68 protein-coding genes, 1 tRNA gene and 1 pseudogene (1 of these 70 running past the window's edge) are annotated in these 54,059 nt (G+C 67.2%); 55 read left to right on the top strand and 15 right to left on the bottom strand.

All coding sequences use genetic code 11. The features are described 5' to 3' along the window. Together BLQ75_RS10710 and BLQ75_RS10705 are read left to right on the top strand one after the other, a co-directional pair. A protein-coding gene (locus tag BLQ75_RS10710; protein WP_244515430.1) for an alpha-amylase family glycosyl hydrolase crosses the window boundary here: on the top strand, positions 1 to 742 show its 3' portion. Its footprint begins 551 nt before the window's first position; only the last 742 of its 1,293 coding nucleotides appear in the window; the start codon falls outside the window, past its left edge; the stop codon is at positions 740 to 742. Positions 743 to 964: 222 nt separating this feature from the next. Continuing rightward, entirely contained in the window at positions 965 to 2,209 is a 1,245-nt protein-coding gene (locus BLQ75_RS10705) for an alpha-amylase family glycosyl hydrolase (RefSeq protein WP_244515428.1), read from the top strand. Between the two features lie 85 nt (positions 2,210 to 2,294). Here BLQ75_RS10705 and BLQ75_RS10700 read toward each other — a convergent pair whose 3' ends face one another. From BLQ75_RS10700 to ssb, 6 genes are all read right to left on the bottom strand, one after another. After that, positions 2,295 to 2,936 (bottom strand): DUF8010 domain-containing protein, encoded by a 642-nt coding sequence (locus tag BLQ75_RS10700; RefSeq protein WP_092601226.1) that lies wholly within the window; start codon positions 2,934 to 2,936, stop codon positions 2,295 to 2,297. Further along, positions 2,929 to 3,372, bottom strand: a complete 444-nt coding sequence (locus BLQ75_RS10695) for an acyl-CoA thioesterase (protein ID WP_092601224.1) — start codon at positions 3,370 to 3,372, stop codon at positions 2,929 to 2,931. The genes BLQ75_RS10700 and BLQ75_RS10695 overlap by 8 nt, the downstream gene beginning before the upstream one ends. 152 nt (positions 3,373 to 3,524) lie before the next feature. Continuing rightward, on the bottom strand, positions 3,525 to 8,516 hold the full coding sequence (locus tag BLQ75_RS10690) for an NAD-glutamate dehydrogenase (protein ID WP_092601222.1): 4,992 nt from the start codon (positions 8,514 to 8,516) through the stop codon (positions 3,525 to 3,527). A 191-nt stretch (positions 8,517 to 8,707) separates the two neighbouring features. After that, a complete protein-coding gene (locus BLQ75_RS10685) occupies positions 8,708 to 11,389 on the bottom strand; it encodes a tetratricopeptide repeat protein (RefSeq protein WP_092601220.1) in 2,682 nt (893 codons plus the stop codon). A 16-nt stretch (positions 11,390 to 11,405) separates the two neighbouring features. Continuing rightward, on the bottom strand, positions 11,406 to 13,082 hold the full coding sequence (gene ettA / locus BLQ75_RS10680; protein WP_092601218.1) for an energy-dependent translational throttle protein EttA: 1,677 nt from the start codon (positions 13,080 to 13,082) through the stop codon (positions 11,406 to 11,408). A 255-nt stretch (positions 13,083 to 13,337) separates the two neighbouring features. Continuing rightward, a complete protein-coding gene (ssb, locus tag BLQ75_RS10675) occupies positions 13,338 to 13,802 on the bottom strand; it encodes a single-stranded DNA-binding protein (RefSeq protein ID WP_244515427.1) in 465 nt (154 codons plus the stop codon). Between the two features lie 522 nt (positions 13,803 to 14,324). Here ssb and BLQ75_RS10670 point away from each other — a divergent pair. Further along, positions 14,325 to 14,398, top strand: a tRNA-Arg gene (locus BLQ75_RS10670). Between the two features lie 9 nt (positions 14,399 to 14,407). Here BLQ75_RS10670 and BLQ75_RS10665 read toward each other — a convergent pair. The 3 genes from BLQ75_RS10665 to BLQ75_RS10660 all read right to left on the bottom strand — a co-directional run bounded on the left by BLQ75_RS10665 (position 14,408) and on the right by BLQ75_RS10660 (position 16,440). After that, positions 14,408 to 15,694 carry a tyrosine-type recombinase/integrase gene (locus BLQ75_RS10665; protein ID WP_170837432.1) on the bottom strand — a complete coding sequence of 429 codons (1,287 nt, stop codon included), beginning with the start codon at positions 15,692 to 15,694 and terminating at the stop codon, positions 14,408 to 14,410. Positions 15,695 to 15,720: 26 nt separating this feature from the next. Further along, entirely contained in the window at positions 15,721 to 15,921 is a 201-nt protein-coding gene (locus BLQ75_RS23425) for a hypothetical protein (RefSeq protein ID WP_170837431.1), read from the bottom strand. Between the two features lie 177 nt (positions 15,922 to 16,098). Next, positions 16,099 to 16,440, bottom strand: coding sequence for a helix-turn-helix transcriptional regulator (locus BLQ75_RS10660; RefSeq protein ID WP_092601212.1), 342 nt, complete (start codon positions 16,438 to 16,440; stop codon positions 16,099 to 16,101). A gap of 194 nt (positions 16,441 to 16,634) precedes the next feature. Here BLQ75_RS10660 and BLQ75_RS10655 point away from each other — a divergent pair, with 194 nt between their 5' ends. The 23 genes from BLQ75_RS10655 (at position 16,635) to BLQ75_RS10550 (ending at position 28,297) form a co-directional block, all read left to right on the top strand. After that, on the top strand, positions 16,635 to 16,874 hold the full coding sequence (locus BLQ75_RS10655) for a helix-turn-helix domain-containing protein (protein WP_092601210.1): 240 nt from the start codon (positions 16,635 to 16,637) through the stop codon (positions 16,872 to 16,874). Continuing rightward, positions 16,871 to 17,104: a helix-turn-helix domain-containing protein gene (locus BLQ75_RS10650; protein WP_092601208.1), complete on the top strand. Its 234-nt coding sequence runs from the start codon at positions 16,871 to 16,873 to the stop codon at positions 17,102 to 17,104. The genes BLQ75_RS10655 and BLQ75_RS10650 overlap by 4 nt, the downstream gene beginning before the upstream one ends. 68 nt (positions 17,105 to 17,172) lie before the next feature. Next, positions 17,173 to 17,445 carry a hypothetical protein gene (locus BLQ75_RS10645; protein WP_092601206.1) on the top strand — a complete coding sequence of 91 codons (273 nt, stop codon included), beginning with the start codon at positions 17,173 to 17,175 and terminating at the stop codon, positions 17,443 to 17,445. Continuing rightward, positions 17,442 to 17,738, top strand: a complete 297-nt coding sequence (locus tag BLQ75_RS23420; protein ID WP_170837430.1) for a hypothetical protein — start codon at positions 17,442 to 17,444, stop codon at positions 17,736 to 17,738. The genes BLQ75_RS10645 and BLQ75_RS23420 overlap by 4 nt, the downstream gene beginning before the upstream one ends. Continuing rightward, positions 17,735 to 18,634: a YqaJ viral recombinase family nuclease gene (locus BLQ75_RS10640; protein WP_170837429.1), complete on the top strand. Its 900-nt coding sequence runs from the start codon at positions 17,735 to 17,737 to the stop codon at positions 18,632 to 18,634. Before BLQ75_RS23420 ends, BLQ75_RS10640 begins: the two co-directional genes overlap by 4 nt. Next, positions 18,631 to 19,437 carry a recombinase RecT gene (locus BLQ75_RS10635; RefSeq protein WP_092601202.1) on the top strand — a complete coding sequence of 269 codons (807 nt, stop codon included), beginning with the start codon at positions 18,631 to 18,633 and terminating at the stop codon, positions 19,435 to 19,437. Before BLQ75_RS10640 ends, BLQ75_RS10635 begins: the two co-directional genes overlap by 4 nt. After that, entirely contained in the window at positions 19,434 to 19,757 is a 324-nt protein-coding gene (locus tag BLQ75_RS10630) for a hypothetical protein (protein ID WP_092601200.1), read from the top strand. Before BLQ75_RS10635 ends, BLQ75_RS10630 begins: the two co-directional genes overlap by 4 nt. Positions 19,758 to 19,823: 66 nt before the next feature. Then, complete coding sequence (locus tag BLQ75_RS10625) at positions 19,824 to 20,612, top strand: hypothetical protein (RefSeq protein ID WP_092601198.1); 789 nt, start codon at positions 19,824 to 19,826, stop codon at positions 20,610 to 20,612. Next, a complete protein-coding gene (locus BLQ75_RS10620; RefSeq protein WP_092601196.1) occupies positions 20,609 to 21,925 on the top strand; it encodes an AAA family ATPase in 1,317 nt (438 codons plus the stop codon). Before BLQ75_RS10625 ends, BLQ75_RS10620 begins: the two co-directional genes overlap by 4 nt. Positions 21,926 to 22,023: 98 nt before the next feature. Next, entirely contained in the window at positions 22,024 to 22,626 is a 603-nt protein-coding gene (locus BLQ75_RS10615) for a hypothetical protein (protein ID WP_139182952.1), read from the top strand. Further along, positions 22,626 to 22,835 (top strand): hypothetical protein, encoded by a 210-nt coding sequence (locus tag BLQ75_RS10610; protein ID WP_092601193.1) that lies wholly within the window; start codon positions 22,626 to 22,628, stop codon positions 22,833 to 22,835. Before BLQ75_RS10615 ends, BLQ75_RS10610 begins: the two co-directional genes overlap by 1 nt. After that, positions 22,832 to 23,245 carry a hypothetical protein gene (locus BLQ75_RS10605; protein ID WP_092601191.1) on the top strand — a complete coding sequence of 138 codons (414 nt, stop codon included), beginning with the start codon at positions 22,832 to 22,834 and terminating at the stop codon, positions 23,243 to 23,245. The genes BLQ75_RS10610 and BLQ75_RS10605 overlap by 4 nt, the downstream gene beginning before the upstream one ends. 51 nt (positions 23,246 to 23,296) lie before the next feature. After that, a complete protein-coding gene (locus BLQ75_RS10600; RefSeq protein ID WP_092601189.1) occupies positions 23,297 to 23,650 on the top strand; it encodes a hypothetical protein in 354 nt (117 codons plus the stop codon). 53 nt (positions 23,651 to 23,703) lie between these two features. Then, positions 23,704 to 24,096 (top strand): hypothetical protein, encoded by a 393-nt coding sequence (locus BLQ75_RS10595; protein ID WP_092601187.1) that lies wholly within the window; start codon positions 23,704 to 23,706, stop codon positions 24,094 to 24,096. Next, entirely contained in the window at positions 24,096 to 24,359 is a 264-nt protein-coding gene (locus tag BLQ75_RS10590; RefSeq protein ID WP_092601185.1) for a hypothetical protein, read from the top strand. The genes BLQ75_RS10595 and BLQ75_RS10590 overlap by 1 nt, the downstream gene beginning before the upstream one ends. Continuing rightward, complete coding sequence (locus BLQ75_RS10585) at positions 24,344 to 24,550, top strand: hypothetical protein (protein ID WP_139182951.1); 207 nt, start codon at positions 24,344 to 24,346, stop codon at positions 24,548 to 24,550. Before BLQ75_RS10590 ends, BLQ75_RS10585 begins: the two co-directional genes overlap by 16 nt. Further along, positions 24,547 to 24,834 (top strand): hypothetical protein, encoded by a 288-nt coding sequence (locus BLQ75_RS10580; protein ID WP_092601180.1) that lies wholly within the window; start codon positions 24,547 to 24,549, stop codon positions 24,832 to 24,834. Before BLQ75_RS10585 ends, BLQ75_RS10580 begins: the two co-directional genes overlap by 4 nt. 261 nt (positions 24,835 to 25,095) lie before the next feature. Beyond that, complete coding sequence (locus BLQ75_RS10575; RefSeq protein WP_092601178.1) at positions 25,096 to 25,536, top strand: single-stranded DNA-binding protein; 441 nt, start codon at positions 25,096 to 25,098, stop codon at positions 25,534 to 25,536. A gap of 58 nt (positions 25,537 to 25,594) precedes the next feature. Continuing rightward, the gene (locus tag BLQ75_RS10570; protein ID WP_092601176.1) at positions 25,595 to 26,071 is read left to right on the top strand and encodes a hypothetical protein; all 477 of its coding nucleotides are present in this window, start codon (positions 25,595 to 25,597) and stop codon (positions 26,069 to 26,071) included. Beyond that, the gene (locus tag BLQ75_RS10565) at positions 26,071 to 26,391 is read left to right on the top strand and encodes a hypothetical protein (RefSeq protein WP_092601174.1); all 321 of its coding nucleotides are present in this window, start codon (positions 26,071 to 26,073) and stop codon (positions 26,389 to 26,391) included. Before BLQ75_RS10570 ends, BLQ75_RS10565 begins: the two co-directional genes overlap by 1 nt. Then, a complete protein-coding gene (locus BLQ75_RS10560; RefSeq protein ID WP_211481303.1) occupies positions 26,388 to 26,609 on the top strand; it encodes a hypothetical protein in 222 nt (73 codons plus the stop codon). The genes BLQ75_RS10565 and BLQ75_RS10560 overlap by 4 nt, the downstream gene beginning before the upstream one ends. Then, positions 26,606 to 27,439 carry a hypothetical protein gene (locus BLQ75_RS10555; protein ID WP_092601172.1) on the top strand — a complete coding sequence of 278 codons (834 nt, stop codon included), beginning with the start codon at positions 26,606 to 26,608 and terminating at the stop codon, positions 27,437 to 27,439. The genes BLQ75_RS10560 and BLQ75_RS10555 overlap by 4 nt, the downstream gene beginning before the upstream one ends. Positions 27,440 to 27,535: 96 nt before the next feature. Further along, the gene (locus BLQ75_RS10550) at positions 27,536 to 28,297 is read left to right on the top strand and encodes a DNA-methyltransferase (protein ID WP_092601170.1); all 762 of its coding nucleotides are present in this window, start codon (positions 27,536 to 27,538) and stop codon (positions 28,295 to 28,297) included. Between the two features lie 6 nt (positions 28,298 to 28,303). On the opposite strand, the gene BLQ75_RS10545 is transcribed toward BLQ75_RS10550, so the two are convergent. Continuing rightward, the gene (locus tag BLQ75_RS10545) at positions 28,304 to 28,657 is read right to left on the bottom strand and encodes a hypothetical protein (RefSeq protein ID WP_092601168.1); all 354 of its coding nucleotides are present in this window, start codon (positions 28,655 to 28,657) and stop codon (positions 28,304 to 28,306) included. A 421-nt stretch (positions 28,658 to 29,078) separates the two neighbouring features. Between BLQ75_RS10545 and BLQ75_RS10535 the strand changes: the two genes are divergently transcribed. The 25 genes from BLQ75_RS10535 to BLQ75_RS10420 all read left to right on the top strand — a co-directional run bounded on the left by BLQ75_RS10535 (position 29,079) and on the right by BLQ75_RS10420 (position 49,311). Then, positions 29,079 to 29,579, top strand: a complete 501-nt coding sequence (locus tag BLQ75_RS10535; protein ID WP_211481302.1) for an AAA family ATPase — start codon at positions 29,079 to 29,081, stop codon at positions 29,577 to 29,579. A 445-nt stretch (positions 29,580 to 30,024) separates the two neighbouring features. Next, a complete protein-coding gene (locus tag BLQ75_RS10530; protein ID WP_211481301.1) occupies positions 30,025 to 30,408 on the top strand; it encodes a hypothetical protein in 384 nt (127 codons plus the stop codon). A gap of 16 nt (positions 30,409 to 30,424) precedes the next feature. Beyond that, a complete protein-coding gene (locus BLQ75_RS10525; RefSeq protein ID WP_092601162.1) occupies positions 30,425 to 31,861 on the top strand; it encodes a hypothetical protein in 1,437 nt (478 codons plus the stop codon). 15 nt (positions 31,862 to 31,876) lie between these two features. Beyond that, positions 31,877 to 32,047: a hypothetical protein gene (locus BLQ75_RS23415; protein ID WP_170837428.1), complete on the top strand. Its 171-nt coding sequence runs from the start codon at positions 31,877 to 31,879 to the stop codon at positions 32,045 to 32,047. A 113-nt stretch (positions 32,048 to 32,160) separates the two neighbouring features. Continuing rightward, positions 32,161 to 33,390 carry a phage portal protein gene (locus BLQ75_RS10520; RefSeq protein ID WP_211481300.1) on the top strand — a complete coding sequence of 410 codons (1,230 nt, stop codon included), beginning with the start codon at positions 32,161 to 32,163 and terminating at the stop codon, positions 33,388 to 33,390. Continuing rightward, positions 33,387 to 34,229: an HK97 family phage prohead protease gene (locus BLQ75_RS10515; RefSeq protein WP_092601158.1), complete on the top strand. Its 843-nt coding sequence runs from the start codon at positions 33,387 to 33,389 to the stop codon at positions 34,227 to 34,229. The genes BLQ75_RS10520 and BLQ75_RS10515 overlap by 4 nt, the downstream gene beginning before the upstream one ends. Next, positions 34,226 to 35,743 (top strand): phage major capsid protein, encoded by a 1,518-nt coding sequence (locus BLQ75_RS10510; RefSeq protein WP_092601155.1) that lies wholly within the window; start codon positions 34,226 to 34,228, stop codon positions 35,741 to 35,743. Before BLQ75_RS10515 ends, BLQ75_RS10510 begins: the two co-directional genes overlap by 4 nt. A 61-nt stretch (positions 35,744 to 35,804) precedes the next feature. Next, positions 35,805 to 36,047 (top strand): hypothetical protein, encoded by a 243-nt coding sequence (locus BLQ75_RS10505; protein ID WP_092601153.1) that lies wholly within the window; start codon positions 35,805 to 35,807, stop codon positions 36,045 to 36,047. Next, positions 36,040 to 36,456, top strand: a complete 417-nt coding sequence (locus tag BLQ75_RS10500; RefSeq protein ID WP_092601152.1) for a hypothetical protein — start codon at positions 36,040 to 36,042, stop codon at positions 36,454 to 36,456. The genes BLQ75_RS10505 and BLQ75_RS10500 overlap by 8 nt, the downstream gene beginning before the upstream one ends. Beyond that, entirely contained in the window at positions 36,456 to 37,088 is a 633-nt protein-coding gene (locus BLQ75_RS10495; RefSeq protein WP_092601150.1) for a hypothetical protein, read from the top strand. The genes BLQ75_RS10500 and BLQ75_RS10495 overlap by 1 nt, the downstream gene beginning before the upstream one ends. Next, positions 37,088 to 37,540 (top strand): hypothetical protein, encoded by a 453-nt coding sequence (locus BLQ75_RS10490; RefSeq protein ID WP_092601148.1) that lies wholly within the window; start codon positions 37,088 to 37,090, stop codon positions 37,538 to 37,540. The genes BLQ75_RS10495 and BLQ75_RS10490 overlap by 1 nt, the downstream gene beginning before the upstream one ends. A 58-nt stretch (positions 37,541 to 37,598) precedes the next feature. Then, positions 37,599 to 37,793, top strand: a complete 195-nt coding sequence (locus BLQ75_RS10485; RefSeq protein WP_092601146.1) for a hypothetical protein — start codon at positions 37,599 to 37,601, stop codon at positions 37,791 to 37,793. Further along, positions 37,793 to 38,782, top strand: a complete 990-nt coding sequence (locus BLQ75_RS10480) for a phage tail tube protein (RefSeq protein WP_092601144.1) — start codon at positions 37,793 to 37,795, stop codon at positions 38,780 to 38,782. The genes BLQ75_RS10485 and BLQ75_RS10480 overlap by 1 nt, the downstream gene beginning before the upstream one ends. Before the next feature lies 1 nt (position 38,783). Beyond that, entirely contained in the window at positions 38,784 to 39,356 is a 573-nt protein-coding gene (locus BLQ75_RS10475) for a hypothetical protein (RefSeq protein WP_092601142.1), read from the top strand. 47 nt (positions 39,357 to 39,403) lie between these two features. Then, positions 39,404 to 39,721, top strand: a complete 318-nt coding sequence (locus BLQ75_RS10470; RefSeq protein WP_170837427.1) for a hypothetical protein — start codon at positions 39,404 to 39,406, stop codon at positions 39,719 to 39,721. A gap of 203 nt (positions 39,722 to 39,924) precedes the next feature. Continuing rightward, positions 39,925 to 42,246: a hypothetical protein gene (locus BLQ75_RS10465; RefSeq protein ID WP_139182948.1), complete on the top strand. Its 2,322-nt coding sequence runs from the start codon at positions 39,925 to 39,927 to the stop codon at positions 42,244 to 42,246. Then, positions 42,246 to 43,130, top strand: coding sequence for a phage distal tail protein (locus BLQ75_RS10460; RefSeq protein ID WP_092601136.1), 885 nt, complete (start codon positions 42,246 to 42,248; stop codon positions 43,128 to 43,130). Before BLQ75_RS10465 ends, BLQ75_RS10460 begins: the two co-directional genes overlap by 1 nt. A gap of 11 nt (positions 43,131 to 43,141) precedes the next feature. Then, a complete protein-coding gene (locus BLQ75_RS10455; RefSeq protein WP_092601134.1) occupies positions 43,142 to 44,380 on the top strand; it encodes a hypothetical protein in 1,239 nt (412 codons plus the stop codon). After that, entirely contained in the window at positions 44,380 to 45,513 is a 1,134-nt protein-coding gene (locus BLQ75_RS10450; RefSeq protein WP_092601132.1) for a hypothetical protein, read from the top strand. The genes BLQ75_RS10455 and BLQ75_RS10450 overlap by 1 nt, the downstream gene beginning before the upstream one ends. Before the next feature lie 9 nt (positions 45,514 to 45,522). Beyond that, entirely contained in the window at positions 45,523 to 46,275 is a 753-nt protein-coding gene (locus tag BLQ75_RS10445; RefSeq protein WP_092601130.1) for a hypothetical protein, read from the top strand. A 7-nt stretch (positions 46,276 to 46,282) separates the two neighbouring features. Then, entirely contained in the window at positions 46,283 to 46,636 is a 354-nt protein-coding gene (locus tag BLQ75_RS10440; protein ID WP_092601128.1) for a hypothetical protein, read from the top strand. Next, on the top strand, positions 46,633 to 47,601 hold the full coding sequence (locus tag BLQ75_RS10435; protein WP_092601126.1) for a glycoside hydrolase family 25 protein: 969 nt from the start codon (positions 46,633 to 46,635) through the stop codon (positions 47,599 to 47,601). Before BLQ75_RS10440 ends, BLQ75_RS10435 begins: the two co-directional genes overlap by 4 nt. A gap of 372 nt (positions 47,602 to 47,973) precedes the next feature. After that, positions 47,974 to 48,762 carry a phage antirepressor N-terminal domain-containing protein gene (locus BLQ75_RS10430; RefSeq protein ID WP_092601124.1) on the top strand — a complete coding sequence of 263 codons (789 nt, stop codon included), beginning with the start codon at positions 47,974 to 47,976 and terminating at the stop codon, positions 48,760 to 48,762. A 56-nt stretch (positions 48,763 to 48,818) separates the two neighbouring features. Next, on the top strand, positions 48,819 to 49,031 hold the full coding sequence (locus tag BLQ75_RS10425) for an Acb2/Tad1 domain-containing protein (protein ID WP_092601122.1): 213 nt from the start codon (positions 48,819 to 48,821) through the stop codon (positions 49,029 to 49,031). 64 nt (positions 49,032 to 49,095) lie between these two features. Continuing rightward, the gene (locus BLQ75_RS10420; RefSeq protein WP_092601120.1) at positions 49,096 to 49,311 is read left to right on the top strand and encodes a hypothetical protein; all 216 of its coding nucleotides are present in this window, start codon (positions 49,096 to 49,098) and stop codon (positions 49,309 to 49,311) included. A 111-nt stretch (positions 49,312 to 49,422) separates the two neighbouring features. On the opposite strand, the gene BLQ75_RS10415 is transcribed toward BLQ75_RS10420, so the two are convergent. Continuing rightward, positions 49,423 to 50,196, bottom strand: a complete 774-nt coding sequence (locus BLQ75_RS10415) for a sigma-70 family RNA polymerase sigma factor (protein ID WP_092601118.1) — start codon at positions 50,194 to 50,196, stop codon at positions 49,423 to 49,425. Positions 50,197 to 50,745: 549 nt separating this feature from the next. On the opposite strand from BLQ75_RS10415, the gene BLQ75_RS10410 reads away from it, so the two are divergent. Next, a complete protein-coding gene (locus BLQ75_RS10410) occupies positions 50,746 to 51,180 on the top strand; it encodes a hypothetical protein (protein WP_211481298.1) in 435 nt (144 codons plus the stop codon). Positions 51,181 to 51,245: 65 nt separating this feature from the next. Here BLQ75_RS10410 and BLQ75_RS23410 read toward each other — a convergent pair whose 3' ends face one another. From BLQ75_RS23410 to BLQ75_RS10395, 4 genes are all read right to left on the bottom strand, one after another. Beyond that, positions 51,246 to 51,386: a hypothetical protein gene (locus tag BLQ75_RS23410; protein ID WP_170837426.1), complete on the bottom strand. Its 141-nt coding sequence runs from the start codon at positions 51,384 to 51,386 to the stop codon at positions 51,246 to 51,248. Positions 51,387 to 51,494: 108 nt separating this feature from the next. Next, on the bottom strand, positions 51,495 to 51,851 hold the full coding sequence (locus BLQ75_RS24185; RefSeq protein WP_244515426.1) for a hypothetical protein: 357 nt from the start codon (positions 51,849 to 51,851) through the stop codon (positions 51,495 to 51,497). After that, a complete protein-coding gene (locus BLQ75_RS10400) occupies positions 51,844 to 52,068 on the bottom strand; it encodes a hypothetical protein (protein ID WP_092601116.1) in 225 nt (74 codons plus the stop codon). The genes BLQ75_RS24185 and BLQ75_RS10400 overlap by 8 nt, the downstream gene beginning before the upstream one ends. Beyond that, positions 52,065 to 52,280: a hypothetical protein gene (locus BLQ75_RS10395; RefSeq protein WP_092601113.1), complete on the bottom strand. Its 216-nt coding sequence runs from the start codon at positions 52,278 to 52,280 to the stop codon at positions 52,065 to 52,067. The genes BLQ75_RS10400 and BLQ75_RS10395 overlap by 4 nt, the downstream gene beginning before the upstream one ends. A 101-nt stretch (positions 52,281 to 52,381) precedes the next feature. Here BLQ75_RS10395 and BLQ75_RS10390 point away from each other — a divergent pair, with 101 nt between their 5' ends. The 3 genes and pseudogenes from BLQ75_RS10390 to BLQ75_RS10380 all read left to right on the top strand — a co-directional run. Continuing rightward, positions 52,382 to 53,284, top strand: coding sequence for a helix-turn-helix domain-containing protein (locus BLQ75_RS10390; protein ID WP_342028298.1), 903 nt, complete (start codon positions 52,382 to 52,384; stop codon positions 53,282 to 53,284). After that, on the top strand, positions 53,265 to 53,459 hold the full coding sequence (locus tag BLQ75_RS10385) for a DUF397 domain-containing protein (RefSeq protein ID WP_092601111.1): 195 nt from the start codon (positions 53,265 to 53,267) through the stop codon (positions 53,457 to 53,459). Before BLQ75_RS10390 ends, BLQ75_RS10385 begins: the two co-directional genes overlap by 20 nt. A gap of 339 nt (positions 53,460 to 53,798) precedes the next feature. Next, a pseudogene (locus BLQ75_RS10380) lies at positions 53,799 to 54,059 on the top strand (site-specific integrase); the annotation flags it as partial.

Below are 54,059 nucleotides of genomic sequence, written 5' to 3'. Positions count from 1 at the left end.
CAGTCGAGGCGTGTGGGACGTCGACTTCAACCGCTCGCTGGCGGAAACCGAGTTCGAAGCGGGCAGCATCCGGGAAAAGATCAGCAAGGAACTCGCCGCGTGCCGGGAATTCGGGACACGCCCTGGCTGGATCGTCTCCGGACGGAGCACACCGCGGCAGGTCACCCGTTACGGGGGTGGAGCACTCGGCCGTGCACGTGCCCAGGCGATGTCGCTGGTGTTGCTCGCGCTACCCGGCGTCGTGTGCGTCGACAGCGGCGAGGAGCTCAGTCTGCCGGAGGTCGTCGAGGACGACAACCGCGCCGGTGAGCTCCTCGGAGCGCGGGTGCCGATGCCGTGGGAGGGTGGCAAGCCACCGTACGGCTTCAGCGACTCCCCCACTTCCTGCCTGCCCGTGCCGGAAGACTGGTGGGAGCTGACCGTCGAGGCCCAGTTGGAGAGCGCGGAATCAACCCTGTCGCTGTACCGTCAGGAGCTGGAACTGAAACGTGCCGCTCGCGCCGGGGCCGAGGCCGAGGAGAGCATCGACGCCGAAGGACTCTTCGACGAGGACACCGTGGAATGGTACGGCGCTCCCAACGGGTGCCTGGCGTTCCGACGGGGTGTGGGTGGGGTGATCTGCGCGCTCAACACCTCGGAGAACCAGGTACCGCTCCCGCCCGGCGAGCCGCTCCTCTCCAGCACCCCCCTGGTCGACGGGCAGCTTCCGCCGAACTCCGCGGCCTGGCTGAGCGCGAACTGACTCCCCGACCTTCCACCTCCGGAAAACACCTCACCCCGCACCGAGGCACGAGCGGACCGTTCGAGGACTTACCACCCTCGGACCTCGCGACCGGAGCGCGAGTGCCCGGACGCGGTGGCGAGAATACGACCTCGTTCGGATCGACGAGTTTTCAAGATCCACTCGATCGTGATCCCGTCGACCTCACCGCGACGGGGAAAGTCAGTGACAGGATGGGCCACCGTGGGCTTGAACAGCTTGAGCCACGAAAACTTCCCGGCGACGCGTGGCTGGTGGGAAGGCCGGATCTTCTACCGTATCGACGTGCGGGCGTTCAGCGACTCCGATGCCGACGGAGTCGGTGACCTGGAGGGCGTGCGGGACAGGCTGGGCTACCTGGAGCTGATCGGTATAGACGCCATCTGGTTGACCGGTGTGGTGGCGACCCCGGTGGGACGACCCGGTCACGGTCGCGATGTGGACCCGCTGGTCGGCACACTCGACTCCCTGGAAGCACTGCTGACCGAAGCGCACACCGCCGGGATACGCGTGACGCTCGATCTCGCCGTGGACGGCACGGAGATCACCCGCCCCGAGAACCGGGACGAGCTGGCGGAGTCCGTACGGTTCTGGAGCAGTCGGGGCGTCGACGGTTTCCGGGTCGCCACCGTCCCCGGAATCACCGGTCCGATCGACGAGTCCACGCACCGGGCACTGCGGTTGATCCGCCCGCTGCTCGAACGGGACGGCTCGGTCCTCCTCGGCGGTCTGGTCGACGGCTGGCACACCGACCTCGGCGACCTGGTCGAGCTCGACCTGGGAGTGGACATGCGGTTCAGCATCGCACGGTTCGACGCGGCCGAGATCCAACGGATCATCCGCACCGTCCTGGAAGACGCGGGCAACAACGCGGGTCTGCCGGTATGGACGCTGTCCACCTGGGATTATCCACGTCCCACGACCCGGTTCGGGGGAGGCGTGAACGGCCTGGCACGCGCGCGGGCCATGACTCTGGTCCAATTCGCGCTACCGGGGGTGGTCGGAGTGGACAACGGTACGGAACTGGGGCTGCCGGAGTCCGAGAAACCCGACCGCACGAGCAACCACCCGGCACGCGGCCCGATGCCCTGGGAGGGAACCCATCCCCCCTTCGGGTTCTCCGCCGCGCCGGGAAACTGGTGGCCGACCCCGCCCAGCTGGGCGGCCAGCACGGTGGAAGCGCAGTTGGAGGATCCGCTCTCGACGCTCTCGCTGCACCGCAACGCGATGGAACTACGCCGCCGGCACGAGATCGCGCCTCACGCCGCGGTGCGGTGGTACGGAGCACCACGCGGCTGTCTCGCGTTCCGCTGCGACGATGGCGGTCTCACCTGCGCGCTGAACACCTCGACCTCGACGGTACCGATACCGCCGGGCACGGTGGTGCTGTGCAGCGGGCCGCTGGACGGTGAACGCCTTCCCCCGAACACGGCGGTGTGGCTGACCTGAGCGCCCACCGGACGAGTGCGCCGTCACCCCCGACGGAGCGTTCCGGCGAACGAGGACGACGACCGCCCACCAGGCCAACAACGAATCAGGTCAACAACGGCAACAGCGCGTGCCTCCGACGCACCACCGCACCGAACCGGGAATCGATGCGCAGCCACGACTCGGTGGCGCTGACCCGCACGATCTCCTCCTCCGAGGGATCACTGACCAGGAACCCCATGCCTGTCAGCACGAACAGACAGCGCAGCGGCACTGTTACCCGCAGTCCCGCCCCGCTGACCGTGAACACCTCCTGATCCATCAGCGAAGCGGGCGGGGTGCCTTTCGGCCCCACGTTCTGCCTGGCCACACCGACTCCCTGCTCGGCGACCTCACCGACCACCCTGGCGGGCAGGTCATCCACGTGGCGCCACCCCTCCGGTGGGGGCAGCTCGGACCGCCACAGCAGATCTCGCTCCGGGCCCGGGTCCATGACCGGCCCGTTGGAGACGGTCAACGCGGCCAGCAGCTCGTTGCCGGAGACACTCACGTCGGAGGGCTCGACCTCGCCTCCCACCGAACGAGTGCACAGCGCGTCGAACGGGGTAGCCGACCAGACGTCGACACGTCCGGTACCGGACCTGTTCCGCAACCGGAGCACGGCCTGCCCGTCCAACCGCACGGCACGCGCCACGAACGCGCTCAGATCGTCGCGTTCGACCGAGTCGGGCATCCGCAGTTCAGGCAATTCGTTGCTCCTCGTCCGAGACGACCGGCTCGACCACCCACTCCGAGAGGAACGAACGCTCACCGTCGGTGAGCCGGCGCGGGCGCTCGGCCCGCAGGTCATAGGGCACCATCAGGGTTTCCGCCGTGGCCACCGGATCATCGCCGCCCGCGGTCATGGTGTAGTCGACCACGAACGAGGCCGTGCGCAGCTCGCGCACCGACATGCGCACCTGCACGGTTCCCATGTGGTACTCCACCGGGGAGCGGTAGTCGACCGACAACCGGGCCACCACCATCCCCGCCGACATGCCGTCGTGGCCACGCCGCTCCGCTTCGGTGAAGAGCAGCCCCGCCCGGGCCTCCTCGAGCAGCGTCACGGTCCTGGCATGGTTGACGTGCCCGAAGGCGTCCATATCGGACCAGCGCAGCGGCACTTCGGTGACGTAGGCTCCCACCTTTTCCCTTCCTCACGAAGACAGCCGGACAACACGGCGGGCGCGGTGCGGACCACCGAACCGCCCGGTTACACCGTACGCGGCCACGGTACGGAACCGGACCCGACGAACGGTACGAGCGAGCCCGACAGGTCCGGCGGCCCCGAACACCGTCAGCGCACCATGCTGCGCAGCTGCCTGGCCGCCACCGACAACGTGGCCAGATCCTGACGCCCCGAACGCCTGATCTCCTCCAACGAGGCCCGCGCACGGCCGATTCTGGAAGCGTTGGCCGACTCCCACTGCGCGATCTTGTTCTCCGGGCGATCCTCCGGGTCACTGCCGCGCAGCACATCCACCGCGATGGCACGCAACGACGCGTACAAGTCGTCGCGCAGCGCCAGCCGGGCCAGGGCGTGCCACCGGTTGCCGCGTTCGAGCTCGGCGACCGAGACCAGCATCCGCTCCATGTCGAGGTACTCCGACAACGCGAAGTAGAGCTCGGCGCTCTCCCTCGGGCTGCGCTCGGCGGCCACCCCGGCGTCCCGCTCCGCCAGTTCGGCTATCTCGGTGATGTCGAGAAGCGCGAAGGTGTCCAGCAGAGTGGCCACCCGGCGTGCCAGCTTCTCCGGAACCCCCTGGTTCACCAACCGGTCGGCCTCGGCAGCGGCGTTCGCCGCGGCCCGCCCCTGGACAAGATCCCACACCGAATCGGCCAGCTCGGACACGACCGGCCGGAAACGGTGGATCTCCGCACCGATGGCCAACGGTTGGGGGCGGTTGGACAGCAGCCACCTGGAAGCGCGGTCGAGCAGCCTGCGGGTCTCCAGCACCATGGAGTCGACCACTTCGCTGGGCACCGTACCGTGCAGCCGTTCGATCTCCTCCCAGAGGTCCGGGAGTTCGTAGACCCCGGTGACCACCTCGAAAGCACGCACCGCGTCGGTGGTGTCAGCGCTCATCTCCTCCGAGAGGCGGTACGCGTAGGACACCCCCGCCCCGTCGACCACCTCGTTGACCAGCAGCGTCGTGGTGATCTCACGGTGCAGCGGGTGCTGGCGCACCGCGTCACCGTAGTGCCGCCGCAACGGGCGCGGGAAGTACTCCGGCAGTCGCGAGGCGAAGGCCTCCGTGTCGGGGAGGTCACTGGCCAGCACGTCCTGCTTCAGCGAGAGCTTGACGTGCCCGAGCAGGGTCGCCAGCTCCGGCGAGGTGAGCCCCTCCCCAGCCTTTTCCAGCGCGCGGAACTGCTCCGGTGTCGGCAACGCCTCCAGTTCCCGGTCCAGCCCGGTGCGTTTCTCCAGCTCGGCGACCTGCCTGGCGTGCACCGACAGCATCGGTGCCGCGTGGGCCCGCGACGTGCCGAGCACGGCGTTCTGCCGGTAATTGTCGGTCAGCACCAGTTCGGAGACCTCGTCGGTCATCTCTCGCAGCAACTGGTCCCGGCGGGCGCGGTCCAACCGCCCCTCGGAGACGAGCTGGTCCAGCAGCACCTTGATGTTGACCTCGTGATCCGAGCAGTCGACCCCGGCCGAGTTGTCCAGAGCGTCGGTGTTGACCTTGCCACCGTTGCGGGCGAACTCGATGCGTCCGAGCTGGGTCATCCCGAGGTTGCCGCCCTCACCGATCACCCGTGCCCGCAGGTCGGCGCCGTCCACCCGGACCGGGTCGTTGGCCTTGTCCCCCACCTCCGCGTGAGTCTGGGTACTGGCCTTGACATAGGTGCCGATACCGCCGTTCCACAGCAGATCGACCGGGGCCCGCAGAATCGCCCTTATCAGTTCGGACGGGGCCAGCCGGGAGACACTCTCGTCGATGCCCAGTGCCGCCCGGATCCTGGGATTGAGTGGGATCGATTTGGCCGAGCGTGACCAGACACCACCGCCCTCGCTGATCACGCCCCGGTCGTAGTCGTCCCACGTGGAGCGCGGCATCGCGAACAACCGCGAGCGTTCGGCGAACGAGGCGGCGGGATCCGGATCGGGGTCGATGAAGACGTGCATGTGGTTGAAAGCGGCCACCAGCCGGATGTGCTCGGAGAGCAGCATCCCGTTGCCGAACACGTCACCGCCCATGTCACCGACCCCGACGACGGTGAACTCCTCGCGCTGCGTGTCGACGCCGAGTTCGCGGAAGTGGCGCTTGACGCTCTCCCACGCGCCCTTGGCCGTGATGCCCATGGCCTTGTGGTCGTAGCCGACCGAGCCGCCGGAGGCGAAGGCGTCACCCAACCAGAAACCGTAGGACTCGGCCACCTCGTTGGCGATGTCGGAGAACGTCGCGGTTCCCTTGTCGGCCGCCACCACCAGGTAGGTGTCGTCACCGTCGTGCCTGACCACGTCGTCCGGGGGTAGCACCCTGCCCTCGGCCAGATTGTCGGTCAGGTCGAGCATGCCGGAGATGAACATGCGATAGCACGCGATGCCCTCCTTGAGGGTGGCCTCACGGTCGGCCGCCGTGTCTCCCGTGGGCGAGGGCTGACGTTTGAGCACGAAGCCGCCCTTCGCCCCCACCGGCACGATCACCGCGTTCTTGACCGCCTGCGCCTTGGCCAGTCCCAGGATCTCGGTGCGGAAGTCCTCACGACGGTCGGACCAGCGCAGCCCACCACGCGCCACCGATCCGAACCTGAGGTGCACCCCCTCGAACCGGGGCGAGTACACGAAGATCTCGTACTGCGGGCGCGGCTCCGGCAGGCCGGGAATCCCCTGCGGCTCCAGCTTGAACGACAGGAAGGAACGCGGCCGCGCCTGCTCGTCGGTCACGAAGTAGTTGGTGCGCAGCGTGGCACGGATCAGTCCGAGGTAGGAACGCAGGATGCGGTCGGCGTCCAGGCTGGTGACCTCGTCGATGGCTTGTTCGACGGCCTCGACCTGCCCCTGCTCCCGGGAGACCCGCGCCGCATCCGCTATCCGCGGGTCGAAGCGCGTCTCGAACAGCCCGACCAGGCGCACCGTGATCGCCTCGTGCGTGATCAGCGCGTCCTCGATGTAGTCCTGACTGTAGGCCACCCCGACCTGTCGCAGGTACTTCGCGTAAGCACGCAGCACGGCGGTCTGCCGCCAAGTGAGTCCGGCGCGCAGCACCAGCGAGTTGAACCGATCGACCTCCGAGTCGCCTTGCCAAGAGGCGTGGAAGGCTTCCTCGAAACGCTCCCGCAACGTGTCGATCCGCTCTCCGCCGGACTGCTCCAGCAGTCCCCGCTCGGGGCGCAGTCCGAAATCGAAGATCCACCTGACGGTGTCGTCGTCCAACGTGATCTCATAGGGGCGTTCGTCGACGACCTCCACACCCATGCTCTGCAGCACCGGGAGCACCATGGACAGGGTCACCCGCTCGGTGAGAAACATCTTGAAGCGCCGGTCTCCCGGGCCCGCGTCCCGAGGCACGTAGAACGACATCGCGAGGTCACCGGGTTGGGAGAGCGTCTCCAGCCGGTGCAGGTCGACCAGACCGTCCGCCGCGCCGAAATCCTCCTTGTACGCCTCCGGGAAGGCCGAGGCGTAACGCAACCCGGCCTGGCTGGTGGTCTCGGAACCGAACGCGACGAGACCCCCGTTCCGCCGGGCCTCTACGCGGTCGCCGAGCCGTTCCGACTCGACCTGTTCGACCATGTCGTCATCCCAGGTACGAATCGCCTCGCTGAGACGTCGCTGCACCCGGTTGACGTCGGGGTCGAACCGGGTACCCGGCTCGGTGTGAACCACGAAGTGCACCCGTGCGAGCGCCGACTCACCCACCCGGGTGCTGTATTCCAGCCCGGTCCCCCCCAGTTCGGCCAGCAGCACCTCCTGCATGGCCAGTCGGGAACGGGTCGTGTAGCGATCACGCGGCAGGTAGACCAGACACGAGAAGAACCGTCCGTACGGATCTCGACGCAGGAACGGCTTGAGCTTGCGGCGCTCCGCGAGCGCGAGCACTCCGGTGATTATCTCCAGCAGCGTGTCGGCATCGGTGGCGAACAGCTCGGTACGCGGGTAACTCTGGATCTCCTCGAGCATGCGCTGGCCCGAGTACGACTCGATGGGGAACCCCGCGCGGTGGATGACCTCCCGAGCACGGCGAGCTATCACCGGGATCTCCAGCACGTTCTCGTGCAGCGCGGTGGTGGTGAACAGACCGATGAAGCGGTGCTCCCCGACCGTCACGCCTTCGGCGTCGAAGGTCTTGACCCCCACGTAGAACGGATGCCCGGCGCGGTGCACGGGAGAACTCGCGTTCGCCTGGGTCAGCACCAGCAGTTCGTCCGGGGACGAGTCGACGAGCACGTCCTGTCCGGTGGACAGGTTCCGCGCGGTGCCGCTGTCGGAGCGAAGGACCCCCAGCCCGGAGGCGAGCACGGGCCGCAGGGTCGCGCTGCCGGTCTCCTCGTCCCGCACCACCTCGTCGTGGCGGTACCCCAGGAAGGTGAAGTGACCATCGGCGAGCCAACGCAGCAGGGCGGCGCCGTCGGTGGTCTGCTCCTGGGGCACCGGGGACGCGGTCGTTTCCAACGAATCGGCCAGTTCGCGCGCGGTCTGGTGCATGCGGTCGGTGTCCTCGACGACCTCCCGCACGTCGGTCAGCACCGTCAGCAGACCGTTCTCCAGCTCGGCTATCCGGTCCGCGTCCACCAACCTGTCGATCTCGAGGAACATCCACGACTCGGCCAGCGTGCCCTCGGGGGGATTCGAGGGGTCCGCATCGGGCAGCACCTCGTGCAGCTCACCGGCCACGTCCCTGCGAACCACCACGATGGGGTGAACCACCCGCTGCACCTGTGCACCGGCCCGCGACAGCTCCGCGATGACGGAGTCGACCAGGTAGGGCATGTCGTCGGTGACGAGCTGGACCACCGAGGCGGGGCTGTACCAGCCCTGCTCGGCACGGGTCGGGTTGAATATCCGCACCAGCGGACGACCAGGGGTGCGGTGCCTGGCCAGTTCGTAGTGCGAAAGCAGTGCGCCGGCGAGATCGTCCGGCTCCTCGCCGACGACCTCCTCGGCAGGCACGTGGCGGTAGTAGGTACGCAGCAGGTGGGCCAGCTCCGGGACCGTTCGCACGGCTCGCTCCACCAGGCTCGTCAGATACTCGGGACCGATCGCACCGGGATCGGGTGCCCCATCGGTGCGTTCACCGTTCGACGCGGTCGGTTCGGTACTCAACTGTCCGGATTCAGAGGTCATCGTCACGCAGCTCCACAACTAGCGGCACCTCGTTGTGCCAACAAGACCACCCTAGAGTGCGCGGCAGCGTGATCGGTGATGGCCTGAAAAGATCAAGCCGTGTGAAGTTTCCCGCTCCGCCCCGCCCCACACCACGTCGCCAGTGGTCGGGCGAGGATCTGTGAGCAGATGGGGGACGGCCGGAAGCGCGATCAGCGGACGTGAGGGGTCCAGCTGTGAGAGCTCCCCGTCTCGGTCTCCCCGGCAGCGTGCCTCCTGCCCGCCCTCGAGGGGGTGTCGTCGGTCCCGGTGCGGGCCGCGGTCTCCTCCCGGGAAGAGGGTTCTTCCCCGCCGGGCCAACGCGGTTCCCGGTCCGCACGGGGTACGGTTCCCGGTTCCCTCCCGGAAACATCCCCCGAAACTTCGGAACGTCCGAACGACCTCTCGCTCGATGTGGGGGACGACTCGGTGCCTGCGGGATCCTCCCCCCGCCTACCGCTGCGGTAGGCCACGAGCGCCTCGGCGAGCAGGTCGGCCAGTCCTGCCTGCCCCTGTCCGGAGTTCTCACCCCCGGAAGAGTTCATCTCGGAGAAATCCCGGATCAACTCCCTGCTCTGCTCCAGCAGGTGTTCCGGGACCGCAGCTGGTTGTCGCACCGCATCCCCCGGAGGGTCGGCTTCCCCCTCGTCCGGGGCCACTGCGGGGTGGGCCGTTCCGGTTCCGCCCACCGATTCCGCGCGTTCCTCGGAACCAACCGGTTCTTCGGGCTCAGCCGGTTCCGCGCGACGACGCCGACCGCCGGCTCCCGGAGTGGTTCCGGTGCCCTCGGCGGAACGACTACGCCGTGGGCGGGAAGTTCCCCTTCCCTCCGCTTCGAGAGCGGCTCGTATCTCGGCCAGTGAACGCCCCCGGGAACGCCGGGCCGGTGGCTCCTCGGTTTCCGTCGGTTCCACCGGCCTCGAAAGCAGAGAAGTTCCGTCGGTCCCCGGCTCGGAGGAGCCTTCCCACGGGTGGGCGGGCTCGGCGGTGTGCCCCACTGTTGAAGGTCCCGACGCGGGGAAACCTCCGGGTTCGGAGGGCTCGGCCACATCACCGGAAGGCGGGTCGGTCTCCGGCCAAGCCTGCAGCCCGGCGGGAGGTTCCTCCGCCCGTTCCCCCGAAGAACCCGAGGACGGGGCGCTCGGGACGACCGGCATTATGGTGGTCACGTCCTCCGAGCGGGTGGAACTCGGGAAGTCCGTTCCTGTCCCTGGTGACGAGTCGACGGTCCGCTCCGTGACCGGCCAACCGAAATCGGTCTCCGCCTCGGTACCGGCGGGAAAGTCCACCGCGGTCGAGGTCTCGTCCGCATCCACCCCGGGAAAGGACGGTTGCGGCTCCGGCTCGGCCCGCCGAGCGGAACGAGTATCCCCACCGGAGGCGGCGAGCTCCCGGAGTTCGTCCGGACCGACCGAGTTCGGGAGCCCCTCCTCGTTCCTCTCCGGAGCACGGTGCCGCCTCCCCGAGGTCGCTTCCGCCGGATATGGGGGGGCTGAGCGGTGCGGTGTCCCGCCGGAGGTGAGCGAGCTCCGATCCCCGTGCGGCGCTTCGGAAGGCTCACGCGTGTCAGCACTGTCCTGTGCGTGTCGGTGCCGCACGGTTTCGGAGTACGGAGTGCGCGGTGCCGTGCCACCGGCCAGCAGGTCGTTCATCAGACGGCGAGCTTCCTGCCTCGCGTCCGGTCCCTCCGGCACCGGGCCCGCGTCGGCAGCAGAGGCCCGACGGGAAGCCGAGGCTTGTTCGGCCCCGTGAGCAGAGACGTTCCCACCGGACTGTTGTGACGGGATCGCGGAGTTCGGTGCCGGAAACTCCTCCGAGAGGCGGAGTCTTGCCCGTTCGACCGTTCTGCGCCAGTGGTGGTCGGCCGAGTAGGCATCACGAACGCAGCGCAGCGCCTCGGGAAGGTCCGAGGCTTTCTCGTGGAGCTGCGACAGCGTGTTGAGCAGGGCGGCCTGCAGATCGAACAACTCGTGTCTGCGGGCACCGCTCAGGGCCTCGGTCAACGACTCGAGCGCCGTCCGCTGGTGCCCGGCGGGAAGGTGGACCCGAGTGGCCAGCGCGAGCCGCAGCCACCCCACCGGGGCAGCCGCGGCGGCTCGCAACGGCTGTCGCAGGACATCGGTGGAGCACCGCAGCGCTTCCTCCTGCTTTCCCAGATCGAGCAGGGACTGGACCTGTTCGAGCACCAACCCCGCACGGATCTCACCACCGTCCGCGGCCGGATCACCCAGCCGCTCCAGGAAGTCGAGTCCCGAAGCGGCGGCCTCGATCGCCGGCGCGAACTCACCGTTGCCCCGATAATGGGCCGCCCGGACGGACGCGACCCTGGCTCGGAGCAACTGAGTGGTGTCCTGGTCCTCGGTCGACTCGGCGGCGTAGAGCCGGTCCGCCTCGTCCAACGCCTCGACGCGCTCCGCGGCGCGGCGGTGCATCGGCAATGCCCCGCACAGCTCGATCAGGGCGTGCGCCCGCAGCCGCGCCGGGACTCGTTCCAGTTCCAACAACGGGTGCAACACCCGCAACGCGGCCTCGGGGCTGCCGCTGCCACGGGCACAGCACGCCAGTTCGACCCGAATACTTTCCAGTGGATCGGATGCCCCCGCACGCTCGGCGTCCCGGAAAGCACCGAGCGCCCGCTCCGTTCCCGCGACGGAACGCCCCAACCGGTTCCCGGCGAAAAGCGCGATCGCCTCCGCCTGGAGCCGCTGCTCGGTGTCACCGGTTCGCCTGGCGTAGGCGGTCGCGCGGTTGGCGAGCAACAGGGCCAATTCGGGAACCCGCCAGCGCAACTGCCAGGCGGAATCCACCAACTCGTGGCCGGGGTTGCTCGTCCGCGAACCGCGCTCCCTCGCCAAATCGACTCTCCGATCCTCAGCCGCGGGTCAGTTTGCGATGGGTAACCCGGTGCGGACGTGCGGCCTCGGCGCCCAACCGGTCGATCTTGTTCTTCTCGTAGCCCTCGAAGTTGCCCTCGAACCAGAACCACTTCGCGGGGTTCTCTTCATCACCCTCCCAGGCGAGGATGTGGGTCGCCACACGATCGAGGAACCACCGGTCGTGGGAAATCACCACAGCACAGCCGGGGAATTCCTGCAGCGCGTTCTCCAGTGAGGACAACGTCTCCACGTCCAGATCGTTGGTGGGCTCGTCCAGCAGTAGCGTGTTACCACCCTGCTTGAGCGTCAACGCGAGATTCAACCTGTTGCGTTCGCCGCCGGAGAGCACCCCGGCCGGTTTCTGCTGATCGGCTCCCTTGAACCCGAAGGCGCTGACGTATGCCCGCGAAGGCATCTCGACCTGACCGACCTGGATGTGGTCCAACCCGTCAGAGACGACCTCCCAGACGTTCTTGTTGGGGTCGATGCCGGAGCGGTTCTGGTCCACGTAACTGAGTTTGACCGTGTCACCGACCCGCACCTGGCCGCTGTCCGGCTCCTCGAGGCCGACGATGGTCTTGAACAGGGTCGTCTTGCCGACACCGTTGGGACCGATGACCCCCACGATGCCGTTGGGCGGCAGCGTGAACGAGAGGCGGTCGATGAGCAGGTTGCCCTCGAATCCCTTGCTCATCTCGTTGGCCTCGACCACGAGGTTGCCCAGCCGGGGCCCCGGCGGGATCTGGATCTCCTCGAAGTCCATCTTCTTGGTCTTCTCGGCCTCGGCGGCCATCTCCTCGTAACGTTCCAGACGCGAGCGCGACTTCTTCTGCCGCGCCTTGGTGTTGGAACGGACCCACTCGAGCTCGTCCTTGAGCCGCTTCTGCAGCTTGGCATCGCGCTTGCCCTGTACCGCGAGCCGTTCGGACTTCTTCTCCAGGTAAGTGGAGTAGTTACCCTCGTAGGGGTAGGTGTTGCCCCGGTCGAGTTCGAGGATCCACCCCGCGACGTTGTCCAGGAAGTAGCGGTCGTGGGTCACGGCCAGCACGGCACCGGCGTAGTTGGACAAGAACTGCTCCAACCACTGCACGCTCTCCGCGTCCAGATGGTTGGTGGGCTCGTCGAGCAGCAGCAGGTCGGGCCTGCTCAACAGCAGCTTGCACAGCGCGACCCTGCGCCGTTCACCGCCGGACAGGTAACGAACCTCGGCTTCGGGAGGTGGACAGCGCAGCGCATCCATCGCCTGCTCCAGCTGGGAGTCCAGCTCCCAGGCATCGGCGTGGTCGAGCTCCTCCTGGAGCTTGCCCATCTCCGCCATGAGCTCGTCGGTGTAATCGGTGGCGAGCTGCTCGGCGATGCTGTTGAAGCGGTCCAGCTTCTCTTTGATCTCGCCAACGCCCTCCTCGACGTTGCCGAGTACGGTCTTCTCCTCGTTCAGCGGGGGCTCCTGCTGCAGGATGCCCACGGTGTAACCGGGGGAGAGAAAGGCCTCACCGTTGTTCGGGTGGTCGAGTCCGGCCATGATGCGCAGCACGCTCGACTTCCCGGCCCCGTTCGGCCCCACCACACCGATCTTGGCACCGGGATAGAACTGGAGCGTCGCGTTCTCCAGTATCACCTTGTCCCCGTGCGTTTTGCGCACATTCTTCATGGTGTAGATGAACTCGGCCATGCCTCCGATCGTAGATGCGTCGGGGCTCGTCGTCTGCACTGCGTCCGCGCCGTGAGCCCCCTCGACAAGGAGACCGACGATCACTCGGCGTATCCGTGCGCGCCCCCACGCGAAATTCGAACGCCAGCGACGGAGTCGATCACGATCCGCGCCTCTGGAGGTGTCCGGACCTCGCGCGCGGAGGGAGACGAAACGGTGAGGGCAAGTGGTGGCACGGCGGGTCGGGCCGTGCCACCACCCGATCAGTTCCGAACATCAGACCCCGAGCGCATGGGGTGAAGTGCTCTCGGTCGAGCTAGCACACGGTGGAACAGCCCGCAAGTACTCACGGGAGACGGACTCGGAGGACTGCCCACCGGCTTCCGAGTCGCAGACCTCCGATCGGGATTCGTGCAGCACATCAAGTCCTACCGCGCTGGCATCGACCTCCGCGGCGGTTCGCCGCTGCCCATCGGTCTCGTACTCCCTGGTACGCAGTCGGCCCGTGACCAACACCGAATCGCCCTTCTCCAGAGCTTGGGAAACTCCCTGGGCGAGCTGTTTCCAGCAGTTGACGGTGGCGTGGACCCGGTCACCATCGACCCAGCACTGGTTCACCCGGTCGAAACGGCGAGCGATGCTGACCATGCGGAAGCTCGCGACACGGTTGCCGTGTTTGGTCTCACGAGTCCTGGGGGCACTGAGAACTTCACCGACAAGAGTGACAGCGGTCTCGTACATGAGCTCCTGCCCTTCCACCACTTCTGGCGTGGTCGTCTCGGTTGCGCGGCGCCGGACGGCGCCGCATTCAGACTGCCCGGAGCCGAACACGAAAAGCGACATTTATATCACTTTGTGTGCACAACTCGTGGTCATGTGGACAATTCGCGGAAATGGTCCCCGGAAAGGGAACCGACAACGCGCCCACAAGCCACCCGAAAGAGCGAAAGCAGGGGGCGACAGCGGGGGTGACATAACGACTCGATAGCGTGGAAGCGCAACGCATAGAGTTGAGCTCGGAGCGCGACTACGATGCTGTCGACAGCCCGTCGTCGCTGCTCAGCCCGCCGTGACACGACCCGCGACAGGAAAACGAAAGAGATTCAGGCAACTGGGATCAAACGCTCGGGATTATGATCGGCTTGCCATTCGATACCGTCTCGGCAACAGCCTCCGTGTGGGTTCTCCGTAAAGCGAGGAGAACCGTTAGTCTGCTTGACGCGACACGGCACGCGCCGTGAGCACGTGTCCGGTGTCGTTCGAGCCCTCGTAGCTCAGACGGATAGAGCAAGAGACTTCTAATCTCTAGGTCGCAGGTTCGAATCCTGCCGGGGGCGCCTCCATTGTTATCCCGTTGACCTGCGCCGGGAAGCCAAATCGACAACCTTGCCGTGATCGGCATCGTCGGCCACGTGGGGCAAATGTGGGGCACCACCGTGGTGCGAGTGCCTCGCACCCTCGAATCCTGCCCCACTCAGTGCCCCACGGACGGCGTCCCACTGTGTATCGGCGAGGTGCGCGTACCGCTGGGTCATGGTGATCGTCGAGTGCCCGAGCAGTTCCGAGACCTGTTCGATCGTCACGCCCCGCTGGAGCAGCCACGAGGCGTACGTATGCCTAAGGTCGTGCGGTGTCAGGCCGTCGAGCGCAGCCTCCTGAACCGCCGGATTCCATCGGTCCCTCCGGAAGTTCGAGTAGCCGATCGGGGTTCCTGCTTTGCTCGGCAGCAGCAGGGCGCCGTCGCAACGTTTCTTGTCGCGGTGCTGCGCCCGACACCGCACGGCCGGGTGAGCGGCCATCCACTCGTCCAGCGCCGCTGCGAGCTCGTCAGTGATCGGGATGCCGCGGCGAGACTTCCCCTTTGGGTACGGCTTGATGTGGTCCGCGCCGAGCTCGTAGACCTCCTGAACGACGATGCGCCGCTGCCCGATGTCCACGCGAGACCGATGCAACCCGACGATCTCGCCCCACCGCATTCCGGTGCCGACACCGAGATCGAGGATCATCCGCAGCAGCTCGTCATCGGCGGCGCTTCGCAGCCGTGCGAACTGCTCGCGAGTCAGGAAAAACTCGTCGGGTGGAGCTGCCTTCGGAAGTTCGATGTCGACGCACGGCGAGGAGCCGATCTTTCCCGCCACCACCGCATCGGCGAGCGACTTTGCGAACAGCCGGTAGACCTTCTTCACCGTAGTCGGCGAGAGCGCCTTTCCGGACTCCTTGCGCCGTTGCCCGCCGCCGACTGCCTTTCCGCTCCCCCGCTTCGTCGGTGCCGTCTTGCTCGTACGAGAAAGCTCGTCGATCCACTGCTGCACTCGCTCGCGGGTGATGTCGGCGAGCGGCACCTCGTCCCAGTACGGCGCGACGTGAGTCCGCATCCGCGACTCGTCGCCGCGGGCGGTTCCCGACTCGATCCGGCGAGCCGGGAACCACTCTTCGCGCCACTGGCCCCACGTCGCCCGCCCGGCTTTCGGGTCGACCGCGCCGGGGCGGCGGATCTTGTCCTCCTCGATGGCCGCGAGACGCTTCGCCTCGGCCCGCTGGGTATAGGTCCGGCCGAGGTAGCGCTTCGCGCCTGAAGCGTCGCGGTACCCACCGCGGTACCGGCCACTTTTCAGTTTTTCGGTCCAGGCCATCGCGTGACCTCCTATGGTGGTGGTGATTACGTCCGCTGGCGTGCGCGCAATGCGGCGTTGCGCAGGGCGTCCGCCACGAGATCGGCAGCGTCGGCGCTGAGTTCGACAGGTTCCAGGCCTGCCCTGCCCGCCAGCACGTGTCCTGCGCTGTCTACGGCGATGCGTACCGTTCCGTCTGTGCTCACGATCCAGGCGACGTCGTCGTCTCTGGGACCGTCGTCGATCATGCAACCCTCCCTCGCGCTGCCCTCGTACAGCGCGCCGTTCGAACGAATGTTCGACCATTATGCCTGACCTGCCCCCGCAGGGTCGTCAATCCTGCGTCGTGCGTTACGGAGAAAAAAGCACAATTCGGAAACAACTCTCCAGTAGGCGTAGGGTTGCTCCATCCGGGCGAAGTACGTCTACTCAGAGGACTGGCCTAGCCGACGCTCCAGCTCCCGCAGTAGGTCCTCATTAGACATTTTGGACGGATCAGGGGCGGTCACGTTCTCGTCCGCCTGCTCCGGAGTCAGTAGTCCCACCAAGACGTAAAGCCTCTTCAGGGGCAAATTCAGGGCGTCGGCGAGCTTGGCGGCGTTATCCCACGAGGGGTACTCCCCTCGGCGCCACCGGTACACCCCGGAGTCGCTCAGGCCATGCGCGTGCGCGAACTCCTTGACCGTGTACCCACGTTCGTCCAACCACGTGTCGATGTACTGCTGAAAAGTCGTCGCATAGTCATACGTGTAGCGCGCTTCAGTCATGCCTGACACCGTACTATCAGCAGTGCTAGAACCGCAGGTCACATGGCGTGATCCACTCGTTTAGACGCCTCTATGTGGGCGATTGTTCGCCCGACCAGGCCAGCATCACTACTGAAGCCAGTTGCACAACTGATAGGAACGCAGTAGTGTGTCACTCATGCAGCCAGCTTCAGTCATGATTCAGGACGGGCATCATGAATGACTCGATCACTGCGCGTGTCGATCGGATCAAGGCGTGGCGCGACGCCGAAGGGTGGTCGAACGACGACCTCGCCGACGCGATGGGCGTGCACTACATCACCGTGAACCGCGTCCTCGTCCAGGGATGGCCCGCGAGATGGGCGTTCCTCGACGGAATCGTCCGGGCATGGGGGATCGGTGCACTCCTCGAGCTGTTCGAGGAGCACGACATCGAGAGCGAGGTGGCGGCATGACCGAATGGCTGACCGCCCGCGACGTCGCATCCCTCGTCGGATGCCACTACATCACCGTTGCCCGCGCCCTGGAGTCCGGCGAACTACACGGCCACCAGCGGCATCGCGGCGGCCGGTGGCGCATCCACCCCGACGCGCCGGACGTGTGGGTGCAGGGCGGAGACAGCGCCGCGCCCTGCGGATGCAGCAACGTCGTTCCGTTCCGACGTCCGAAAGGGACCGCAGCATGACCCAAGTAAAAACCCCCGGCCGTAGCCGGGGGCTCAGCGGAGTAACCCTCCCACCACAGGAGGACTACATGTCCTCAGCATACCGCACCGACCTCCACGAAGCCATCACCACCCGCGACGTGCGCCTCAGTCCCTACCCGGCGGACTACGACGAGTGCGCCGAGTGCGGCCACCCCGCCGGGGTCGCCGTCTACTGGTGGGATGCCTACCCCCCGTACGGGTGGACCAGCGCCGCGAGCTGCCCGCTGTGCGCCGGTCTCGTGATCGACCGGGCGCTGGAGGAGTGCCAGGACGGCACCGAGGTGACCGTCGAGACGGATCTGCTGGGGGTGCGGCCATGAGTCTGACCGGATCGACCGAACTCGACGCGCTGCTGCCAGAGGCGACACAGCTCGTCGGGGCGATCCACGAGTACGAGCCGGAGCAGGTGCACAGCATCCTCGCCCGCCACACCACGCCGGACGAGCTGCGCGCCCTGGTGGTGCTGCTGGCCGGGATGGTGCCCGACGACCAGACGCCGGGCGAGCTGCTCGGCTGGGTCGCCAACCCGCCGGAGTACACGAGACTTCGCAGCGAAGGTGTCAGCGCCTACGCCGCCGGAGCGCTCGCGGGACGAGAGGAGGCCGCCGCGTGACCGCCGACTACCTCGGAACCTACGAACCCGGCTCGGATGAGTGGCAAGCGCTGCGTACCTCCGGGCTCGGCGGGTCGGAGATCGCCGCCGTGCTGGGGCTGAGTCCCTACGAGAGCCGTTTCTCGCTGTGGCACCGGAAACAGGGCTTGGCCGATCCGCAGCCGGACCACGCCGCGATGCGGGCCGGTCGCTACCTCGAACCCGCGGTCGCGGCCATGTTCGCCGACGCGCACCCGGAGTGGACGGTGGAGCAGTCGGGCACGTGGTGCCACGCCGAGCGCCGCTGGCAGATCGCCAACCCTGACCGGCTGATCACCACCGACCAGGGACACCGCGAGCTACTGGAGATCAAAACGGCTCGCGACTCGTTCGGGTGGGGCGAGCCGGGCACCGACGAGATCCCGGTGCACTACCGGTGCCAGATCCTCTGGTACCTCGACGTGCTCGGACTCCACCGGGCGCACCTGGCCGTACTCACCAGCGGGCAGGACTACGCCGAGTACATCGTGGAGTACTCCACCGACGAGGCGAACCTGCTGCGCGACCACGGCGAGGACTTCCTGCGCACGATCGAGGAGAACGAGCGCCCTTCGATCGACGAGCACGGCGAGACCTACCAGGTGATTCGCGACCTGCACCCGGACATCGAGGACGCCTCGGTCGAGATCCCGGCCAAGCTCGCCGAGCACTACCGCGACCACCTCGTCGACGAGCGCATCGTCCGAGACCGAAAACGGCGCTACGTCGCCGAAATCGCCGACTACATGGGAACCGCCCGCCGCGCCTACTCCGAGGGGCAGCCCATCGCGATCCGCAAAGCGAGCCACGGCGGCACCCCGCACGTGGCGCCCGCGCCCGCACTTACCCGCACGATCAGTCAGGAGAACAAGCCATGACCGGCCAGACCATCGGCACCGCCGTTGCCAAGAAGGACGACGAAAACCCGTCGGCCATCATCGCCACCAACCGGGCCGACCTCGCCCGGGTGATGCCGAGCCACGTTCGCACCGACTCGTGGGTCCGCATCGCGCAGGGCATCGTGCGCCGGGACAAGAACCTCGCCCACGCCGCACGCCAGTCGCCCGGCACCCTCATGGTCGCCCTGATGGAAGCCGCCCGGTTGGGTCTCGAACCGGGCACCGAGCAGTACTACCTCACTCCCCGCAAGAACAAGGGGAAGCCGGAGGTGCTCGGCATTCCCGGTTACCAGGGGCTCATTGAACTGATGTACCGCTCGGGTGCCGTGTCGAGTGTGGTCGTCGAGACCGTACGGGAGAACGACACGTTCCAGTGGGCGCCGGGGCGAATGGAGCGCCCGGAACATGAGGCCGACTGGTTCGCCATCAACGGCGAACGCGGACAGCTCCGCGGCGTCTACGCCTACGCGATCATGAGCAACGGCGCCACGTCCAAAGTGGTCGTGCTCAATCGCAACGACATCGCACGCGCCCGCGACTCCGCCCAGGGCGCCGACTCCGAGCACTCCCCGTGGAAGAACCACGAAGAGGCCATGTGGCTCAAAACAGCCGCACGCAGGCTCGCCAAGTGGGTGCCGACCTCGACCGAGGACCGCCGGATCGTGCAGGGCGTCGCCGAACGCAGCGACCAACCCACCGAAGCACCGCTCGACCTCACCGACGAGCCCGACACCGACCAGCCCATCGAGGGCGAACTCGTCGACGAGGAGGCCACCCAATGAGTCAGCTCGCCCTCGCCCTGGCCGACCGCAATGCCGGAGGCGAAGCCACCCTCGCAGCGGCCACAGCGGCACACCGCACCGCACGGGAGCTCTACGAGCGGCACCTCGCCGAGCTCATCAGGGAGCACGTCGAGTTCACTGCGGACACCATCCGCGAGCGGGCCGGAAACCCGCCCGACGCCCAGCCGAACCTGCTCCCGTGGCTGCTCTCCCAGGCAGCCCAAGCCGAACGCATCCAGGCCGTCGGCGAGTACCGGAGCCCCCGCCGTACCCGACACGGCTCCCGTAACCGCCGGTGGATCGCCACCGACGCGCTCTGACCTATCCACCGCGGGGCCGTCCGCGTGGCGGCCCCGCCCCTTCGATCTATTTGGAGTTGCCGACTCATGCCGTGGTTCGCCGTCGACGACCAGCTCGCCGACAATAAAAAAGCGCGGAAGGCCGGGACCGCCGCGCTCGGATTGTGGGTTCGGTGCGGATCGTGGGCCGCCGCGCATCTGACGGACGGATTCGTTCCGGCCGACATTGTGACGCGCTACGGCACCACGAAACAGGCCGAGAAATTGGTTCAGGCTGGATTGTGGGAACACGCCGAAAGCGACGGCGAATCCGGCTACCAGTTCCACGACTGGTTCGACTACCAACGGAGCGCCGAGCAGGTCCGCAGCGAGCGGGCCGGAGCCGCGAAGCGCAAGCAACGCTCCCGCAACGCCTCCGATGGCAACGACACGACCAATGAGGGGTCCAATGGGGGGTCCAATGACGGGCGTGTCGCACCCGAAAACGACGAGACAAAAACACACGAAAAATCCGAGAAACCGCAGGACACGGACGGGTGTCACGGTGTGAGTCACACCGTGAGTCACGGTCCCCCCATCCCATCCCATCCCATCCCTACAGAGGGGGCGCGCACGCGTGCGCGCACGCGAGCCCCCGATCACCTGCTCGTCACCCCCGACATGCGCCAGTGGGCCGACCGATCCGGAATCCGGTGCGACCTCGATGCGGAAACCGAAACGTTCCTCGACTACCACCGCGCCAAAGGGGCGACATTCAAGGATTGGCACGCCGCGTGGCGAAATTGGATGAAAAACACGCTGAAATACGGCGGCGCCCCGAAATCGGATTCACGGAAACCGAACACCCTCCGCGGAGAAAGGATCGCTGAACAATGACGTGGATCGCCGACCCGGCGATGGAAATGGCGCTACTCGGGTCGATGCTCATCGACGCCGACACCACCGCGCCCGCACTCCGGTCAGTGCCACGGGAAGCGTGGGGAGTGCCGCGACACGAGCAGCTCGCCGCGCTCATGCTCGACATGCACACCCGCGGGCAGGGCATCGACAAGCAAACCGTGGTCGGCCAGATTGCGGCCCGGAGTCTGATGACCAAGCTCGACCCGGATTTCGTCGCCAAGCTCGACACGGGCGGGTATTTCCCGTTTCATGCCAGCGACTACGCCGAGCGCATCATCGAGCTGTACGGGCAGCGGTATCTCTCCGAAGTCGTCACCCGCACGCAGCACCGGCTCGCCGAGGGATGGGAACGTGGCGACGGGATCGACGTATCCACCGCCGTGGCCGAACTGCGCACCGCGTGCGACGCCGCACAGACCACGGCAGGCAGTGCCCAGGCCGCCCCGCTGTCACTAGCCGAGCTGCTGGAGGCCGACGACTCGTACAACTGGCTCGTGCCGGGTCTGTTGGAGCGTGCCGAGCGCCTGGTGCTCACCGGCGGCGAGGGCGCCGGCAAGTCCGAGCTCGTGTCGCAGTTCGCCGCGACGCTGTGCGCCGGTTTGCACCCGTTCACGGCGAAACCGCTCGGCGATGGCGGGCACGGGCTGCGGGTGCTGATCGTCGACGCCGAGAACTCCGAGCGCCAGACCCGACGCCGGTACCGGCGGATCGTGCGGTGCGTGGACCGGGCACGGGCTGACCACGGGCTCGGCCCGGCCGACTGGCGCGGGCAGTTTTTCGTCCACTGTAGACCCGAGGGGTTGGACTTGACGTCCGGCCGGGACATCACGTGGCTGGAGCACTCGGTTTCCGCGGTCGCCCCGGACGTGCTCGTACTCGGGCCGCTGTACAAACTCCACGCTGGCGACCCCTCGGACGAGCAGCTCGCACACCAGCTCGTGAGCCAGATCGACTCGATCCGGGCGCGGCACGACTGCGCGCTGATCACCGAGGCGCACGCCGGGCACGCCCAGGACGGCGGCGGCAACCGCAAGATGCGCCCGTCCGGGTCGAGCCTGTGGCTGCGCTGGCCCGAATTCGGCTACGGGCTCCGGCGCAGCCAGGAGAAACCACCCGGCGGATTCACCGACGAGGAGGAGCGCCGCAACCGCGAGCGGCCCGTCATGGTCGACGTCGTCGCCTGGCGCGGATCCCGCGAGGAGCGCCAATGGCCGACATCGCTGGTGCACGGCACGACGCTTCCGTGGGTGCCCGCCGACCCGGACTACGAGAAAACCGCCGGAATCTGATTTTTACATGTGCAGCTAGTTGCACTCATGACTGACACTAGCTACAGTGATGAGACAGCGGAGTTCACACCACCACAGTCCAGAGAGGACGAATTTCGATGAGTACTGACACTGCCGTGACCACCGACGCGCCCCGCTACCGCGACGAGCGCGATCGGCTGCGCGGAGAGGTCGCCACCCTCCGCGACCTGCTGAAGACCTGGATCGTCGTGACCATCGCGCTCACCCGTCGCGCCTGGCAGGCCGAGCGGGACGCGGCCCAGCTCCGCGAGGAGCGGGACACCGCCGAGCAGCGGTTCACCGACACCTGCGACACCAACGCCAGCCTGCGGCAGGCACTCCAGGACGCCAGCGCCCGCGAGCTCCAGCTCATCGAGGAGCGCGACACCGCTCGGGAAGCGCGCACCGTGGCGCACCGCCGGGCCTCAGAGTTCATCGACCGCGCCCTCGCCGCCGAGTCCGAGGCCGCCGACCTCCGCGCCCGCAACGCCGAGCTCGTCCACCGCTACGACCAGACGAAATCGGCCGCCGTCGAGGCCATCGAGCGGTGCAACCAGCTCGAACGGCGTGCAGGGCGCGCCGAGGACCGCGCTCGTCGCGCCGAACAGCGCCCCGACCCGGAACCCGCCCCCGTCGAGGACCACCCCGGCGTGCTGCGCCGCTGCGCCCAGCGGGTGCGCGACCTGGCCAGGGGGCAGTGATGCGGATCCGCCTCGACCAGGTGACCGGCACCGACCGGCTCGTGCTCTACAGCCCCACCGGGACGCCCCACGAGTACTCGGTCCTCTCGCTCGACACGACCCTCCCCCGCTGGCACGTGCTGCGCGTACAGCGCGACGGCCACCACGCCTACATCGCCGGCCCACCCGACATCGCCATCACCGTGAGCCGCAAGGAGAGCACGCAATGAGCACTCAGGACGCAGACGGCGGAACCGTCGAGATCAACCCCGAGCTGGTCGAGCTGCGCGACTACCTCGCCCGTGTCGAAAAGATCGCCGACGACGCCCTCGCGGCCCGCGACCGGTGGGTGGAACGTGCCCACCGCGCCGAGGCCCGACTCGCCGAACAGCGACGCGCCCGCATGAGCGGGCAGAGCCGCGACATCCAGCAGATGTGCGACGAGACCGAGGCAATCATCGCCGACCAGATCGACCAGAACCGCTCCGACCTACGCGAGCGGTGCCCCGAGCAGGTAGCGCCGCTTGATGCGCTCCGGCGCATGGCCGCCCGGTGCGACGAGGCCGACGACGAGGGCGCGCTCATCGAGCCCGACGAGATCCGACTCATCATCCGCGACGCGCTCGCCGACGACCAGTAACAGCCACCGGCGGCCCCACGCGGGGGCCGCCCACCGTCCGAGGAGGACACCGTGAGCACTCTCGACGCCCTCGACATCACCACCATCACCGTGCCCGATCACCTGACGCTGTGGCGGAACTCAGACGCCATACGCCCCGCGCTGATCCTCGGCGACGACCGCGGCTGCGTGGAGGTGTCGACGCTGTTCGGCTCCGCCGAGTACGGCGGCGTCGACATCCACTCCCGCGACCCCCGCGAGGGCCTGGACTCGATGGATCACTGCCGGGTACTGGACGGGCCGTGCCACGGGGCGGGCACCTCGATGGTCGGCCCCTCCGAGATCCGCGAGGCGCTACAGACCGGCGACGGCCCCGCGCTGGTCGCGGCGATGACCGCCCGGCACCGCCAAGTGTTCGACCAGTAACCCATCCCTCCGGCGCCCCCGCACAGGGGGCGCCCTCCCCCCTGGAGGCACAGATGACCGACCACAGCCCCGCGGAGCGGATGGTAGCCCAGCTACAGCGCCGCGCCGACGACTACGCCCAGATCATCACCGAGCTACGCCGCGACCTCGCCGAACTCCAGGCAACGCAGCGGCTCACCTGCGACGGCTCGGCGACCTGCAGGGCTACCGCCCACGTCGAGGGGTGCTTCGCCACGAGCGTCGAGGACGAGCAGCCCGCGGCCGTGACCGTCACCCTCCACGACCCCGACAGCGAGCAGGGGCAGGAGCAGGTCGACGAGGCAGGTCGAACGCTCGCCGCGGAGTACGGCGAGGAAACCGCCTACGAGCTGTACGAGAGCCTGCGTAACCACTACCAGGAGACCGCCCGCGCCGTGCTCGCCGCGCTGCGGGGAGGTGGGCAGTGATGGCGCAGGACATCGGCAGCCCCAACCACCGGTGCGACTGCGGGCAGGACGTGTACCTCGCGCACTTCGTCAGCAGCACCGACGGTGTTCCGGATTTCGAGGGCGAGCAGTTCGACCCGCTCGACCGGCGGATCGGCGGCGACGCGCTCCTGTCGTGGCACGACGGTGACCTGCACGCCACACGGCTCACCGATCAGCAGCGGCGCGGAGCGGAGCGTGCTGGCGAAGCTCTCCACGAGGAACACGAATGCGGGAGGCAGTGATGGGCCGCGCCCTACTCGTGGCCGGGCTGGTGCTGGCGGTGCTCGTATCCGCCGTGCTCCTCGCCAGCGCCGCGCTCGGGCTGCCCCTGATCGCCCACCAGGCGCTCGGATGGGGCGCCGGAACTCTCGCCGGAGTGGCCGGGCTGCGCGAACTCTCCCGCGCCTACCGCATCGGAGGCACACCGCAATGACCGAGCCAACCTGGCGCGACTGGGCAGGCCGCAGCATCACCGACCCCACCGACCCCAACGGACGCCCCATCGAGACGCCGACCGATCGGCGGTGGCTGTGGCGGATCGAGACTGACCTCGCCGTGTCGGCCACCACCGACAGCCAGCGTCGCCTGGCGCACCTGCTCCGCGAGTACCTCGACGAGACCTGCGAGCACCACTACCTCGACTACGACGCCGACGAAGCGTGGGACGCACACCGACAGTGCCTGTGGTGCAACCACATCGAGGAGGGCGAGCAGTGAGCCGCCCTCGTGGGCAGTGCCCCCACTGCCGCCGGCCCATCAGCATCACCACCACCGGACGCGTCCGGCACCACGCCGGCGGCGTCGACACGCACTACCCCGGCGAGGGCCGGACCTACCGATGCCCCGGCGCCGGACAGGCGCCCGCAGACATCGACGCCGCCCTCACCCGCGGACAGCCCGACTAGCCACCCAGACCGGCCGGGGGTGACTGAGGGAGGGGCACCCCCGGCCGCCCCCATCGACCCGAGAGGAACAGACATGGCACAAGGCGAGCCAACAACCACCGTGATCGGCAACACGACATCCGACCCGGAACTTCGCTTCACCCCCAACGGCGCTGCGGTCGCGAACTTCACCGTCGCCTCGACACCGCGCTACTACGACAAGCAGGCAGGCGAATACAAGGACGGCGAAACCCTGTTCCTGCGCTGCAACATCTGGCGACAGGCCGCGGAGAACGTTGCCGAGACACTCACCCGCGGCATGCGCGTGGTGGTGCAGGGACGGTTGCGCCAGCGTTCCTTCGAGACGAAGGAGGGCGAGAAGCGCACCGTGGTCGAGATGGAGGTCGACGAGGTCGGCCCCTCGCTGCGCTACGCGACCGCCCGCGTCACCAAGGCCACCTCCGGAGGTGGCGGCTCCGGCGACGCGTGGGGTTCCGCGCCCGCCCCCGCGCAGGACGATTCTCCGCCTTTCTGACCGCCGCCCGCCGGGCCGTCCACACCGGGCGGCCCCCGATTCCCACGGAGACGCAGCGATGACCACCACCCGCACCCGATCCGACATCGGCCGGAGCAACCGGCGCCGAGGGGCCGACGCGGAACGCCGCGTAGCCGGCTACCTCCGCGACCACGGGTTCCCGCACGCCGAGCGAGCAGTCCGCACCGGCTACAGCACCGACGAGCGCACCGTGGCCGACCCCGGCGACCTCACCGGCACACCCGGCCTGGTGTGGCAGGTCAAAGACACGCAGCGGTGGGACGTTCCGAAGTGGATGACCGAGACCACCCGGCAGGCTGAGGAGGCGAACGCCGACCTCGGGATCCTCGTCATCCGCCGCCGTGGGCAGGCCACCGCCGGGCTGTGGTGGGCGCTGTTGCCGCTGGCCGATCTCGGTTATCTGTACGGCGGACGCAACATGCTCGGCTTCCGGAACCGCACCGCGCCCGTGTGGCTCCAGCTCGACGCGCTGTGCCCGCTCCTGCTCGCCGCGGGCTACGGGGAGTGGGCGTGATGGCCGACCAGGAAACCCCCCAGCGCGCCCCCATCGTGCTCGGCGAGACCCCGCAGAGAGACCTGCGGGCCGCCGCCTACGTGGTGGCCGGGCGCTCCCGCGACGCCGAGGAATGCCGGGAGCTGCTCGACATGCTCGGGATCGAGCCGGGAGAACTCCGCCGCACCTGCACATGGTGCGGCACCCGGCGGGAACAGCTGTCGGCCGCGATCGGCTCCCGGTGGTACTGCCACGGCGATGGAGAGAGCCGGAGTTGCTACGAGCAGGCGCAGCGCGGGAACCGCACCGCGGGCGAACTGATCGAGGAGGTGCGGACGTGAGCACGCACCCACTGTCCTCGTTCGAGCAGTGCCCCGCGTGCGGCAAGAAGGTCTACAACTCCCGGCGGTCCGCACGACAGGCCGCGAAAGCACACCACCCCGGCAAACACCTCAACGCCTACCGGTGCCCCCGCTCGCTGGAATGGGACTCGACCCGCTGGCACGTCGGGCACCTCCGAGCGCCACGCGACTACTACCGCCAGGAGGCGACAGCATGACCCGCCCCGACTACGCGGCGCCGTGCCGCTCCCCCGAATGTCCGAACACGGCCCACGACGGGAACTTGTGCTCCCACTGCCTCGGCGGGCTGCTCTACGCCCTGCGCGGTGACCGCGACGGCACCAACGGAGTGGCCGACCTCGCCGCCGAGCTCGACATCACCATCACCCGGCAGGCCGTCACCACCGACCGCGTCGGCTCCCGCGGCAACGAAACCCCGGTGCCGTTCCACGTGGCCGCCTCCGATGCCCGCCGCGACCTGCACAACGTGCTCGGCACGTGGGCACGCGACCTGTGGGAAACCTACGACGGGCAGCACTCGCCCGGCGTTGTGGACACGCTCGGCGACATCGCCGGGTGGATCGCCCGACACCCCACGTGGCTCGCCGGGCACCCGGCCGCCGGTGAACTCGTCGACGAGCTGCGCGACGCCATCGCCCGCGCCTGGCGCGTGGTCGACCTCGCCCCCGAACGGCTCTACTGCGGCCCCTGCCCGCACTGCCGATGCGGCATCTACGCTCGCCCCGACCGGGACATCGCCGGGTGTCGGGAATGCGGAGGCCGCTACGAGGTGGCGACGCTTCGCGAGCAGCTCCTCGACGCCGCCCGCGACACCCTGGCGACCGCGGCCGAAGCCGCCCGAGCCCTGCCCGCACTGCTCGGGCGTGACGTGTCGGTGAACAGTCTCCGCAAGTGGGCACACGAGGGACGGCTCGCCAAGCACGCGCCCCTGCCCGGTGACAGCCGCCAGCGGCCCCGGTATCGGCTCGGCGACATCATCGACATGACACATCGCACAACGGCAGGCGCCGCGACCTGCGCATCATGATTGGACAACCGCCCGATCGTTGTGCAGAATGGTCAACAGCAGCAATACACGTATGCCCATAGAGAACCCCCGAGCCACTAGGCCGGGGGTTTTCGCATGTCAGGGGGTTATGTGCCCACCTGGGAGTTACACCAGCGCGACGCGCTCGCGCACCTCGCCAGCATGGACACCGGCAGCGTCGATGCCGTGATCACCGACCCGCCCTACTCGTCCGGCGGCATGATGCGCGGCGACCGCACCGGCAACACCCGCGTGAAATACACCGGATCGAAAACCGAGCTACCCAGTGCGCTCGATTTCGCCGGAGACAACCGCGACGGGCACGGCTGGGCCTACTGGATGACGCTGTGGCTCTCCGAGGCACTCCGAGTGACCACGGTAGGCGGCGCACTGGTGATGTTCACCGACTGGCGACAACTCCCCACCGCCACCGACTCGATACAGGCCGGCGGCTGGGTATGGCGCGGCGTCGTCCCGTGGATCAAACCCGACGCTCGCCCGCAGCGTGGCCGGTTCACCCAGAGCGCCGAATTCGTCGTATGGGGCACCGCCGGCCCCCGCGGCCTCGTCGGCGACACCCTGCCCGGCTACTACCACGCCCGAGTGCCCCGCAACAACGATCCCGGTGGGCGCCACCACATCACCGAGAAACCCCTCGACGTGATGCGCTCACTCGTGCGTATCTGTCCCGACGGCGGCACCGTGCTCGACCCGTTCGCCGGAGCAGGAACCACCGGGCGGGCCGCCCTCCTCGAAGGGCGGCGGTTCATCGGCTGCGAGATCACCGAGCACTACGCCGAGGTGTCCCGACAGCGCATCGCCGAAGCCGCCGAGCCACTGGACCACATGAGTACATAGCGTAGGTCAGCTCGTTCGTGTCGTCGCGTACAATTCGCCCTTCAGCATTCCCGCGCCGCCACCATAGATCACCCCAGATGCATCGGCCCAGCAGTCGACGCGCTCCGGGGTGTTTCGCTTCGTGTAGATGCATTCCGAGAGCCAGCGATCCGTTTTCCGCTCCACCTCCGAGGCGGCGTCGGCTAACGATGTGAACCCCGCCTGGCGGGCATCCTCTTCGAGAGAGCGCGCCATCATTCCCAGCTGGTCCATTCCCTCCAAGCAAGGATTGTCGAACGGTTTCGGTCGGCACGGCTGGAGAATGTCGCTTGCATCCTGAAGCTCAGACGACCACTTGTCGATGAGGTCCGTCGCCGACATCGAGACGGTCTCCGACGTCGCAGGCGCCGATGTGGACGACACCTCCGGGTCATCCGACGCGCTCGACCCTGTCGAGCATCCGGCGGACACAGCGGCGAGCAGGGCGAGACCTACGGCCCATCTACGAGACACGATGCACTCCTCACACGATCAGTGACGCGGGCATCATGCCACGGAGGTGATGCGGCGTGGGGCGTTCCGCAGGAAGATCCGGGTATCGATACCGTAAAGCGATCGAGCGTCTGCGTCAGCCCGGTGCGGTGTGCGTGCTGTGCGGCAACGAAATCGACACCGAGCTGCGGTTCCCCGATCGGCTCTCGTGGAGCCTGGAGCACCTCGACGGAAACCCGGACAACAACCACCCGGACAACCACGCCAGCGCGCACCTGACGTGCAACAGCACGAAAGGCGCGAGGGACCAGTGGAAAAAGACCACGCAGCCACGGCCTCGAACGTCGAGGATGTGGTGAGGATGCTGACCGTGGTGACCGGCCCGCCCGCGTCCGGCAAGTCCACGTGGGTGCGCCAGCAGGCGAAGGCCGGCGACATCGTCATCGACTTCGACACGCTGGCGAACGCACTCACCGTCGCCGAGTTCGACAATCACGAGCACCCGCGGCACCTGGTCAACGTGGCCAAGGCAGCGCGGACAGCGGCCATCGGAGAAGCTCTCAAGCACAGTACCGACGTGGACGTGTACCTGCTGCACTCCACGCCCGGAGCTGAGGCGCTCCGGCGCTACCGGCGGCAGGGAGCGCGCATCGTCACCATCGATCCCGGCGAGCACATCGTGCGGGAGCGGTGCAAACGACTCCGGCCTTCGGCGATGCTGCCGGTGGTGGACCGGTGGTACCGCGAGCAGGGTGACAGCCACGCCAGTGATCACGTGGTCAGCGCCAGCAGGCGTAGCCGAGAGTGGTAGCCACCCACCGACCACCCCGACCCGGCGCCCCGTGTCACGGTAGGCCGTCGATCTAAGCGGACCCGCCCCGTGGCGGCAGCGTCAGCAGCGTCCGCAGCAGGAACCACCCACTGTGAGGCTGTGACCAGCAGTGATGCGCCTGCCGAGTCGCTGGTGCTCGACGCTCCGTTCGTGCTGGGCAGGCCCCCGGCAGGGGTGCGGGGGCACCCTCGGCGCGTTGACCAGCGATAAGGCGACCCCATCGCCGCCGTCGACGCATCTCCCCGTGAACGAAATCTCGGAGGTGGGCATGAGCGAGTCGGCTGCGGATCGTCAGCGTCGGTCACGGGCTCATCGTTCGGGTGACCACTCGAAATGCATACCGGGCCGGTGCGCTGCGCTGACGCCGGATGTCACGGAGGATGTCACAACTTCGGAGCGTGACACGGAGCCGGAGCGGCCCCAGTTGGGCGCCTCGGGTGCGCGGTTGTGGCGGGAGATGACGGAGGACGGTTCGTTGCCTCCGATGGCGATGGTGCTGTTGCTGGAGGCGTGTCGGATCGCGGACAGGCTCGACCAGCTCGACCGGCAGTTGCAGGGCGAGGCGTGGCTGGAGTTCCAGCAGGACGAGGAGTCCGGTTCGGTCGTGGTGGTGATGGACAAGGCACTCGCGGAGGCGCGGCAGCAGGCTACGGCGTTCAAGCAGATCGTGGCTGAACTCCGCCAGGCGTCCGGCGGTCGCGGCAAGAGCAAGGCGTCGCAGGGCGAGAAGCGAAGCGAAAGAGGGGCGAACGGCATTGCAGACCTCACCTCCCGAATCGCTTCACGGCGCTCTTCATCCGCGGGTTGAGGTCGCCCCGCCCTATGTGGAGAGTTTCGGCGCGGAAGCGATCGAGCTCGCCTCCCGTGCGGGGCTGGAGTTGGATTTCTGGCAACAGCAGGCAGTCACGTTGATGCTGGCCGCTCGCGAGGATGGCAAGTGGTCCTGCTTCGAGTACGGCGAGATCGTGGCTCGGCAGAACGGCAAGGGCGGCATTTTGGAGGCCCGAGCGCTTGCGGCTCTGTTCCTGCTGGGCGAGCGGCTGATCATGTGGTCGGCGCACGAGTACAAGACCGCGATGGAAGCGTTTCTGCGGATGCGTACCCATGTGGGGCGGCTGATCGACGCCGGGCTGGTCGATGATGACGACATCAAGGTCAACAACACCAACGGCGAGGAGGGCTTCGAGCGGCTGGACACCGGCCAGCGGCTGAAGTTCATCGCCCGGAGCAAGAGCTCCGGCCGTGGCTTCAGTGGCGACGTGAACATCATCGATGAGGCGTTCGCCTACACGTCGAGTCAGCAGGCGGCCTTGATGCCGACGATGAACGCTCGCCCGAACCCTCAGATCATCTACACCTCGTCGCCACCGCTCGATGGAGAATCGGGCGCGCCGTTGTTCGCGTTGCGGGCGCGGGCCGACGCGGGCGGGGATGATTCGCTGGGCTGGCGGGACTGGGGCGCCGAGGGCGACCTGGAGCGACTCGACGAGATCGACCTTGACGACCGCGAGCTGTGGGCAGCGACGAATCCGGCGCTAGGCATTCGCATCACCGAGGAGACGATCGCCCGTAACCGTCGGTCGATGGGTCACGAGGAGTTCGCCCGCGAGATCCTCGGCATCTGGCCGCGCCAGGCCGACAGCAACGGCGGGGTGATCGACCCTGCCGCATGGCTGGACCTGCTCGACGGGGAATCGCAGGCCGGGGACGACATTGCGTTCGCGGTGGAGGTCAGCCTCAACAGAGAGTGGACCTCGATCACAGCGTGGTCGATGCGCGAGGACAGGCTCGGTCACGCCGAGGTCATCGACCGCCGTCCGGGCACACAGTGGGTCATTGACCGGCTGTTGGACCTGCGGGACCGGTGGAACCCGGTCGGCATCGGAGTGGATGCGAAGGGGCCGTCGATCTCGCTGGTGTCTGACCTGGAGGCCGCGGGCATCACTCGCGCCGAGGATCCGGACAAGCCGAAGCGCAGCGAGTTGGTGGTGTTCTCGTTGCAGGACATGGCCGCCGCGTACGGGCAGTTCCTCGACGCCGCGTCCCAGCGGACGTTTCGGCATATCGGGCAGGGCGAGCTGGACACGGCGGTGCACGGTGCCCGTGCTCGTCCGGTGGGCGATGTCGAGGTGCTGGGGCGCAAGAACGTTGAGGTCGACATTTCTCCGCTGACCGGGGTGATTGTGGCCCGCCGGGTGTTCGTGACCCGCATTGACCAGATCAAAAAACCGAAGAGGGCGCCGAAGTTCGCGTTCGTATAGAGGGGAGGACTGACCATGCCGAAATCGCTGCTGGCGCAGATCCTTGTCCTCCTCGGAGCGATGCTCGTGGTCGCCGGAGTGTGCGGGCTGCTCGGCTGGGAGGTTGCCGCGCTGGTGGCCGGCGCCGAATGCGTGGCTTACGGGCTGTTGTTCGTCGACGTGGACGCTGACGGGAGGGGCCGCTGATGGCGAATCTTCTCCGGCGGCTCCGGCGCGACATTTCCACGGTGGGCGACTACGCCGAGGCGATGTCCTACGCCGGGCACAGCTACTCGTTGTTTCCGCAGGTGCAGCAGACCATGACCGGCGACCAGGTGGAGCAGCCTGGTCACGACATCATGGCATTTTCGCGGCGCATGTATGCCAACAACGGCATCGTCTACGCCTGCATGTCGATGCGGGCGCACGTGTTCAGTGCGATCCGGTTCGCGTTCCAGCGGTTCGAGCAGACGCGGCCGTCGGGCATGTTCGGCACGAGGGCGCTACGGGTGTTCGAGCGCCCCTGGCCCGGCGGGTCCACGCAGGATCTGCTGTCGCTGATCATTCAGGACCTCGACCTCGCCGGTAACTCGTACTGGGTGCGCCGCGGGGACGAGCTGGTGCAGCTCCCGGCCGATCAGGTCGACATCGTGCTGCGGATCCGCGAGGACGGGTTGGGGTACGAGACGGCTGGCTACATGCACTGGCCGAACGGGCGCGGCTCCGGGCGGCGTGGGATTCCGCTGCGAGTGGGCGAGGTCGCCCATGTCACCCCGCCGACGCGGGACCCGTTCGCCCCGTACAAGGGCATGTCGTGGATGCGCACCGTCTTCAGTGAGATCGGCGCGGACAACCTCATGGAGCGGCACAAGTCGAAGTTATTCGAAAACGGCGCGACGCCGAACATGGTCGTGAAAATGTCGAACGAGGTCGACGACGATTCGTTCGAGGAGTACGTCGCTAAATTCCGCAGGGCGCACGACGGGGCCGAGAACGCCGGAAAAACCTTGTTCCTCGCGCCGGGGCTGGACATGGAAGTCGTCGGCAAGGATCTCCAGCAACTCGACTTCTCCAGCATCCAGGGGCACGCGGAAACACGGATCGCCGCAGCGGCCGGGGTGCCACCGCAGATCATCCCGCTGTCGGAGGGAATGCAGGGCTCCAGCCTCAACGCCAACGTATACAGCTCGGCCCGGCGCCGGTTCGCCGACGCGACGATGCATCCGTTGTGGCAGACCACGGCGTCCTCGCTGGCGGTGCTGGCCGAGGATCTCGGCGGGTCGGCGCGGTTGTGGTACGACACCCGCGACGTGCCGTTCATCCGCGAGGACGAGGCCGACGTCTCGGCGATCCAGCAGAACCGTGCCCAGACCATCCGCACGTTGGTCGATTCCGGCTACACCGCCGAATCCGTGGTCGAGGCCGTCAATTCCGATGATATCGGGCTCTTGCAGCATTCCGGCCTGTTCTCGGTGCAGTTGCACCCGCCGGGCGATACGCAGTCAGTCACCGATCCGGACGCCGGGTCATCCGAGGGAGGGTCGTCGTGAGACACCGTGACGACGGGACGCCGGATGTCCCGGTCGAGGATCTCCAGCGCACTACGAGTTTCGAGGTCACCCGTGCCGATGAGGACACCGACGGGTTGACCCTCGAGGGCTACGCGGCCATGTTCAACAGCCCGACGCTGATCGACTCGATGTTCGAGGGCCGTTTCAATGAGCAGATCAAGCGCGGCGCGTTCTCCAAGAGCATCCGCGAGAACACGCCCGTTCTCCAGTTCGATCACGGGATGCACCCGCTCATCGGGTCCATCCCGATCGGGGCGATCCGCAGCCTCAAGGAGGACGAGCGCGGCCTGTTCGTCAAGGCCAGGCTGTCGAACAACTGGCTGATGCAGCCGGTCCGCGACGCCATCGCCGACGGCGCCGTGAACGGCATGAGCTTTCGCTTCAGCGTGGTGCGCGAGCAGTGGCAGGACAAGACGTCCGAGACCCCCACGCGTACGTTAACCGAGGTCAAAGTCCACGAGCTCGGACCCGTGGTGTGGCCCGCTTATTCGGACACCAGTGTGGGAGTGCGCTCCCGCGAGGTGCTGTTGGCGCTGTCCGATCCGGACGTGCGCAGCGAGGTCGCCCGTGTCCTGGTTTCCGACCAGACCGCTGGCAAGGCCAGCGACGAGACCACCCCCGTCGAGGACAGCGACGCGCCGCCTAGTGGGCACCCGTCGCGCTCGAACGAGGGCAAGGAAAGTATCGACGCGCCGTCCCCGGGGGGACACCCGTCGCCGCACAAAAAACAGTCGTCGATGAGCGACCGCGAAATCAAATCAAATCTGCGGTGGATAAACACGCTCGTCAGCCTGACAGAACGAAAGGGACTCGAATGAGTACCGAATCTGTGGCGGGAGCCTCCGAGGAGAACCGCCAGGACCCCACTCGCCTGACCTATTCCCAGGCGGAAAACCGGATGAAGGATCTTCGTGACGAATGCGAGCGCATCGCCGCGAAGGAAAGCCGCACCGATGAGGACGACCGGCTGTTCGCCAGCTACGTCCACGAGATCGGGCTGCTCGATGAGCACGCCCGGAATCTTCAGAGGCAAGCCTCACTGGCTGAGGTTCGGTCTATCGTGGACGACCCGAGCAGGAGCGGCGGCAAGGTCGCCTCCGGTGTGCAGACCAACGAGCGCTCTCGTGACAGCTACGATCGGGACGCGATCCTCGAACCGGACTCGATCGAGGACGCGAGGTTCCGTAACCCGTGGGACCTGTCCGAGGTCAGGACGTTCGACCGGAATCCGGGCGAGATCGGGCAGGAGATGCGCTCCCGCGCCCTGTCGGCGATCGAGAAGATGCCCGCGACCTCCGACCGGGTGCGTGCCGCGGCTACCTCCATCATGGAGGGCCACGACGACAAGCAGGGCACCATCGCCCGGCTGTGCCTGGCGACCAGCTCGCCGGAGTACCTGCGGGCGTGGGCCAAGTTGGCCGTGGGCAAGGGCCACATGCTCGAACAGCGCGAGCAGGAGGCCGTTAACCGTGCGATGTCCCTCACGGACAGCCAGGGTGGCTACCTGGTGCCGTTCCAGCTCGACCCCACGGTCATTCTGACCTCGGACGGCTCCCGCAACGACATCCGGCAGGTGGCTCGGCAGGTCGTGGCCACCGGCGACGTGTGGAACGGCGTGAGTGCGGGGTCGGTGTCGTGGCGGTGGGCCGCCGAAGCCAGCGAGGCCACCGACGGGGCACCGTCGTTCGCGCAACCCAAGGTACAGCTCCACAAAGCCGACGGGTTCGTTCCCATCAGCATCGAGGCGATGGAGGACGAGCAGAACGTCACCCAGGAAGTGGCGCGACTGCTCGCCCAGGGCAAGGACGAGCTCGAAGCGGCGGCATTCATCAGCGGCTCCGGGGCGGGCCAGCCCACCGGCATCGTGACCGCCCTCGACGGCGGGTCCAGCGAGATCAACACCGCCTCGGCGGCCACGTTCGCGGCTGAGGACGTGTACACGATGGACAACGGGCTGCCCGCCCGCTACCGCCCGTCCGCGTCGTGGCTGGGCAACAGGGGCATCTACAACCTGGTGCGCCAGTTCGACACCCAGGGCGGGGCGCAGATGTGGGAACGCATCGGCGCGGACGTCCCGGCGCAGCTGCTCGGCCGCCCGGTGTACGAGGCCGAAGCGATGGCCAACTCTGTCGCCACCGGCAACGACATTTTGGTGTACGGCGATTTCAGCAACTACGTCATCGCCGACCGCATCGGCATGACCGTCGAGTTCATCCCGCACCTGATGGGTTCGAACAACCGCCCGCAGGGCCAGCGCGGTTGGTACGCCTACTACCGGGTGGGCGCCGACGTGGTCAACGCCGGTGGCCTGCGGATGCTCAACGTCTCGTAATCAGCCGAACCGGGGGCGGGCCGTGCGCTCGCCCCCGCCGTCCCCCGATGGGAGGCACACAATGGCGCTGATGCGCTGCGTTTCGTCGTTCGCCGCTACCGTCAAAGGCCGTCCGCACGTGGTCAACGTCGGCCAACTGATCGAGGACACCGACCCGCTGTATGTGGGCCGCGAACGGCATTTCGAGACGGCCTCCGCCACCGCGGGAAACCCGCCGCGGGTGGAGCAGGCCACGGCCGCACCGGGCGAACGCCGCACGACGTCTCGCCCCCGCAAGACCAAGGGAGGCGAGACCGATGCGTGAGACCGTCTACAACAGCAGCCTCGCTCAGCAGGCGCTGACGATCGCCAGCCGTTCGAGCGCGACCACCGTCAACGGGGCCACTGTGGACCGGCACGTACTCGACAACGCGTTCCGCTCGGTGGCGTTCCACATCCATGCGGGCACCATCACCGATGGCACGCACACGTTCGCCGTTGAGGATTCCGACGACGGGTCGAGCTGGTCGGCCGCCGACACTGCCCATCTCCAGGGCAGCGCCCCGGAGCTGGACTCGACCAGCAGCGACACGGTGCACGAGGTCGGCTACGTCGGCCCGGCCCGGTACGTACGAGTGTCGGTGACCGTGGGCGGCAGCCTCACCTCCGGCGGCACCTACGGAGCGACCGCGGTGCTCACCGGTGGCCGCCGTGAGCCCGTGCTGAGGTCGTAATGGCCACCACGGACGTGCTCACCCTGGAGGAGGCGCGGCAGGCCGTCAACGTCGGTGGCACCACCCAGTTCGACGCCGAGCTTCAGGCGCGGGTGACGTCGGTGTCGCAGCGGCTGGACGAACTCGTCGGCCCGGTGGTGCAGCGCAGCATCACCGGGGAGCAGCACCACGGCGGGTGGGGCGAGGTGTTCCTGCGGTTTTACCCGGTCAGCACGGTCTCGTCGGTGACCGAGTACGACGGCACCACCGAGCGCGTGCTCACCGCGGAAACCAACACCACGAAACCCACCGACGGCTACCTCGTCGGCCGCTACGGCCCGGACCCGTCGCTGATGTCGCAGCGGATCTACCGCCGCCGCAACGGCTCCCCGGAGCGGTTCGCCGAGGGCGCGCTGAATGTGGTGGCGGACTACACCGCCGGCAGGTTCGCGGACACGGCCAGCGTGGCTGAGCGCTACAAGATCGCCGCATCGTTGATGCTGCAAAACCTCTGGCGTTCGCAGCAATCCAGCGCGGGCGAGGTCGGCGAGTTCGAGGTGCCGCAGGCGAGCTTCCCGACGTTCGCGGTGCCGCGGGCGGTGCGGGAGATGCTGCAAGGCGAGATCCAGCAACCACGGCCGAAGGTGGGCTGATGAGCACCGGAACAACGTTGCCGGAGGTCAAGCGCGCCCTGGTCGACGCGCTGTCGGCCCGGTCGGGCCTGTCGGATGTGCTGGTGACCTACGAGTACCAGCAGCGCGACGCCTCCCCCGACAGGATTTGGTTCGGCGAGGACTCCGAGACCGAGGCCGAGATCCCCACCATGCGGGCGGGCACGAAAACGGTCGACGAGACCGTGACGGTGCCGCTGGTGATCCAGGTGCTCATCACCGATGGCCGTGACGCCGAGGCCGCCGATCTGCGGGCGTCCGCGCTCATGTCGGAGGTGCAGCAGCAGCTCGCCGAGTCCCCGCGGATCATCCCCGGGGTGCAGTGGGTGGTGCTGACCAGCTGGTCGCACCACGTCGGCCCGATCGGCGACACCACCAGCCGTGGCAGTCGGTTTGACCTCTCGCTTCAGATCCGGGCGCGCCTGACCCCCTGAACCCCACAGTCCCCCGAACCCCCGCACTGGCGGGGGTTTTCGCATGTCTGGAGACACCATGCGTATCACCTATGTCGGCCAGTACCGGGCGGTGGAGGTGCCCGCGCTCGGACTCACCGCCGAGCACGGAAAGCCAATCGAGGTGCCCGACGACGCCGCTCGGCACCTGCTCCGGCAGCCCCGGAACTGGGCCGAAGCCAAACCCGAGAAGACCAAGAGCAAGACGGAGACCTCCGAGGGGAGTGATCAGTGATGGCGATCCCGAGTGGTCTCGACGCACAGCTCATGGTCGGCGAGCAGACCGACTACAGCACTCCGGCCACCGTGGACTCCGGTTTCGAGTTCCGCTCCGAGTCGCTGTCGCTGGATTCCCAGCGCATCGAGTCGAGCGCGTTCCGGCCCGGTCAGCGCGTGCTCCGGAGCAACCGGTGGCGGCAGTCGCAGAAATCCACGTCCGGTGACGTGACGATGGAGCTTGCCACGGTGTCGATGGGCACGTGGTTCAAGCACATGTTCGGCAGCGTGTCGACCTCGCAGCCGGACGCGACGAACGCGGCCAGTGTCTACGAGCACACGTTCACGCCCGGACCACTGAAGGGCAAGAACCTCACCGTCCAGGTAGGCCGCCCAGACGAGTCCGGCACAGTCCAGCCGTTCACGTATCCGGGCTGCAAGGTCAGTAGCTGGACTCTGTCCAGCGCGGTCGGTGAGTTCGCGACTCTCGCGGTGAGTCTGGTGGGCCAGGACGAGGACACCACCACGTCGCTGGAAACCGCCTCGTATCCGGCCGACATCGACCTGCTGACGTTCGTCGACGGGTCGATCACGATCGCCGGTTCCGCCGTTGACGTGCGCTCGATCAGCCTGGAGGGCACGAACGGGTTGGCGACCGATGACTACGTGCATGGTGCGCGTACTCGCCGGGAGCCGACCGAGGTCGGTACCGAGGGCAGCCAGGCGCGCACCTATACGGGCACCATCGAGAAGTATTTCGCGGACTTGACCGCGTACAACAGGTTTGTGCAGGGCACCGAGGCTGAGATGGTGCTGCTGTACGAGGGCACGACCATCGAGGGCACGTTCAACTACGCGGTCGAGGTGACCGCGAACGTAAGGTTCGATGGCACAACGCCGCAGGTCAGCGACACCAGCGTCCTCATGCAGTCCCTGCCGATCAAGGTGATCGACAACGGCACCACCTCAATTTCGGCGCTGTACCGCACCACGGATCAGACGGTGTGACATGCCTGCCCGCTACGAGATCCGGGGCACGCAGGATCTGCGGGAGGTCTCCCGGCGGCTCCGGGCCGCTGGTCAGGGCAAAGTCACGCGCCAGATGGCGAAGCGGATGCGGGAGAACTCCCAGCCCGCGGTCAACGACGCCCAGTCCAACATCCGCAGCATCAACAGCTCGGCGGGCGGCCGTGGTGGTGGTGCCCAGCGTCGCCGGGAGTACACCGTCGGCCGCTCCCGCAGCGGCTCCGAACGGGTCCGCCGGCAGGCCGCCGAGGGTCGTGGGCTGCGGGAGTCCATCGCCCGCGCCATCCGCACCCGTGTGACCACGAAACCGTCGTCGGCGAGCGTCCGAATTGAGGTCGACAGGCGGCGGCTCCCGCCGGACCAGCACAGACTTCCGTTCTACATCGACCAGGGCAGCTGGCGTCACCCGGTGTTCGGCAATGACAGCGCGTGGGTGCAGCAGCGCGTCCGGCCGGATGACTGGTGGGACTCCGCGATGGACCGGCACGGGCCACGGGTGCGCAACGGCGCCGTCGAGGTCGTCAACCAAATCAACAGGGACATTGCGAGGGGATAATGCCGAAACCGGAACTGGTGTTCCGTGTCGGCGAGTCATCATGGCGATTGAGCCTCGACGACGCGTCGATGATGGACACCATCGAACTCGAGCAAGCCATGAGCCGCTACACCAGCGAATACACGCTGATGGAAACGCGACGGCTCGCTAGTCGCGGCTCGTCGCTGGCGATTTACGGGCTGTTTTGGCTCGCGAGGCGAGTCGCCGGGGAGAACATCGCGTTCGACTCGCCAGTGATGAACGTTCGGTGGTCCGACCTCACAGTGGAGGAATACATCCCCGAGGACGCCGAGACCACCGAGGAGACGGAGCCGGACCCTACCGAGAGCGAGACGAAAAGCGCGTCTCGCTCGAAGAAGAGCTGAACCGCTACAAGTTCGCCTTTCTCCAGCTGTGGAACATGCACCCGAATGACGCCGGGCGGTTGAGCCTGCGCGATTTCTGGGCCTGCGCGCACTTGGTTGACCAGCACAAAGCCCAACAGAAAAACGGGGGTCACTGAATGCCTACGCGGGATCTCGTTTTCACTGTTCTGGGCCGCGATGAAGCCTCCCGCACGTTTGATCGTGTGGGCAAATCGATGGACAAGATGGGCCGTAGAGCCCAGATCGCGCTGGGCGGTATCGAGGCGGGTTCGGCAGCAGCGGCCACAGCCGTAGCGGGTTCGGTGGCCGCGCTCCCGGTGGCGTTCACCGCGATGGGCGCGGCGGCCGTGTCCTCGAACGAGGAGGTCCAGGACTCGTTCCGTTCGCTGTCGAGCACGATCCAGGACGGCGTCGCGGCCGATGCCGAGCCGATGGCCGACGCACTCGTCGGTGCCGCGGATCAGATCGGTGCGGCGTATCAGTCGCTGCGTCCCCAGCTCCGCGACGCGTTCGAGGCCAGCGCTCCGCACGTCGAGACGCTGACGGACGGCGTGGTTGATTTCGCCACGAACGCGATGCCCGGCATGGTCACCAGCATCGAGCGGGCACAGCCCGTGATGGACGGTCTCGCCACCGCAGCCTCCGACGCGGGCACGGGCATCGGCGAGTTCTTCGAGGTCGTGTCCACGGGCTCCGTCGAGGCCGGGCAGGGTATCGAGCACATCGGCTCACTGGTGCGCGGCACGCTGCCGGAACTCGGCGGGATCCTCACCGACCTGACGGGGCTGTGGGCTGAGCACGGCGACCAGGTCGCGGAGACCGTCACCCGGATGACGAGCGTGGTGGGCGACCTGTCCGGCGACGCGCTTCCGGTGCTGTCCAGCTCGCTCGGTGTGACGTTGGACGTGCTCGACGGCGTGCTCGCTGTGGTCGAACCCCTGTCGGGCGTGCTGGGTCCGATGGTCGGAACGTGGCTGTCCCTGGCGGCGGCCATGCGGACGGTCCGGGGCGTGCGCGGGATTTTCTCGGGCGTCGCCTCACAGATCGCGAACGTTCAGGATCGTGTCACCGACCTCTCTGGCAGGCGCGGATTCGGACGATTGAGCATCGTTTCCCGTGGCGTGATGGGACTCCTGGGCGGGCCCTGGGGGCTGGCGATCGCTGGGGCTACGGCGGCGCTGGCGGCGTTCGGTGCGAGTAGCCAGGAATCCGCGCAGGACCAGCGCGATCTCGCGGGCGCGCTTCGGGAGTCCGGCGGGGAGTTCGACGAGGCCGCGCAGCGTGCCTTGGTGCAGTCCGAGCAGTACCAGGCCGTCAAGGATTCGATCGACGACACCACTGTGTCGCAGCGGGATTACGTGTCCGCGCTGACCAATGGTGGTCCAGCGCTGGAGCAGGTCACCCAGGCTCTAGACCGGCAGATCGAGGCTGGGAAGTCTGTCACGCAGAACAACTTTCGGCGCGAGGTGTCCTACAACGCCTCGGCGCGTGCCGCTTTGAGAGCCAAGGACGCTCTCGATCCGCTGCGTAACACCGTCCAAGGCGCATCGAAGGACTTTCAGCAGGAAGCCGAAGCGGTGCAATCGACGGGTGAGCAGATGATCGGGGCGGTTCCTGGCGCGGAGCGGCTCGATCAGGCGATGCAGACCCTCAAGAACTCCACTGCTGCCACCGCCGACCGTGCGGACGCGCTGACCACAGCGTGGCGGCAGTTGTTCGGCGTCGAGCTCAGCCTGGAAGAAGCCACCGGTGAGTATCACGAGCAATTGCGTCAGCTGCGCACGTCGCTGGATTCGGCGGGCGTCGGCGCGGGGAATTGGCGCAACGAGCTGCTGACTGCCTCCGGCGCGATCGACAGGACGACTGCCCAGGGGTGGGATCTCTGGCAGAACCTTGAAGAGCAGGGCAAGGCATATCAGCGGCTGGGTCAGACTGCCTACGACACGGCGCGGCGGCAGAACAAAACGCAGGAGGAGGCCGCCGCGATCGCTCGGGAGAAGATGTCCCAGCAGCGTGCGCAGTTCCGACAGACCATGCGTTCCGCGGGGTTCACTGCCGACGAGGTGCAACGGCTGACGAACAAGTTTTTCGGCATTCCGTCCGAGGTGCTGACCGGCATTCGTACGCCGGGGTCGTGGGAGGCGATCAGCCAGGCGAACTCGGTGCGCGATGCGGTGAACAGCATCCCGGACTACCACTCGACGACGCTCACGGTCGAGCCGATCATGACGGATCTCGGGGCGTACTACCCCGGTCGGGGCACGGCGACACGTGCTCACGGCGGTGTGGTCACGTCCCGGCGGCCCACCCTCGTGGGTGAGAACGGCCCGGAGCTGCTCTACACCTCCGCCCCCGCGCAGGTGATCCCCAACCGGCACACCGAGGACATGCGCAACTCGTCGCAGCAACCCCGCGGAGCTCGGGAGCGGGCGACGGTGCACATCGAGGCCATGTACGCCACGCCGGAGCAGTCTCCGGGCGAGATCGCCCGCGAGCTGGATTGGCAGATGCGAGGGGGTGGCTGATGACGCAGGCACTGGCGGCCACCCTGCCCACCACGCACGGGCAGCTCTCGTGGCGCGACACGCTGCTCGGGGTGGACACGCTGTTCGGGCTGGTCGAGCTGGAGGGATGGATCGACCTGCCGGACATGCGCAATGGCAACAGCGCGCTGGACGGTCGGCACGGTGCCCGTCCCGGCCGGGTGCTGGCGGATCAAAGAATCGTCACCATGACGTTTTCCCTGGCGGGTGACGAGCAAGAGTTCCGCTACGCTGTGGCCGAACTCCAGCGCATCACCGCCCCATCGGAGGAACCCGCCGAGGAGCCGCTCGTGGTGACCTGGGACGGCATCACGTCGCAGGTCATGGCGCGGTGTGTCCGCCGGTCGATCCCGACCCCGGTGTCGTACCACTATGGACTGACCGAGGGTGCGATCCAGTGGGCCGCCTCGGATCCGCGCAAACTGCGGGTGCCGAGCGAGCAGCGGTTCACCGGACTCTCGCAACCCAGCGGCGAAGGGCTCATTTTCCCGCTGGGGCAGACGCTCGACTTCGGTCAGCCCGCTTCCGGCGGGTCGCTGTACATCAGCAACGACGGCGGTGCGCACGCCTGGCCGACGTTCGTGATCCGCGGCCCGGTGGCCGAGCCGCAGATCGTCAACGCCACCACCGGCGACCGGCTGGCGTTCGCCGCGGACTACTCCGTGCCGGACGACCAGTCGATCGAGATCGACACGCAGCTACGGACGGTGCGGGTGTCCGGCACGTCGGTCTCCCGAAATGCGGAGCTGTCCACGCGCCAGTGGTTTTCGATCCCGCCGGGCAGCACGCACGAGATCCAGTTCCGGGGCGGGCAGTACGAGCCCGACGCGCTCCTGACAGCCAGCTGGAACCACACCGACCTGTAGAGGAGACACTCATGGCCGAGCGGAACTCGTGGGCCGTCTACGAGGACCCCAGCGGTGTCGTCACCACCGAGGATGCCCGCATCGGGGTCGGCGCGCTGGCGACCACAACCACCACCGTGGCGAACGCCCGCAGCGGGTGGCTGCCTCACCCGTCCGAGCAGGGGCAGGTCACCGCGAGCAGCACCCCGGACGAGTTCGTCCACGTCTCGCCGCTCCAGCGGGTCACCCAATCCAGCCGCGGCAACGGGCCGTACATCCAGACCGTCGACACCCAGATCGACATCGACGTGCTCTCGACTCCAGCCGACAGCACTAACGACAGGTACGACCTGATCGTGGCCCAACAGAGTGATTTCGCCTACGGCGACAGTGATTCGCAGTTCGTCATCCGCCACGTGGTCGGCACCGCGGCCTCCTCTCCCTCGGATCCGACCGTGGACGGTTCCTCCGATTACTACGAGCTGGCACGGGTGGTGGTGCGCGCCGGGGCCACGTCGATCCAGTCCAGCGACATCACCGACCTGCGTCCCCCGGAGTCCACGGTGGCCGCCGGCGGGGTGCTGCCGGTGGCCGACGCGTCCGAGCGCGACGCCGTGGCCTCCCCGCACGACGGGATGGCGGTGTGGCGTCGGGACCGCGAGTGGATGGAGGGCTACACCGGGTCGGCGTGGCGCGCCCTGGGCGGGCCGCTGGTGGTCTCCAGCGAGTCCGACCTGTCGGCGATCTCCGCGCCGTACACGGGCCAGATGGTGCAGGCCCTCAACGAGGGCGCGGTCTACCGGTGGAACGGCTCGTCCTGGGTCGTGGTGCAGTTCGTGGCCGCAGGTCACGGGTTCGCGAGGTATCAGCAGACCACCGCGCAGACGGTGAGCTCCGGTAGCAGTACCGAGCGGATGGAGCTCGATACCGCGATGAACGAATGCCCGGAGGTGACGCAATTCGGAGTCACCGATTTTACCTTCAACGTGCCAGGTGTCTGGTGCATCGACGCGTCGGTGCGCTATGCCGGAAATAGCGGCGGCGGGGAACGCTGGGGAGCCATCGCAGACGCGCAGAATTTAGGATACACCTACGGCAACGACGCGGTGTTTCCCGGCAGCTCTCCCGGCTCGGTCGGCTGGACCGCCACCCGGCGTTTCGGCGCCGGGGACAGCGTCGCGATTCACCTGTTCCAGAATTCCGGCTCGGACATTCCCACCGAGCCCGTTTCGGAGTCCTGCACGGTCACGTTGTCTTTTGTGGGTCCCTGATGGCGGTGTGGTCCTACATCATCGCCGAACTCATCGGCGGGGAAATCCTCGCCGAACTGCCCATGCAATCCGTGAGATTCTCGCGGCGACTGAACAAAGCGGGCGATTTCCGGGCGACACTGCCATTGGATGACAGGCTCGCCGCCCGCGGGTTGGATTTCTACGATCTCACCACGCCCGCCCGGCGTGCGATCTACGTGCTGCGGGATGACCAGCCCCAATGGGGCGGTATTCTGTGGACCCGCCGCTACGATTCCGAGTCGCAGTCGATGAATCTGCAGGCCGCCGATTGGTGGTCCTATTTCGACCACCGGAAAGTTCTGCCGATCATCTCCGCCAACCCGGACACCGATGTGGTAGCCGGGTTGCAAACCGAATATCAGCAGCTCGACCAGAACGAGATCGCGAGACGGCTGGTTTCGCTCGCCCAGTCGCACACGGGCGGTGACATCGGGATCCAACTCGGCGACACCTCGTCGGCGATCACGAGGGATCGCACCTATCACGGCTACGACCTGAAAACCACGGGCGAGGCGCTGTCGCAGCTGAGCTCGGTGATCGACGGCCCCGACATCCGGTTCGACGTGGGCTCGGACTCCTCCGGCGACATCACGCGGGGACTCCTGATCGGCGAACCCGACCTCGGACAGAGCGGGAGTCCGCTGGTGTTCGAGTACGGCGGCAATCTCACCAGCTACACCTGGCCGTCGGACGGCACCGGCATGTCCACCCGCTCCTACGCGGTCGGCGACGGGCTGGAGGCCGGCACCCCGATCGCCGTGGCCGAGGACACCTCCCGCTACGCCGGGGGCTGGCCGCTGCTGGAGACCGAGACCGGATACAGCTCGGTCACCAGCTCGGACGTGCTCACCGAGCACGCCGAGGCCGACCAGCAGGCAGCGCGCCTGCCGGTGGTGCTGCCCACGCTGACGGTGCGGGGGGATCTGCCACCGCAGACCGGCACCTACGACCCCGGCGACGACGCGAGGGTCATCATCCGCGACCGGTTCCACAGCCGTGGCCTGGACACCCGGATGCGGATCGTGGACATGGACATCACCCCGGACGACGGCGGCGGCGAGACCACGGTTCTCACGATGGCCCCGCTCGTCGAGGGGCCGGACATCTACTAGGAGGCAATCATGGGTCAGGTCAACCACCCTGACGATCTGCTGACTCGGATGAAACGACTCGAATCCGAACTCGCCGAAGTCCGCAAAAAGGTCGGAGTGAATTCCGCGACCATCAATCAGGGCGGGCTCACGCTGAAAAACGACTCGTACCTGAGAATGATCGACGACAACGGCGACCAGATTCTCTATGTCGGCCCCGACGACGACGGCAGGCAGGTTATCGAGATTCGCCGCGAGGGCGGCTCGCTGCTGCTGTATACAGCCGGGAGCGAGCAGTTCGGGCGTGACTATTTCGCACTCACCGACTCTCAGGGAAACGTCATCGTCTCCGACGACGCGGCTACTGGCCTCGGTCTCGCCCGACCGTGGATACCGGTCCCGATGTATCCGCTGTTTATCAGCTCAACCGCGAACGATGTCACCGGGAAACCGATCGGATATTGGTCGCTGGACTCCTCGGAAATATCCGGCGAGCAGGAGATGTGGGAGGCCGAGGCCACGATCTCGCATCCGCAGATCTACGTCACCGGAACCTGGGGTCAGGGCAACGGCGATCCCAGCATCACGTATCGACTCACGATCGATGGGACCACGGTGGGAACATGGTCGGACAGTTCGGCGGTATCGATCTATTCTGTCGGACCGTTCGACGTGACCGACTGGATTTATGAGTGGCGTACGATCAAAATCACCGCCGAGGTCACATCGGGATCTGGAATCGTAGGGTGTCACGTCCGCGGCTGCTGGCTCCGGCAAACCTAGGGGGAACATGCCCGACGACAACGGCGGCGTGACGATCAGCGCCACGCAGATGTACACGGAATTGCAATCGGTCCACCTGAAACTCACCGAAATAGCCTCCTCGTTGGAGAACCTCACATCCCGGTTCGGTGATCACGAGACGCGTCTGCGTGAAATCGAGGGCGCGACGGTGTTGCAGAAAACCGTCGAGTCGCTGGAAACGAAACAGGAGAGCGTCGGGCAGACCGTCAACGACCACGAGTCCCGTCTCCGCACGATCGAGCGGCGCATCTGGACCGCTATCGGGATCACGATCGCGCTCTCGGCGCTGGCGTCGGGCGCAGCGGCTGCGCTGGCACGCACATTGATCGGAGGATCATGATCTACGGAATCGACGTGTCGCACTACCAGGGCTCGTTCGACATGCGCCGGGCTCGGTCGGAGGCGTTCGAGTTCGTGTTCATCAAGGCCACGGAGGGATCCGGCTTCGTCGACCCGCGGTTCCGCGAGAACCTCACGAACGCCCGCGCCGCCGGCCTCCTGGTGGCGGCCTACCACTACCAGCGCGAGGGGGTGGACGCGCACGCCCAGGCCGACCACATCGCGTCGGTGGTGCCCGCCGACTGCCCGGTGATCCTGGATGTGGAGTCCGGCGGCGGGGGCGTGTCCCTGGCGCGGGAGGTCATGAAGGCGCTACACCGGAGGGGCTACCGCACCCCGCTGCTCTACCTGCCCGAGTGGTACTGGCGCGAGCTCGGCCGCCCGGACCTGTCGGACTTCCCCCCGCTGTGGAAGTCGCGCTACCCGGACACCAACGGCGGGTACGCCAGCGAGATCTACCAGCGGGTGCCCGGGCACTTCTGGTCGGACTACGGCGGAAACGCCGTGGCCGTCCTCCAGTTCACCTCGTCGGCCACGATCGCCGGCTCGACCCCGGTGGACGCCAACGCGTACCGCAGCGACAGACACGACCTCGCCGAGCTCCTCGGCGGCAACACGACCCAGGAGGCAGACATGCGCGACGACGAACGAGCGGCCCTGTTCGGCATCCTCAAGGAGCTCACCGGCAGCGAGACCCCCGGCGAGTACCCCGGCTGGGAATCGCTGGTGAACCCCGAGAAGTCCTTCACGATGTTGGACTACGTGCGCTACATCGACCGGCACACCTACGCCGGGCGCGGACTCGATCGGGACTCCATCCGCGACGTCGTGCGCGAGGAGCTCGGGCCGAACGGCACGCTCCGGCCAACCCTCCGGGACGTGTTGGCCGAGCACGTACCGGCGAGCGTCTCCGCCGAGGCACTCCTCGACGAGCTCGCGAACAGGCTCGCGCCGGATTCCGAGTGATCTCTCTCACTCCGACGTACTCGCGGACTCCGGCCCGTCTCGACGGCCGTTTATGCACTCTCTACAAATCGCGCTAGTCGACGCTAGTAGCGGCTAGTCCGCGCTAGGAGCGACTCACCAACCCCGCACCACTAGATGTACTTACCTATAGGTATGTGCGCAGTGAATATGTTGTGTCTAGGTTGGATCGAGCGTGATCGGGTGCGATAGACTGGGCGCACCTCGCCTCACGGTGATGGTCTACAAAAAGAGCGGCGGCCGGGGAGCTCTCACCCTGCCCCGGCCGCCCGTGCTCATAGATAGGCCCCCGCGATGTAACCGCATCCGGGGGCAGACCAACCAGCGATTCGTTGAAAGGAGACCTGGTCGGTAATGACCGAGTCTACCCCGTCTCGCCAGCTTGTCCACATCCCCTTCCACGGCGACGACCTGATCGCGACCGAGCGCGACGGAAAGCCGATGGTCGCGCTCAAGCGCATCGCCGACAACCTCGGACTTGACTGGTACACGCAGCACCGCAAGCTTTCCGCTGCTCATTGGGCCTGCACCGTCAACATGACTATCCAGCTTCCGGGGGATAGCCAGTCTCGCGAAACGGCCTTCGGTGATACGCGCACGGTCTTGATGTGGCTCGCCACGATCAACCCGGCCAAGGTCGCCGACCAGGTACGTCCGAAGCTTGAGCAGTATCAGGTCGAGGTCGCCGACGTGCTGGAGCAGTACTTCACCGAGGGCGGCGCGATCAACCCGCGGGCCACCGAGGACCAACTCGCCACGATCGTCTCCCGCGCCGAGGGGCAGGCCCGCGTGCTCAGCGCCCTGTCCGGCGTGGTCGACCAGTCGTGGCTCGACGCCAAGGGCCGCCACGTGGCCGCCCGCGCTCTCGGCGAGGAACCGGAGGTCGACCCGAACGAGCGCCCGCTGACCGTGGGCGAATACCTCGAAGAGCGAGGGATAACCGGGGCTGCGCTGCGGTCGATGTCGACGATGTTCGGCACTCGACTCAAAGCCCTGTTCCGGGAGACCTACGGGGAGGAACCGGGCACCGCGGATCGTTTCGTCAACGGCGCGTTGCGTCCGGTCGCGGTGTACACCGAACGGCACCGCTTCCTGTTCGATCGCGTGTGGCAGCGCTACTACGCCGACGACCGGGCGGCGTGACCCGACCAAAGGGTACTCACCGGATGAGTACCCCCTGACCACCTCACGGAGGAATCATGCAGTCCGACGACATCGAGTCCCGCTTCACCTACCACGCCCCCACCGACGACCGGATCGAGCAGCACGAGCAGGTGCGCGCCGAGGTCCGCGAGCTCGCCCACCGGCTCAACGACACCCTGCCGGAGGGCAGGGAGAAGTCCGTCGTGATGACCAAGCTCGAAGAGGCGCTCATGTGGGCCAACGCCGCCATCGCCCGCCAGCCTGAGTAGCCCGAACCCAACCACCGGGGGCACCCACCACGGGTGCCCCTTTTTCATGTCCAAGGAGGACGCCATGCGCAACATCGTTGAGAGCAAGGTCAAGACCGGAAGTCTCGCGGCCACGGTGACCGCGTTCGTGATGACCGAAGTTCAGCCATACCTGCCGGACGCGCTCGGCGGGACGCTGGACTCGATCATCTCCACCGCCGTCACCGGTCTGGCGACGTTCGGGGCCGCTTGGCTCACCCGCCACACCCCGCGGGTCGAAGTGGAGGCCGTCGACCAGTGATCGACCCCGTGATCCCCGACCCCCGCAGGCCGCCCGAGGCGGTACCCTGCGGGTAGCTGGCACGCCGCGCCCCCGGTCTCCACGTGGAGACCGGGGGCGCATTTTCGTGTGTCAGGCACCTTGCCTGTTGAGCAGGTTCGACACCGTCCCCTGCGATACCTCGATCCGGTCAGCCAAATCGCGCTGCGAACACCACGCGTACATCGTGTTCACCAGTTCGTCCCTGCGGATCGTATCGGCCTTGAGTCGATCGACGACCTCGCCGAGTTCGTCCTCAACCTGGCGGCGCATCTCGGCACGCTGCTCGCGTAGCCAGTCGACTACACTCCGGATGACCATGCCTTCGGAAGCGGCTTCGGCCTCCAAATCGTCGGCCATCCTGTCGAGCTGCTCATCAGACGTGGCCGCAGTCAGTCCGGTACTGTGCAGCACCTCGGAAGCGCATTCGATGTAGGCGTCGCTTGCCTCGACGGTCCGCACCACTCGATCCTCGGGAATGTCTCGCTCGTCTCCGAGTTCGGCTTCGATCCGCTCGTCGGCCTCCTGGCCCTCAGGCCCGACGCTGCCGACTCGGTTTGAACCGTCCCAGTACACCGTCGAATCGTTGAGTATCGCCTGTGCGTCGTCGACGAGCTCGTCGAGGTAGGCGTTCGCGCCGTTGGGGGTCAGGGGTGCCGGAACCTCCCACCGCTGTACGAGCCCGTGCCAGTGCCGGGCGGGCATGGAACGGCCGATTTCGGGATTGACCCGGAACCAGAAGGTGCCGTCTTCGAGGTCGAGGCACAGCTCGATTGGCTGCGGCCCGGACTGGCCGGGGTACCAGGTAACCAGCTCGTCGAGGGTGCTGTTGTTGACGTACTCGGGGGTGACGGTCAGCTCGCTCATCGGTGTTACTCCCTTATGGTCGATGTTGATTAATAGTTAATCACGACAGTACCAAGAGTGCAACCCATCTGAGTAGAAATTAATCAGACCACTGTTTAGGCTGGTCAGACACGAAAAAGCTCCCCACGGGAAGCCGTAGGGAGCTGAACTTTTCCGTTGAAACCCTCTCCGCTTGCGCGGAGCCCACGATCCGCGTGCGGACCACCCCCACCGGAGTGGGGAACACGAACCTCACGGGCGTTCGTCAAACACCCAACCGGCACCCCCGCCGAGGCGGGGAAACGATCACCCTGGAGCGTCGTCAAACACTCAATCGGGCCACCCCCGCGTGAGCGGGGACCATGCTCGCAGGATGCGTACCTACGGGCCACCCCCACATCCGTGGGGAGCACTGCCCGGACAGTAGCACGACGATCACGCACGAACAAACCCCCGGCCTCAGCCGGGGGTTCGCCGCTCCGCAATCCCGCAATTGCGTCACCAGTGTAGCACGAACAGAGGTTATCTCGTCGGCTCGCGGTGTCCGGCCGGTGTCGTATGATCCGGACCATGCGCCCGTTTCCGACACCCGCCGAATACGGCAAGTGGGACGTGCTCCCGGCCGACCCGCCGGACTCCGAGCTCGACCTCACCAACGAGGACGTGAAACACGCCCTCGAACGCCGCGAGACGCTCAAGATGGACTGGCACGCGGACTGGCACTATCCGCACGGGGTGTGGCGTCCCGACACCATCGAGCAGCACCCGGAGCTGGCCGAGGCGTGGCGCAACTGGTTCCTACGCCGATCGTGGGAGGGCATCGCGTTCATCAATGGGTGCCTCGTGCGGTGGTCGCAAACGCCGCCGACGGCTTCACGGCCCACCGGCGGCGTTTCCTACAGCGTCCCGGTTAGTTCCCCGGATCACTCTGGTTCCGGCACGAGTCGCACAGCTCCCCGTCCCGATCGGCCTGCGAGCTACACATCCGGCATTTCGCCATCGTGATCACCTCCGGCCCCGATCCTCGCCCGCCTCGCTCGCGGGCGCGATCCGCCGACCGGGCGAGACGCCTATTCCCACCCGACGTTGTAGCGAGCCCACGCCCGGAGCTGGTCACCTTCGTGGGCGCCCTCGTGTCCGGCGGGCAGCACGCACGGGTTGCCCTCGGCGTCGACGTGTTCCGGGCTCGTCGTTCCGCATTCGGTGAACACTGGTTCTCCTCGATGGTTGGGAGCCGCCCGACCGGCCGGGGGGCGTTTACCGGCCGGGCGGCGACGGCCCGACACCGGACATCGGGGTCGGCAGTGCCGGGCCGTGGACTACAAGCGGTGCAGACCGGCGAGGACGCGGCGCATCAGCGCCAGGTGCGGCTCCTCGGTGACGATCAGCGAGGTACACTCGGGGTCACTCCCCGGTAGGATGGGACTACCGGGGAGGCTCCCCACATCCGGCAGCTCGCCGCGCCAGTGCGACCACCGGCCCCGACCGATCGCCGGCATCTCGCCCGTCTCGTCGGGCATCTCGATCTCCTCGCGTAACTGCGCCACGGTCAGCGCTCCTGGGCCTGCCCCGGCATGTCTCGGTCTTCGCTCCGAGTAGTGCCCCCACACGGTCAGCACCACAGCTGTGGCCGCCAGCACCACCGCCAGCACGAGCGCGGGCCACGCCTCAGGCATCGGAGCCCTCCTCCGCGAGGAGGCGCGGACCTCGAGAAGGGGCTCGGTCGGCCTGTCCCCGTAGATCAGCGGCGAGTCGCTCCATGTAGTCGGCCGCACCGGTGAGCTGCTCGGCAGTGGTCGACTGCGTGGACAGATCAAACGACAACGCGTGCAACGTCGCCCGCAGGTGCGTCACACGCAGGGCGATGTCAACGTTCGGCGGCGTCGGGTTCACTTTCCCGCCTCCCTGATCGCCGCGTCGAGCACCGCTCGCAGCTGTTTCGCCTGATCAACCGTCCACTCGGTGCGGTTGTAGACCGTCGGGGTGTCGATGCGGATCACGTTCGGCGACCACTCCGAGCGCCACACCCGCAGCGACCCTTCGCCGCCCTCGTGGCGGCATCTCGCCCGCACCCCGAAACCTGTCCAGTCGTAGTTCTGTGGCATCCGATACGCTCCTAACCACCCGTCGTGGTCGATGCGCTCCGTTGTGGACGTGTTCCATTCTTTTGGAACATGTCCGAACGCCACAATCCTCCAATTAGGTGATGGTCAGGTACCACCCGATCCGGTTTAGGATCTGGTACATGGCAGTTACCAGAGGCGGAACCCCTAAAGCTCGGGCGCTCGGGGCTGAACTGCGAGAAGCACGCGAGGCGAGTGGTCAGAGTCTCCGTGCAGTGGCACGAAAACTCGAAACCAACCACGTCAAACTCGGACGGTACGAATCAGGAAGCCAAGTACCGGCGTCCACATTCGTCGCCGTCTACCTCGCCGAATGCGGGGTGCCCGCCGCCGAACGGGACCGCATTGTCGAGATGGCCAAGGATGCCGATCAGCCCGACTGGTTGACCACCGGTCGCAACGGGTCGCGCCACGAACTGACCACGCTGATCGAGTTCGAGCGGACGGCCACCGCAATCTCCGAGGTGGCTACGGACCTTGTCCCAGGGCTGCTACAAACGTCGGCGTACGCACGGGCGCTCATGGTGGAGATGTCCGACCAGGAGCGCGAGACCCGCGTGCTGATGCGGGTCGGACGCCGAGAAGTCCTGACGGACAAGGGCACCCCGTTCGCCGCGATCATCAGCGAACGAGCGTTGTCGGAGCCGATCGGCGGTCACACAGTCATGGCCGAACAGCTTCGACACATCCTCGACATGAGCGAGCGCCCGAACGTTTCCGTACAGGTGCTGCGTGCGGGCTCTACCGTGGCGCACCCGGCGCACATGGGAGCGTTCGTGCACTTCCAGTTCCCGAAAGCCTCACCGATCGTGCACTTCGAGCACTACCAGTCGGCCACGTTCCTGCACAACCCGACCACTGCGCAGGACTACGCAGAGGCAGTTACTACCCTGCAAGAGTTGGCGATGAGCGAAGACGAGTCGAGAAAGTTCATCGCCAACCAAGCAGAGGAAATGGAGGCCACAGATGACGGTACACCACCCTGAAGGATGGCGGAAATCGAGCCGCTCCGGCCGAGTTAGCAACTGCGTCGAGGTCGGTCGCACCCCGAACGGCGCCGCCGTCCGTGACACCAAGGACCGCTCGGCCGGGTACTTCACCACCACCGGGCAGCAGTGGGCCGCGTTCATCGACGCGGTGAAGAACGAGCGGTTCGAGTAAGCCGCCGAAACAGGAGCGCCCCCGGCACGTCCGGGGGCGCTTTTTCGTGCCGTAGGGCACTGTCCACTGTGGCCGTCGCGTGGGGCAAACGTGGGACACTTCCGGCTAAACGGGGCTAAACGAGACTAAACTGCCTCACCTCACAAACCCCTTGTGACCTGCACAAAACTAACTCCCACCAATCCGCGCTAACTGACCGAGATGTCCTTCTAATCTCTAGGTCGCAGGTTCGAATCCTGCCGGGGGCGCCTAGTCTGACCTGGGAATTCACTCGACCACGTTTGCCTCGTTCGAGGTTTGTGGGATCAAACGTGGTGCGAGTGCTCGTAAAATGGAGTCGTGGCAGCAGCGACGAGGGGACGGAGACGGACCCGCGGCAGCGTCGAACGGCTTCCCAGCGGCGCGCTGCGGGTGAAGGTCTACGCCGGTTTCGACCCGGTGACCCAACGGCGGCACTACCTCACCGAGGTGGTCGCGGCGGGGCGCGATACCGAGGCCGAGGCCGAGCGGGTGCGGACCCGGCTGCTCAACCAGGTCGACGAGCGCCGCAACCCGCGCACGAACGCCACCGTCGAACAGCTGCTGGACCGCTACCTCGAA

Source organism: Actinopolyspora xinjiangensis (assembly GCF_900104475.1).
GTDB lineage: Bacteria > Actinomycetota > Actinomycetes > Mycobacteriales > Pseudonocardiaceae > Actinopolyspora > Actinopolyspora xinjiangensis.
Note: the sequence above shows the minus strand (reverse complement) of the source record. Positions and strands in the feature narration are given on the sequence as shown.

Coding starts and splice junctions, on each gene's coding strand:
- BLQ75_RS10690 (WP_092601222.1), bottom strand. CDS start 8,516: ATGACCTCTGAATCCGGACAGTTGAGTACCGAACCGACCGCGTCGAAC.
- ettA (WP_092601218.1), bottom strand. CDS start 13,082: ATGGCCGAGTTCATCTACACCATGAAGAATGTGCGCAAAACGCACGGG.
- ssb (WP_244515427.1), bottom strand. CDS start 13,802: ATGTACGAGACCGCTGTCACTCTTGTCGGTGAAGTTCTCAGTGCCCCC.
- BLQ75_RS10665 (WP_170837432.1), bottom strand. CDS start 15,694: ATGGCCTGGACCGAAAAACTGAAAAGTGGCCGGTACCGCGGTGGGTAC.
- BLQ75_RS23425 (WP_170837431.1), bottom strand. CDS start 15,921: ATGATCGACGACGGTCCCAGAGACGACGACGTCGCCTGGATCGTGAGC.
- BLQ75_RS10660 (WP_092601212.1), bottom strand. CDS start 16,440: ATGACTGAAGCGCGCTACACGTATGACTATGCGACGACTTTTCAGCAG.
- BLQ75_RS10655 (WP_092601210.1), top strand. CDS start 16,635: ATGAATGACTCGATCACTGCGCGTGTCGATCGGATCAAGGCGTGGCGC.
- BLQ75_RS10650 (WP_092601208.1), top strand. CDS start 16,871: ATGACCGAATGGCTGACCGCCCGCGACGTCGCATCCCTCGTCGGATGC.
- BLQ75_RS10645 (WP_092601206.1), top strand. CDS start 17,173: ATGTCCTCAGCATACCGCACCGACCTCCACGAAGCCATCACCACCCGC.
- BLQ75_RS23420 (WP_170837430.1), top strand. CDS start 17,442: ATGAGTCTGACCGGATCGACCGAACTCGACGCGCTGCTGCCAGAGGCG.
- BLQ75_RS10635 (WP_092601202.1), top strand. CDS start 18,631: ATGACCGGCCAGACCATCGGCACCGCCGTTGCCAAGAAGGACGACGAA.
- BLQ75_RS10630 (WP_092601200.1), top strand. CDS start 19,434: ATGAGTCAGCTCGCCCTCGCCCTGGCCGACCGCAATGCCGGAGGCGAA.
- BLQ75_RS10625 (WP_092601198.1), top strand. CDS start 19,824: ATGCCGTGGTTCGCCGTCGACGACCAGCTCGCCGACAATAAAAAAGCG.
- BLQ75_RS10620 (WP_092601196.1), top strand. CDS start 20,609: ATGACGTGGATCGCCGACCCGGCGATGGAAATGGCGCTACTCGGGTCG.
- BLQ75_RS10615 (WP_139182952.1), top strand. CDS start 22,024: ATGAGTACTGACACTGCCGTGACCACCGACGCGCCCCGCTACCGCGAC.
- BLQ75_RS10610 (WP_092601193.1), top strand. CDS start 22,626: ATGCGGATCCGCCTCGACCAGGTGACCGGCACCGACCGGCTCGTGCTC.
- BLQ75_RS10605 (WP_092601191.1), top strand. CDS start 22,832: ATGAGCACTCAGGACGCAGACGGCGGAACCGTCGAGATCAACCCCGAG.
- BLQ75_RS10595 (WP_092601187.1), top strand. CDS start 23,704: ATGACCGACCACAGCCCCGCGGAGCGGATGGTAGCCCAGCTACAGCGC.
- BLQ75_RS10590 (WP_092601185.1), top strand. CDS start 24,096: ATGGCGCAGGACATCGGCAGCCCCAACCACCGGTGCGACTGCGGGCAG.
- BLQ75_RS10585 (WP_139182951.1), top strand. CDS start 24,344: ATGCGGGAGGCAGTGATGGGCCGCGCCCTACTCGTGGCCGGGCTGGTG.
- BLQ75_RS10580 (WP_092601180.1), top strand. CDS start 24,547: ATGACCGAGCCAACCTGGCGCGACTGGGCAGGCCGCAGCATCACCGAC.
- BLQ75_RS10575 (WP_092601178.1), top strand. CDS start 25,096: ATGGCACAAGGCGAGCCAACAACCACCGTGATCGGCAACACGACATCC.
- BLQ75_RS10570 (WP_092601176.1), top strand. CDS start 25,595: ATGACCACCACCCGCACCCGATCCGACATCGGCCGGAGCAACCGGCGC.
- BLQ75_RS10565 (WP_092601174.1), top strand. CDS start 26,071: ATGGCCGACCAGGAAACCCCCCAGCGCGCCCCCATCGTGCTCGGCGAG.
- BLQ75_RS10555 (WP_092601172.1), top strand. CDS start 26,606: ATGACCCGCCCCGACTACGCGGCGCCGTGCCGCTCCCCCGAATGTCCG.
- BLQ75_RS10550 (WP_092601170.1), top strand. CDS start 27,536: ATGTCAGGGGGTTATGTGCCCACCTGGGAGTTACACCAGCGCGACGCG.
- BLQ75_RS10545 (WP_092601168.1), bottom strand. CDS start 28,657: ATGTCGGCGACGGACCTCATCGACAAGTGGTCGTCTGAGCTTCAGGAT.
- BLQ75_RS23415 (WP_170837428.1), top strand. CDS start 31,877: ATGCCGAAATCGCTGCTGGCGCAGATCCTTGTCCTCCTCGGAGCGATG.
- BLQ75_RS10520 (WP_211481300.1), top strand. CDS start 32,161: ATGACCGGCGACCAGGTGGAGCAGCCTGGTCACGACATCATGGCATTT.
- BLQ75_RS10510 (WP_092601155.1), top strand. CDS start 34,226: ATGAGTACCGAATCTGTGGCGGGAGCCTCCGAGGAGAACCGCCAGGAC.
- BLQ75_RS10505 (WP_092601153.1), top strand. CDS start 35,805: ATGGCGCTGATGCGCTGCGTTTCGTCGTTCGCCGCTACCGTCAAAGGC.
- BLQ75_RS10500 (WP_092601152.1), top strand. CDS start 36,040: ATGCGTGAGACCGTCTACAACAGCAGCCTCGCTCAGCAGGCGCTGACG.
- BLQ75_RS10495 (WP_092601150.1), top strand. CDS start 36,456: ATGGCCACCACGGACGTGCTCACCCTGGAGGAGGCGCGGCAGGCCGTC.
- BLQ75_RS10490 (WP_092601148.1), top strand. CDS start 37,088: ATGAGCACCGGAACAACGTTGCCGGAGGTCAAGCGCGCCCTGGTCGAC.
- BLQ75_RS10485 (WP_092601146.1), top strand. CDS start 37,599: ATGCGTATCACCTATGTCGGCCAGTACCGGGCGGTGGAGGTGCCCGCG.
- BLQ75_RS10480 (WP_092601144.1), top strand. CDS start 37,793: ATGGCGATCCCGAGTGGTCTCGACGCACAGCTCATGGTCGGCGAGCAG.
- BLQ75_RS10475 (WP_092601142.1), top strand. CDS start 38,784: ATGCCTGCCCGCTACGAGATCCGGGGCACGCAGGATCTGCGGGAGGTC.
- BLQ75_RS10460 (WP_092601136.1), top strand. CDS start 42,246: ATGACGCAGGCACTGGCGGCCACCCTGCCCACCACGCACGGGCAGCTC.
- BLQ75_RS10455 (WP_092601134.1), top strand. CDS start 43,142: ATGGCCGAGCGGAACTCGTGGGCCGTCTACGAGGACCCCAGCGGTGTC.
- BLQ75_RS10450 (WP_092601132.1), top strand. CDS start 44,380: ATGGCGGTGTGGTCCTACATCATCGCCGAACTCATCGGCGGGGAAATC.
- BLQ75_RS10445 (WP_092601130.1), top strand. CDS start 45,523: ATGGGTCAGGTCAACCACCCTGACGATCTGCTGACTCGGATGAAACGA.
- BLQ75_RS10440 (WP_092601128.1), top strand. CDS start 46,283: ATGCCCGACGACAACGGCGGCGTGACGATCAGCGCCACGCAGATGTAC.
- BLQ75_RS10435 (WP_092601126.1), top strand. CDS start 46,633: ATGATCTACGGAATCGACGTGTCGCACTACCAGGGCTCGTTCGACATG.
- BLQ75_RS10430 (WP_092601124.1), top strand. CDS start 47,974: ATGACCGAGTCTACCCCGTCTCGCCAGCTTGTCCACATCCCCTTCCAC.
- BLQ75_RS10425 (WP_092601122.1), top strand. CDS start 48,819: ATGCAGTCCGACGACATCGAGTCCCGCTTCACCTACCACGCCCCCACC.
- BLQ75_RS10420 (WP_092601120.1), top strand. CDS start 49,096: ATGCGCAACATCGTTGAGAGCAAGGTCAAGACCGGAAGTCTCGCGGCC.
- BLQ75_RS10415 (WP_092601118.1), bottom strand. CDS start 50,196: ATGAGCGAGCTGACCGTCACCCCCGAGTACGTCAACAACAGCACCCTC.
- BLQ75_RS10410 (WP_211481298.1), top strand. CDS start 50,746: ATGCGCCCGTTTCCGACACCCGCCGAATACGGCAAGTGGGACGTGCTC.
- BLQ75_RS24185 (WP_244515426.1), bottom strand. CDS start 51,851: ATGCCTGAGGCGTGGCCCGCGCTCGTGCTGGCGGTGGTGCTGGCGGCC.
- BLQ75_RS10395 (WP_092601113.1), bottom strand. CDS start 52,280: ATGCCACAGAACTACGACTGGACAGGTTTCGGGGTGCGGGCGAGATGC.
- BLQ75_RS10390 (WP_342028298.1), top strand. CDS start 52,382: ATGGTCAGGTACCACCCGATCCGGTTTAGGATCTGGTACATGGCAGTT.
- BLQ75_RS10385 (WP_092601111.1), top strand. CDS start 53,265: ATGACGGTACACCACCCTGAAGGATGGCGGAAATCGAGCCGCTCCGGC.